Origin of the sequence: Pontibacter beigongshangensis (assembly GCF_014332515.1) — a bacterium.
GTDB classification, from domain to species: Bacteria; Bacteroidota; Bacteroidia; order Cytophagales; family Hymenobacteraceae; genus Pontibacter; species Pontibacter beigongshangensis.
Genome location: NZ_VFSD01000007.1, coordinates 173,015 through 218,806, shown reverse-complemented (window position 1 = coordinate 218,806; position 45,792 = coordinate 173,015). Strand labels below are relative to the sequence as shown.

The following is a 45,792-nucleotide window of genomic DNA, read 5'->3' as shown; positions in this document are numbered from 1 at the left end:
GGTGGCAGTAGCCGTAGCCACTGTGGAAGCAAGACTATAGTTAGCAGCTGATGCGCCACTCAAAGACAAGCCAGTTATAGTTACGGTTTTGCCTTCTCCTGCATCAGAATCAACAAAAGTTGCTGTACCACTTGTGCCAAGACTAACTTCGTCTGTATCTACTGTATTAGCCAGAGAACGTTCAGTTATAGTTGCTAAAGCTGTACCATCATACGTTTTATCTGCAACTGTTATAGTAGGCGTAAGTTGTCTCGTGTTAACTGTTAATGTTGCTTCCCCATTACTTGTAGTTGATTGTACAGGAGAACATGCAGATAATATCACTCTATACTTATAGCCACTCATTGCTACAGTAGGTTTTGTGACGGTCAGAGCCGCTGATGATGCTCCACTGTAACCAGTGAACGTTTCATCACTCACATCTGTGAAACTTACACCATTATTTTTACTAATCTGCCATTTATAGGTAGTTGGAGTTGTTCCACTTGTACTTACAGTAAATACTGCATTGTCTCCATAAGTTTTTGTCTGACTCCCCGGTTGGGAAGAAATACTTGGTGTTGTACAAACAGTTGCTACAACAAATGTGCCTGTAATCTCTTCATAGTCTGAGCCAGGATTTGAACAACTTCTACTTCCGCCAGACAGATAAGCTCTAATCACAAAGGAATAGGTACCAGCGGGTACAGCCGAATAATTCAATGTTAATGTAGGAGATGAAGTTGAGCTACCATTCAAAATATTGGCATTTGTAAAACTATTTACTATACCTGAAGGCAAAGTACTTGAGGATAAACAAATATTAACATTTAGGTTACCATTAGATCCAGCTCTAGTTACTGTTACTGGAAATGTTACAGAACCAGAAGTACCAGATACAACATTATTGCTCTGCTGTCCCACTACAACTTTTGTTAAAGTTGGCCCATCCGTAAAATAAGCATAAGCAACCATCTCAGATATCTGTCCAGTTGCTTTTAATTGTAACGAATCTCCCGGGCAGTCACACACTGTCCAATTGGTTACAAAACCACCATTGGCATCTGTAACGACGGAAAAGGGCAGATAAGACGAATCCGCAGATACTGTGTTACAGGGTTTGCTTAAATTCTTTACTTTCAACACCACATTTTCGTAAGCAGCAAACCCACTGCCGGTAAATACAGCATTCGAACGAGGAGCATAATCATCTTTATCAGTTGTTACAGTTGCCGGTGAGACATCCTGCGCCTGGACCCCAAACGTAGCCAGCAGCATCAACCCAAATATGAGCAACATCTGCTGCACGCCAATGTTTGCTATCAATTTCTGGCCAACACCCAAACCTCCACAATTACACACAGTTGCTTGAGCTGTCTCATCAGATAGATCATCATATAAGTTCGGATTTTTTTTCAGCGCCACCCCAGTGGAGGGGCTAAAAATGTGAGGGAGCGCCAACAGCGGCCTGTGCCATGCTGGAGGGACCTTGCTTGGAGGGGAGGAAAATTTTTTCATAAAAATTGATTAAGGTTAAAAGATTATAGATGTAAAAAATTAGCGTAAACCTTAAACTCACTTTTCCCCCTGTCCTGTACTAAGCAGCAGCCGATTGCAGCAACATTCGAGGCTGCCTGCAAAGGCTTGTAGTAAAAGACAGACTACCGCCAATGCTGATGCTGCGCAAGCTGGCATAGCATCAGAATAAGTAGTTCCGGTAGTAGTGCACATGAAGTGCCCTATAAAGGATTTTAACTGTTTAAATGAACTATAAATGCTTGATCAAGAGAATTGACTGTTTAGTTAAAATCCGCAGCCGAGGGCTACAAATTTCACTGCATTGCCAACTGTGTTTATCCTGTGTTATGCAATATCTGTTTAACTTCTTCTATACAGACATAACTGCACCTGCACCTATTTATCAAATCCTGAAGAAACATTGTTTAGCCAGTACCACCCTTCTCAGGAAGCATCTCCGCAGCACCATCTTTATTAGGCCAAATAAATTATCGATTTGATGCAATAAATGTAGAATAAATATTTTGCAATTCACAAATAATCAAAGAATATATTAGATAGTTATAACAACAATACGTTTTTAGGAAATATAATTCTCAAAAAATAATAGGAGTATAAGTATTTCAGCCATAGGTATTAAATCTTACTAAGAAGATATAGAACAATATAAACCACAAATGAAATAATCATTAGCCCATACAGGTAAGTCCTGCAAGGTGAAAGAGCAATTATTCTAATGGAAACCAGCTTCTTGCGGTTTAAACACGCTTTGTTACTGCTTCTGTTACCGGCAAGTTGAACTTGAAAATTAACTACATTGGGTAACATCTACCGCATTCAAGCTTATATCGGCCACATCAGGAGCAGCTGAGTTCATTGAAGGGCATTTTTGATTAGAATAATTCGGTAATACATGCTGTTTCTTCCTCGCGAACTAACCCGATAAGGCTTACTTGGAGGCGCTTGGTACTGCGAAAGATTAAAGGCATCAGGTATTATGGAGGTGCAGCAACCAGTGCTCAATCTTTGGAAAGTTATTAATAAGGTAATTGGATTGTGTGATTAGTTCTCAAAAAGTGACAGTATTGATTTAGGGAGGCTGCCTTCAAAAAGAACATCATCATCAGTAGCAAGAGTTATAAAGCTGCAGGAAAGCCATTTTCATTCAAATAATTAATGCACCTTGCCACACAAAAAAGCCCTCACCATACATAATGGCAAGGGCTTTTGACTATAACAGTTATTGTTCCTACTTCTTGGTGGTGGCCAGGTCCGTGTTGGTCTGGTCGTCGGAGAAGTTGAAATAAAGCGTCATTACTTTCGGGCGGCTTCTCCAGTAGTCGAAGTAGTTGTTTTGGCGCCCGGAGTTGCCCAGGTACTCAGGCTTCTGCGACTTTGTACCGATTGGCGTGATGCCGTGCATAAAAGAGATGTCGCCTTTCGGGAAAGCCGGAGCCGTGTTGTAGGTTTTACCTTCTGGCAACGCAGGCGTGAACAGGCGGAGGAAGATGTCTTCCTGATCGGTTACCACGGTAAAGGGTTGCGAACTTGTCAGCAGCTTCATCCAGTACATGTTGGAGTGGTAGCCTTTAAACTCCGGATACTCAAAGCGGGTATGGCCAGGGCCGGTGTACCCGGTGATGGTGTTATTGTACTTTTTCGTCCAGATATCGAACTTGTTGCCGTGGAGGCGGTTTTTCCAGACTCTGTACGGGCCGTCGCCCAGCCACTGCACACCTTTTACCTGGTCTTCCGGAAATGAGAAGTTGATGCCCAGGAAGTCGGAGTGCTCGCCTAGTTTGTCGTTCTCATCACCTTTGTAGGTCAGGTACTGGATGTCCATTTGCAGCCAGCCGGAAGGGTACATGGTCCACTTCAGCATTTTAAACTGACCCTTGTCGCCAAACTCGTTCTCGATCACCACGTTGTTGCCGTCTTTGCGCGCCGTCAGCTTCTTAAAATCTATCTCGCCCTCGGCTGGCAGCGGTCCGTTGGCAAACGGGATTATGCCCTTCGAATTCTTCACCTGCTTCAGCAGGCCATTTGTCTTGTCAAAAGATACCTCTACGCCATTGGCAGTAATCACAAACTCCTGGCCCGACTCCTGGAAGGTGGCAGCCTGTGCACCCTCTTTGGCAACAATGCGCTCGGCTATGGTAACCGGACGTGTAATTGGCCAGCTCCAGGTAAAAATCTCTTTCTGGTGCGGATCTGTGGCGGTAATGTAGATAACATCATAATTCTGCCAGTCACCAGGGAGTTGCAGGGCCAGAGTGCCTTTGTCGCCGGGAGCTACGGAAGGCGCTTTAAAGGAGCCTGTCTTCGTTTCGCCTTTGCGGCTGCTGTTCGGCTCGGGCATCTGCGCCAGTTTGAAGGAATAGGTACACTGGTCGAGGTTGGTGTAGAAGTAGCGGTTCTCTACCCGGAAGGTGCCATCAAAACCTGGGGTAATTTCGCGCTGCTCAAATTTAATAGGCGACCAGATTTCTTTGATCGCATAGAAGCTTCCCTCCTTTTCTTTGTGCGGCCCCAGAATGCCGTCGGCAGCATGGTCGCCGTCTGTATCCACTTGTCCTTTCTTGTCGGTGCGCACAATGCCTTCGTCGGCAAATACCCACAGAAAACCACCCGCAGAAAGCGGCTTCCGCCACATCAGTTCCCAGAAGTCGTAGAGGCCGGCACCAAGGCCGCCGTCGTAGAGGCCGTGCAGGAACTCTGTCGGGAAGAACACGTCGCGGCCTTCGAAGTAGGTGCCCGTGCCAAAGTTGTAGTTAATGTAGTGCTGCGTATGGATGCCCCTGAAAAGCTCCCACGGATGAATAACCGGGCGCTTCTGAAAATCCATCTCATCTATTACCGGATCGAGGTCAAAGTTATGCCCGCCTTCGTTGCCGTTGGCCCACATGACAATAGAAGGGTGGTTCACATCGCGGATCACCATTTCCCTTGCCAGTTTGCTGCCTACCTCTGTGTCGTAGGCATCGTGCCAGCCAGTCAGCTCGTTTATCACGAAAAGGCCCAGCGAGTCGCATACCTCCAGGAAGTGCTTATCAGGCGGGTAGTGCGACATCCGCACAGCATTCATGTTCATCTCTTTTATAAGCTGCACATCTTCCAGGCTGTTGTGCTTGTTGGTGGTTCTGCCCGACTCCGGCAGAAACGAATGGCGGTTTACGCCTTTGAATTTGATCTTGGTGCCGTTTACATAAATGCCGTCGCGCTCTCTGAAATCAACGGTCCGGAAACCGAAGCGCTCGTTTACGGTATGCACCGCCTTGCCATTCTGCAGCAGCGTATAGGTAACGCGGTACAGGTTGGGGAACTCTGGTGTCCATTGCTTTGCCGCCGAAACTTTGCTTTGCAGTTTCGCCACGGTTTCCCCCTGCTTAAGGCTGGCCTTAAATTCAGAGCCTACTTTTTGCCCGTCAAGGGTGTAGATCTGAGCGGATACCTCGTTGGCACCTGCCAGGCCTTTCAGGTGTACTTCGGCCGTAAAGCTGCCATCGGCTTTGGCGTCGAGGGCGTGGCGCTCAATGTGCTGCACAGGCAGCGCCTCCAGGTACACCGGACGGAAAACACCGCCAAACACCCAGAAGTCGGCATGGCGCTCTGCTTTTACCACCGACTCGTTGGCAGAATGCTTGGCTACGGTTACTTCCAGCAGGTTCTTTTTGCCGGGCTGCAACAGGTTTGTAATATCATACTTGAACCGGTAGAAAGAGCCCTGGTGAATCGGGCCGGCCAGCTGTCCGTTTATCTTAACCTCCGTGTCGGTCATGGATCCTTCAAATACGATGTTCACGGTGTTGTTCTTCCAGTTGGCTGGCACCCTAAACGTGTATTTGTACAAGCCTTTTTCTTTGGCGCGCACATCAGCTTTGTCGTTGCCGTAGTTGTATGAGCCGAACCCCTGCTGCTCCCACACCGATGGCACCGCTATTTTGGTCCACTTTCCTGATTTACGGCCTTCTGTCACCATAAACTGCCAGTCTACGGTGTGGTTGTTCCCGGTGCCGGACAGGTACTGCACTTTCGTTTCCTGTGCTTGCAGGCCCGAAAGCGGTATGAGCAGGAAAAGGGCAAAAAAGAATCGTAATGGAATAGATTTCATGATCTCTGGGTAATAATTCAATTATAATTGTATTCTAAAAAAAACAGTTATTCACTCCTGCTTCAGCAGCTTTTTAGGCATGCTTTGTGCCGCCTAAATATCTTTCGTCGGCTCAGGCATTATTATTCTAATCAAAAAAGGTCTCCGGAGCTTTCTACTCCTGCTGCTCAGTGGCTGACAGATCTGGTAAAATGAAGTAAACTAACTAAAGCAGGTTTGTTACCAAAGCAGGAGGTTTTCACGTCTCCGCCTGCCACCATCCAACAGCAAAAAATATATCTATCAGCCGTTTATAGCGCTAAAAAAAATTTTTCTCACGCCTCTCAGGAAGCACAAGCGCTTTTACACAAACCTTTGTTCGTATTTAAATGTAAATAAGGCATTTTTATATGAAAAAACCTTGTGCTTTTCACTCTTTTTAATGCCCGTTAAAGAATACATACAGCCCTACCATGACCATAATCAGCAATGCCCATAAAACCCACACAGTTCGGTCTGGTTTAACCAGGTTGCTAAAATCGAGGATGTTCTGATTTTTGGCAGCTGCATTCTTATCAAAATAAGAAATAAGGAAAGCGACAACACTCAGAATTACGAAGATGTAAAACGACAGGAGCAGGAAGTGAGGCCAGAAATCGTAGAGAGCAGACGGGAAAACCCATAAATACATAATACCTGTACCAATGCTGAAGGCCGTACCAACAGTCAGAACGAAGTTGGCGGCGCGTGTGGTCGTCTTTTTCCAGAACACACCGAACAGGAACACCACCGACATAGGCGGCGCAATAAAGCCCAGCACCGACTGAAACACGTCGAACAGGTTCAATCCTTTAATACTGTCTATGGCCAGGCTGCAGCCAACCGCAATCACGGCGCCCACTACGGTCACAATCCGCCCGATCTTCACGATCTCTTTCTGCGTGGCATCAGGCTTTACTTTTTTCACGTAAATATCCATGGTAAAAACGGTGCTGAGCGAGTTCAGGGCCGAATCGATGGTGCTGACCAGGGCTGCGATAAGCACGGCCATCACCAAGCCCGTCATGCCAGCGGGGAACAGGCGGGTTACCATGGTCATGTAGGCCATGTCGGGGTTTTCCAGCTCCGGGAAAAGGATAAAGCAGATAATGCCCGGCAGGATGAACAGCGGCACATCCAGAATTTTGAGCCAGCCGGTAAAGTTTGCACCCAGCTGCCCCTGCTTCAGGCTTTTAGCCCCCAGCACCGACTGCACCATAGACTGGTCGGTGCACCAGAACCACACCCCCATAATCGGGTAGCCCAGCAAAATGGCCGCCCAAGGGTAGTTAGGATCATCGAGCGGGCGCAGCAGGTTCCAGTAATCGGCGGGTACGCCTTCATACACCGCCATAAGGCCCCCGGCTTCTATAACGCCCACCACTGTGAGCGCCAGCGACACCACAATCAGCAAGATCATCTGGAACACATTCGTAAAAGCAATGGCCTCCAAGCCGCCAGCAATCGTGAAAAAGGCAGAAATAACGATCAGCACCATCACCGATACCCAGAGCGGCAGGTTCAGAATCTGCCCCACCAGTATACCACCGGCAAACAGCGTCAGCGACAACCACGAGATCAGCACCGTAACAATAGTATACCAGGCCAGAATGCTTCGGGTGGACTGCCCGAAGCGCTTGCCCATAAACTCAGGCAGGGTGAGCACCTTTGCCCCCAGGTAGCGCGGGGCAAACACAACCGCCAGCAGAAAGATAAACAGAAAAGCATACCACGAAAAGTTTCCGGCTACCATGCCTGTTGTAAAGCCAATACTGGCAGAGGCGATGAGCATAGACGGCCCTACGTTGGTACCCCACATGGTAAAACCAATGCTGGACCAGTTTAAGGAGTGGCCGGCCAGGAACAGGTTTTCGCCGGTGTTCTTCTTTTTCCGGAAACTTACCCAGAAGCCCAGGCCAATAATTATTAACAGATAGGCCACCACGACGATGAAGTCTATTGGCTTTAGAAAGCTGTAAACGTCTTGCACAATCAATTATGTTTTACACGTGATTTCAGAACAGGCCAAAATGCACATATGAAAAATTAAAGGAGTAATAAACATAAAGAAGCTACCTGCAGGCATCCGGCACCACAGGCAGCTTCTTTTAAGGGTTAAGGCAGCGTTGCGTAGCTAAGCAGATACACTCTATAGCCCGGCCAGGTCATGCTGCTGCAGGATGTCGGCCACTTTTACGGGGGCACCTGTCTGCAGCGACTTCTCCATGGCGTTGAGCAGGGCAATAGTGCCGATGCCTTCTTTCAGGTCGGGGTAGGCGGTTTTGTCCTGCTCAATGCAATCGGCAAAGTACTCCAGGTAGTTCTGGTACTCTCCGGCATGGTGGCTCTTGCCCTCAAAGCGGAAGTAGTGCTTGAGCTTGTGCTCGAAGGTGATGATTTTCTCTTCGCCTGTGTTGGTGGTAACGGCGTAGCGCAAGTCCATGTAGTCGCCCTGGCTGCAGCCTTCGGTGCCGCGCAGGATGCAGCTCATCTCGCTGTCGCGGAGCACAGGCTGCACCGGCCCGGTGTACACGCCGCTTACACGGGCTATTCTGCCGTCTTTGGCCTTAAAGATGAAGTGCATGGTGTCTTCGTTCTTCAGGCCGCCTTTCACGCCGTTGGGGCTCAGCATGCCGTAGCCCATTACCTCTTCAATATCTGGCATGTACCAGCGCACCAGGTCCACCGGGTGGCTCAGGCCGCCATACAGCCACTTAAAGCTTTTCTCCAGCGCCCAGGGCTTTTCGAGGAACCAGCGGTGGTCGGCGTGGTAGTAGGCTTCTATGGTAACCAGGTCTCCGATCACACCCTCCTCATAATCGGACCGCTGCCTCTTCATGGGCTCGAAAAAGCGGCTGCTCTGGCCTACAAACAATTTCCTGCCAGCCCTGGCGCTTACCTCCAGCAGCTCTTTTGCCTGCGACAGATCGTTTAGCAGCGGCTTGGTGCAAACCACGTGCTTGCCAGCCAGCAGGGCTTGCTTAATGTGGTCGGCGTGCAGGTGATCGGGCGTATAGATGGCGATCACATCTATTTCCGGGTCGTTGAGCAGGTCGCTGTATTCGGTGGTGTATTGGTGGAAGTCGAACTCTTTGGCCCTGTGCTTGCACATCTCCAGGTTTCGGTCGCAAACAGTCTTCAGCTCCCACTTGTTACTCTGCAAGGCGGCGGACATGGTGCTCCTTCCTTCTCCCAGGCCTAATATTCCTAATTTTAACATATCTGATTCTTTAGATGCAATTCATCCATAAATATCTTATTTATGAATGAAACAATGAAATTTTACTAACGCTATTTAGCCATTTTTTTGATAACACCTCCGTGTATATAAACTAGAAATTAAAAATTAGAAATAATAAGCGCTTTGCCCTGAGGTGCAGCAGCGGCAGCAAAAACCTCCGGAGGGCCTATTTCATTCAATTAATTGCTGGTTGTTGATTGTTAAATGGCTAAATTGTTGATTTGGACTTTAGAAAATAGTTATACACTGTTCCTTATTTACTGATGTTACGTCTGGCACATCTTGTCCCCCTTTGAAGGGGGCAGGGGGATGATTGCCGGATCATAGTCATAAAAATGGATTTGCAGTCAGTATTCTACATAACTCAGATTAACCCAAGACAGCTAAATAAATAAAACTTGAAGGAATTCATCCCCCTACCCCCTTCAAAGGGGGACAAATTACAATTTAATGCAGACTGTAAGTTTTGGGAAGCAATCAACAACTAAATATCAACGCATTCCAGAAAAACAGTAATGCTTTTCATCTTAAACCTGTTATCTAATATTCAGTAGCTAATCAGCAGCAGAACCTCCGGAGGGGCAAATTCATTAGAATAATTGCCCCCTTGCGTGCATCGCGAAAGTTCTGCCTCCTTCAAACTGAAAAAGATGGAATACCCGCCACCATCTGCCGATGAAAAACGGGTACTCCATCTTTGTTTTCAATAGTCTCTTCGGATGCCTTGCTTAGTAACCCGGGTTCTGCTCCAGGTTCGGGTTGGCCAGCACATCAGCAGGCGGCACGGGGAACACCAGGCGTTTTGGGTCGGAGGCCGGCTTCAGGTGCCATGGCTGCAGGAATTTCCCGTATCGTACCAGGTCTGTGCGGCGCAGCCCTTCAGCGTTAAGCTCCCGGCCACGCTCTGCCAGCAGGTTATCCAGGGTGAGCGACGGATAAGCAGCTACACCTCTGTTGGTCCGGACACTGTTTACAATGGCGAGTGCTTCGCTCTCCATGCCTTTGCGCAGCAGCGCTTCTGCTTTCATGAGCAGCACATCCGTATAACGGATCAGTGCATAGTCGTTGTCGGCAGCTGTCTTGTTCACATAGTCCGGAATATATTTTACCGGACGCACGCCATGAAATAAGCCGGCCCCTACGATGGTTGGTATCTCCTTGGTAAACACCACATTCGGTATTGGTTCACCGTTAGGATTGTACTGCTGTCCCACCAGGAATCCGGCGTTGTAGCCTCTTTCTTTGGTGATCGGGTGCTCGTAGTATCTCCTGATGTCGTTCTGCTCGAAGGTATCGTAAAAATCTCCCACGGCGGCAAAACCGTTCCAGCCGCCACCGTTTGGCAGGGTCATTTCGCCAGGGAAAATGGCATTCCAGAGCACATACAAAGAGTGCGAGCGCACGCCGCCCTGCCCCTCGATGGTGAAGAGCAACTCCGTAGATTTGGTGTTATTGTCCGGCCCGAAGCTGTCCCAGTAAAAGTTTATCGACTTTCCGGTAATGGCGTCGGCATACTGAATTACCTTATCCAAGTCGGCGTTGTTGAACTGCGGATTGGCTCTGTCGGCATACACGCCTTTGTTAAGGTACAGCCTGGTCAGGAAACCACGGGCTGCATTTTTAGAGGCCTTAAAGGCAGGGGCCGTGTCGGAGAGCAGCGGCAGCGCCTCTTCCACTTCCTTGATGATAAAGTTGATGGCCTCGGTGCCGGTATACACCACTGGCGGGTTTAGGAGGTTGGAGCCAGGCTCCCGGTAAGGCACCCTGTCGTAGAGGTCCAGCAGCGTGAACATGAAATAGGCGCGCAGGAATCGGGCCTCTGCCGCTACCTCTGGCGTGGGGTTAAAGTTAAGCACGTTGGTGGCATCAAAAACGCCCCGGTTCATGCGCTCCCACACCTGCCGCAGGTAGGCATGGTCGGCCCGCCAGGTGTGCTGGTGCAGGTCGCGGTATACCCCGCCATTGTCCCAGCCCGAAGGCCTGGACGGACAGATCATGGCATCGCCGCTGATCTCATCTATTACCCATACCGAGGCACCATGTTGTACAAAGGGGTTGTCGAAATCGCGGTACACGCGCTCGAGCATAGAGGGGAAGTTCACGTTCTCCTCCAGAAACGCCCTGGCTTTGTCAGAGGGCAGTTCAGAGTGTACTTGTTCGGCCAGGTCGGTGCAACCGGCCAGCGCCAGACTCAGGGCTATATATTTTAGAGATTTCATCTTCAAAAAATTTAACAGTTAAAAAAGAGACACAGGACACAAGGCTATTACTTTTTTATGCCACAGGTTTAGTTTTGCTTCCCATCTGGTCCGAATTCTTCATATTATCAACCTTACATGTTCCTGGTGCTTAGAAAGAAACATTAAAGCCAAGTGTGAAATTTCGGGCCATGGGATAGGGCGTGTACTCAATACCGAATGATGGCACGCCATTCACGCCACGGTTGGTGTTTACTTCAGGGTCGAAGCCGCTGTAGTTGGTGAAGAGCAGCAGGTTCTGGCCAGTCAGGTAGAGGCGGGCATTTTTAAAGGCATTGCCAATATTACCGATGGTGTACCCCAAAGCGGCGCTCTGCAGCCTCAGAAAGTCACCGCTTTCCAGGTACCTGGTCGACACCACATTGGAGTTGCTCAGGCTCTCAGGGCCAAGGGCAATATCAGAAGTAGCGTTGCGGCCCAGGCCAAAGTTGGCAGCCGTGATCACGGCATTGGCAGTGTTGTTGTAGAGCTGGTGCCCGAAAGCGCCATTAAAGTTCATGTTGAAATGGAACTTGCCCCTGCTCAGGTTTGTGTTGAAGCCCAGCAGGTAATTCGGGTTCGGGTCGCCCACAAAATCCGCCTCCTGGCTGTATTGGGCAGCGCCGTCGTCGTCGAAGCCCAGGAACTCGCGCATATGGAAGGCGAACAGCGGCTGCCCGTTTGCCAGGCGCTGGCTGTTGCTGCCTTCGCCCAGGCCGTTGCCGTTTATCTGGCCTGTCAGCACCGGAGCTCCGGTGTAGCCTTCCAGTTTGTTCCTCAGGTAGGTTGCGTTCATGCCTACTTCCCACATCCACTTGTCGTTTTCGATGATCAGTCCGCTCAGCAACAGTTCCACACCGGTGTTTTTAACAGTGGCCGGCAGGTTGGTCCAGTAGTTAGCCGTAGGGGCCGGTTGCAGGGCAGGCAGCCTGAACAGCAGATCTTTGGTGGCCTTGTCGAAAAACTCGATCGTACCGCTCAACCTGTTGTTGAAGAAGCCGAAGTCTAAGCCCAGGTTTATGGTTTCGGTAGTTTCCCATTTCAGATCCGGGTTAGCCACGTTAGCCAGTGCTATACTTTGCAAACCAAACGCATAGCGCTCCTGCGAAGAGCCAGCCGGAAACTCCTGATTGCCAGTTTTACCCCAGCCCAGTCGAAGCTTCAGGTTGCTCAGCTTTTCGGTGCCAGCCAGGAACTGCTCCTCAGACAGTACCCAGGCGCCTGCAAACGACGGGAAGTAGCCATACTTGTTGTTGCGGCCAAACTTGGTGGAACCATCTGCCCGCATGGTGGCAGTAAGCAGGTACCGGTCTGAGAAATTGAGGTTGGCACGGCCAAAGTAAGACTGGATCTCGTTAGTAGGGTCCTGGTAAGAGCTGATGTTTACCTGGTCTCTTCTGGCGTTCTGCAGGATATCAGATCCTCTTAGGTCGAAGGAGGTGAAGCCTCTGGCCGTAATGTCGAAGGTTCTGTTTTTGTAGGTCTGATACTCGTAACCAGCCAGCAGGTCCAAGGTAAGGCCATCCGACACTTCCCGGTTAAAGTTTAACGTATGGGTCAGGGTGCTGCTGGTGAGCGTGGAGTTGTTTACCACGGCCAGCCCTATATCGGTGATGGTAGAAAGGAACAGGTCGCCGGAAGTATCGATGGCTCTGTTGCCTTTAGACTGGTTCATGCCCAGGCTTGCCCGGTAGTCGAGCCCTTCCAGAATGGTGAAGGTGGCACCTACATTGCCCAGCACGTTGGTGATGTTGGTTACGTCGTTGTAATAGGCGAGCAGGGCAGCCGGGTTGGTGGGAAGGCCCGATACACTGGTGCCATACACACGCTGGACAAAGGTACCATCCGGATTTCTGAAAGGCACCGTCGGGTTCCACTCGAGGGCGTTACCGATAAGGCTCCCGTTCACGTTGGAGTTCTCGGCAATAGGAGCGCCATTCTCGATGGTGTTGGCTACGATCAGGTTTACGTCTACTTTCAGCCTGTCTTCCGGCAAAAAGCTGTAGGTGCCTGTAAAACTACCGGTGTACTTCTTAAAGCCTGACTTCTTGATAATACCTTCCTGGTCGTGGTAACCCAGCGACAGGCGGTAATTGGCTTTGTCGTTTCCTCCCGACATCGATACGTTGGCTATCTGCGTCTGGGCTGTGCGGGTAATTTCATCCAGGGCGTCTACATTGCCGCCGCCATCCCGGTTCTCGATCTGGCGGAGTGCCAGCCCCTGACGAAATGTGTTCCCATCCATCAGGTCGGGCTTGCGGGCCAGCATGCTCACACCCGTAGACATGTCCACGTTCAGCGTAGGAGCGCCTTGCTTCCCTTTTTTGGTCGTGATGATCACCACACCGTTGGCCCCCCTGGCACCGTATATGGCCGTGGCCGAGGCATCTTTCAGCACGTCGATGGTGGCGATATCGTTCGGGTTCAGGAAGTTGAGCGGGTTGGACCCCGCCGGGCTGCCCAGTTCACCGGCTGCTGCAGCCGGTTTGGTGTTCCGGCCATCTAAAGGCACGCCATCCACTACAAACAGCGGCTGGTTGCCGGAGCGAACCGAAGAAGTACCCCTGATCCGGAAAGTTACCTCCCCGCCCGGCGCACCGCTGTTGTTCACGATGTTTACACCCGCTACTTTGCCTTGTATCAGCTGCTCTGGAGAGGTATTGATACCCACGTTAAAATCTTTTTCACCCACCCGGGCTACAGATCCTGTAATGTCTTTTACGCGGGCCGTGCCGTAGCCTACCACCACTACTTCATCGAGCGCGCGGGCATCTGGCCGCATGCTGATGTTGATGGTGGCACGGTTGTTAATGTTAATTTCCTGCGATTGGTAGCCCACAAAAGACACCACCAGGGTTCCGGTACCGGCCGAGGCCTGGAACGAGAAGTTTCCATCCAGATCGGTGGCTGCTCCTCTGGTCGTGCCTTTCTCCATAACGGTCACCCCGGGCAGGCCTGCGCCATTTTCGTCGGTAACCCTGCCCTGCACGGTGTGCCCCTGGGCAGATGCACTGTGGCAGATCAAAAACAGCAGAGGGAGTACAAATATGTATCTCAGCTCTCTCAGTAAAATATGTTTCATCTTGATGGAGTTAAAGTTTAAAAGTGAATCGTCAGTTGCGCTCATGTATCCTGTATAAAAAACATGCCTCAGATGGTGAATGGAATATGAATAGTGGAAAGCAATAACCAGGTGGTGCCGGACTTGCCAGAATGGCAAATGCTGAATAAGGGAGCACAGCAGCAATTATTCAAATAAAAAAGCCCCTCCGGAGCCTACCTCTGCTGCTGCTGTTGTTTAGATGTCAGATCCTAGACTTTTGTCTTCAGGTATTCGGGTAATTATGCATACCGGCTGGTACTCCTCCACTTTGATTTTCAGAAAGGTTTGATGCTTGCTAAGCTGCCAGAAAGCCGATTTGCTATAATTTATAATTTGGAGAAGCCCTCGTATCAAATTAAAGGAATAGCTGCTAGGGGCAATTATGCTAATGATTTCGACCCTTCCAGCCTTTCGGAGGCTCTGCTACTGCTGCTGAATGGGACACAAAACCTTTTTAAGAGTTGGTTTTTCAAGTATCCCTCAATTACTCAAAATTTCACCTCCACATCATCCATTTAACCAATTAACAACCAGAAGCCAGCAATTATCAAACAGAAAGGCCTGTCAGGAGGCAAGTTATCAACCAACGTGAACAGAGCACGTGGTCCACGCTGGCCGATAACTTATTTTATTAGTCAGCAGCCGTTTACGAGCAGCTTCTCGTCCAGGAACTGCTTGGCGCGCGGCACATCTTCTTCTTCGAGGTGCTCTATAATGATCGGGATGTTGGGGTGGTCGCGGCTCAGGCGCTGCAGGTACAGGTCGTAGTTCAGGGAGCCAAGACCGGGCGCCGGCAACTCGATGGTGCCCACGCCACGCAGGGTGTGCGCCTCGCTGGCATCTATGTCGGCCATTCTTACGCCCTGTGCCGATGAGGCACGCTTCACATCTTTGGCATGCGAGATCTTGATCCGGTGTGAGAGCGCGTTAAAGATATAGTTCAGCGTCTGGTCCATCTGGTCGATGTTGTGCTCCTCGAAGTAGTTGGTAGGGTCCATGAGCAGGCCCAGGTGCGGGTCGGTCACATCGGCAAACAGGCGCAGCGTCTCTTCCACCGAGCCGATCACGTTATTCACATAGGTTTCGGCCAGGAACGTAACGCCATGCTCCCGTGAGAAATCCACGATATCCTGGATTACCCTCACACAATCTTCATAGCCTTCCTCTGTTTTGTTTTTGGGGTGATGCACCCAGTCGCTGTCGGCATCGAAAGTGCCTGTCTCGCTGATCACATAGGGCGAGCCCATGTCGTGCGCGAAGCGGATGAGTTGCTTCAGGTGCTTCAGGTTGGCCTGCCGTTTGGCCGGATCGGGGTGCACCAGGTTGGTGTAGCCCGAGATGCAGGAAATGGGCAGGTTGTGCCGCCGGAACGTATCACGGATTTTCCTGCACTTTTCGGCGGTGATCTGGTCTGTAGACAGATCCATGTCTTTAAAGCTCAGGTCGAGCTGCACGGTGTTAAAACCGAGCTCCCGGATCTTGCTCGCAGTTTCGTTTAAGGTGTAAGGGAAATAGCCTGTAAATATGCCGACTTGTATCATAGTTAATAGTAAGGATTAGGTATATGATTTCGTGTTTATTTGTTAGTGGACGCCAGACACAGGACTTTCTCAAGCTTTCTCCTTTCCTTACCAACTTCTCTATCGCAAACAAAGCTTTTCAGGAGCAAACCCCGGAAGATCAAATGCTGTTCTAACCACAAAAGCAGCGTCGATCTTACCGTTAAAAAGTCCTGTGTCTTGCGTCTGATATCTTATGTCTTTTATCAGGTTGCCAGAATTTCCTGGATCGGCACGGCCCGGTGTTCGCGGTACGATACGTGGCAGGCTTCTACCAGCGCCATGGTTTTCAGGTTGTCTTCCCCACTAAGCTCCGGTGTGGTATCGTCTTCTATGGCGCACATCAGCTGCGCCATCGGCCCCATAAAGGCATCCGGGAACCAGACCTCGTCCCAACGCGGCTTCTGCCACTTCTCCCCTTCCTGTATGGTGGTGTAGTCGAGGGTGCTGGGGGTGCGCTGCGGGTAAGAGGGCCAGCCGATGCTGCCTTTGGCGGTACCTTCGGTGCCTTCTACGCGCCAGTTAATATAAATGTCGCTGGCTGCTCCTTCGCGGCTTGGGCCGGTCCAAACGTCGTCCCAGGCGGAGGTGCGAAGGCCGTTGTCGTACTCCAGAATATAAAGTGCCACGCCGTCTTCGTGCCGGAAATCCTTGCCGTTGCGCGGATCTTCGGTCACGCTGCAGAACACGCGGTCGGGGTCACCGAACAGGAACCTAAAGGCGTCGAGGTGGTGAATGCTCATGGTGCGGAGGGTCGCCCAGCCGAGCTCCTTCTGCCAGGGCATCCAGTGCGGAATGGCCCGCATGTCGATAGAGGCGAAAACCGGCCGGCCCAGCACTCCCTGGTCCAGCAGCGACTTACAGGCCCTGATGGACTGGTCGTAGCGCATGTTCTGGTTTACGCCCAGTTTGATGCCCGCTTCAGCACACAGGCGCACAATTTCTTTGGCCTCCTGGTAATTTACAGCCATGGGCTTCTGCACCAGGATACCTTTTATGTGGTCGGCATGCTTTACGGCCTCCCGCACAATCTCCAACTGAAAATTGGGCGGCACGGCAATGTCTACAATGGACACAGCAGGATCTCTGAGCAGTTCCTGGTAGGTATCGTACACTTTTTCGATGTTGTGCCTGTCACCTACGGCCTGGCTGTTGGTGCGGTGCCGCGAGGCGATGGCCACCGGGTTAAAGCCAGCCTGCCGGTATGCCACCAGGTGGCAGTCGGCCATGATAAAGCCGGAACCGATACAGCCAATGCCCATATCCAGGTTCTTGGGCAGGCGCGGGAGGTAGTTTAACTGAATATCTAACGATGTATCCATTGTTATGCGTTCTGTTTAAACTTATTTAACTTTCAAGGTAATTTCGTCCTCCTTGTTCAGAAAATCCGTCTGCGCCGACAGTCCCACCGGCTCTCTCTCGAGGATGGCGGTGTCAGGAACTACTTTTACCGGGGTTATGCAGGAGGTATTCTTCTCGCGGAAAGGCACGTTGAAGCTCAGGTTATAGGCCGAGATCAGCGACCAGCGCGGCTTGTCAGACAAGTTGGCCTCCGACATGTGCAGCAGGTTCGGGTGGAAAAACAGCACATCGCCCGGCGCCAGCTCCACGTGCACTCTTTCGCATAATTTTATGGCTTCTTCCACAAAGGCCATATCAGCGCCCTGCTGCTCGCCGGCAAAGTTATGCTCGAAGCGGCCCATTTTATGAGAGCCTTTCAGCACCTGCAGGCAGCCGTTCAGTTTGGTGGCCTCGGTCAGGGCCAGCATCACGCTGAGCATGGCATCGGGGTACAGAAATCCGTTTTTATACCAATAGCCATAGTCCTGGTGCCACTCCCATGCCCCTCCTACTTCCGGCTCCTTCTGCATCAGCTTGGAGTGGAAATGGCAAACTTCTCCTTCGCCCAGCAGCGACTGCGCGGCATGCACCAGCCTTTCGCTGCGCGTGAGCAGGCCAAAGGTATCGTCGCCGGGCGTGAACCATAGTGTAAGTTTGGTATGCTTGCCGCTTTGGTCTTTGAACTCGAAGGCATTTTTGCGGAGTTGCGCATCTTCTACAGCCAGGCCGTAAAGCAGCGCCACTTCTTCCTTATTTAAAAAGTTATTTATGATCAGGTAACCATCCTGTTCGTATTGCGATTTTTGAGCGGGGGTTAAGTTTGTTGCGGTCATATGCAATATAGTTAAGGTATAAAAACTTAAGTATCTTCTGAGCTGATGTTAGCTAGCGACATCGACAACTTACTGCTTCCGTGCGCCTTTGCTAACAACTCAATGAACTAATGTTTGTTAATTTTATTCATTAAAAAAAAGCAGTTGCCTGCCTGTCTGCCAAAGTTCTGAAAAATGAGCCGTTAAACTGCCTCGCCTGCTTTACCCAACACAATAATTTACGCTTCGGCGGCAGAGAATTTAACGGTTCGGAGCTTGATAATTTTTAAAATTTGCGTTTATCTTCGATCTCTTTCACTAACTCATATCCAAAGTTCGTTTTTATTTTGGACTAACACCACCGCTATTATTGCAAATAAATAAACTTTTTTGGCATATATTAGACGGTTAAGCAATATTTTTGGTAAATTAAAGGTATATATTACACTAAATGCAGGAAAATGAAGCCGCATATTCAAAAATTGCCTTTGCCGGATCACTCTTCTTTTGTTGCGGATACTTTCTATACACCACATTTCGAAACCCCCTGGCACTACCATTCCGAGTATGAACTGGTGCTGATCCTGCAGGGTAAAGGCAAACGTTTTGTGGGCAATCATGTGTCGGACTATGCCGAGGGCAACCTCACATTTTTGGGGCCAGATGTGCCGCACCTGTTCCGGAAAGACGAGCCGGATGCACCGGGAGGCTCGTTGGTGATCCATTTTAAGGAAGATTTCCTGGGAAATGAATTCAGGCGGATTCCTGAAATGCAGAAAATGAAGCAGCTGTTCCAGAAATCGCGCATGGGACTGCACATTACCGGCTCTACGCGGCAGCTCATCAGCGATAAAATGAACCACATGCTGACGCTGCAGGGCATGGAGCGGCTCATCTGCCTCCTCTCGATCCTGACTCTACTGGCCGATACGACAGAATTTGAACTGCTCTCGAGCACCGAAATCAGCGGCCAGAATTCCCGCGACAACGACCGCCTGAACAAAGTGTTCGATTATGTGATGCTAAACTTTAAGAATGAGATACAGGTAGGAGAAGTGGCCGAACTGGCCAACATGAGCTATTCCGGTTTCTGCCGGTATTTCAAGAACAGGACCAAAAAGAACTTCACGCATTTCGTAAACGAGATCCGCATCGGCTACGCCTGCAAGCGCCTGATGGAAAGCGACGTATCGGTAAGCAACGTGTGCTACGAAAGCGGCTATAACAACCTGACCAATTTTAACGAGCAGTTCAAAAAAATACTAAAATGCACCCCCTATCAGTTCCAGCGACAGCATAAGGTGTGATTTAGTTAAGAGTTAAAAGTTATGAGTTTAGAGTTGTTGTAATGGAGCAGCTAATTAATCGATTTGGAAATTTGAAGATGTGAGGATTTGGAAATGGTTTGCCTGGTTGAGGATAACGGAACCCTCTAGCTTCAGGCAACATCAGAACTCAGTTATTCTGAACATTCTCTAATTCTGTAAATTCTTGGGGTAGGGGCCCTATAGAAAGATTCTGACAAAAAAGTCTAATATCTAACACCTAGTATCTACCATCTTTTAAAGCCTCTGGAAGGGCAAAATCATTAGAATAATTCACGCAATCATTCAATTGCTAAATCAATCATTTAAAATATGGAAGTAAAGTTTTTTTGTCCGCGCTGGGGCTGTGAGAACCTGCCCTGGGACGATTACCTGCAGAAAGTAAGAGCCGCAGGCTATGATGGCGTAGAATGCGCCATCCCGAACGAGATGACACACGCGGAACTGAGCGAGATATGGGAGAAAGTGGAACAGCATGGCCTCGAGATCATTCCGCAGCATTACGCTACCTACGAAGCCGATTTTGCCCGGCACCACGATATTTTTGCGGGCTGGCTCGAAAAGATGCGCCCCTTCCCTGCCCTGCAAATAGACTGCCAGACCGGCAAAGACTTCTTCTCGTTTGAGCAGAACAAAACCCTCATCGACCTGGCGGTGGAACATACCAACAGCACAGGAGTGGAAATATACCACGAAACGCACCGGAACAAATTTGCCTTTGCCGCGCACATCACGAAAGAGTACCTCCAGAAGATACCTTACCTGAAAATTACGCTCGACGCCTCGCATTGGGTAAACGTGGCGGAGTCGTACCTCGAAGATCAGCAGGAGGCGCTGGATCTGGCTGTTTCGCGCACGGAGCATATCCACGCACGTGTAGGCTACCCCGAAGGGCCACAGGTGCCGGACCCGCGTGTGCCGGAGTGGCAGGAAGCCGTGCAGCACCACCTGGCCTGGTGGGACGAGGTGGCGAAACGGAAGAGGAAGGAGAACAGTGTGCTCACCATCACGCCGGAGTTTGGCCCTTACCCCTACATGGTTGCCCTGCCCTTTACGCAACAACCCATCACCAGCCAATGGGACGTGAATGTGTACATGATGCAACTGCTGCGGGAGCGGTACCAGTAAGGGTGAAAAGCATCGGAGGCTTCAGGTAAACCCGAAGCCTCCGATGCTTTTATTAGCTAAAGTTTAGTGGCCGCTGCTCACATTCACCTCTCCCATTTCAGCCTGCCCTTTTACCGTGCCGTAGGTCATAATCAGGAACGACGTGCATAGGATGACCAGGGCCCCGATCAGCAGCAGGTACGTTCTGCGGGAGGCATCTTTCCATTCTTTCATGATCACACCCACTATAAAGCTGAAGAAGATGAGCATGGACATGTGGATAAGCCAGCTGGCAAACTGGAAATTGCCCATTTTTACGTGCCCCAGGCCATAAAAAAAGAACTGGAAACACCAGAGGGTTCCGGCCAGGCCAGACCACATAAAGTTTTTCATAATAGCAAACCGGCTCAGGCCACTGCGCCTGCTCGACATCTCTTTCAGGTTGCCCTGCCGGATGGCCAGCACCATAAACCAGACCAGGTTCACCACAAAGCAGCCCGCCGTAGACACAATCAGTTTGGCGTTTCCTTCAAAATGGCCGGCACCATTGGCCGCGGCCATATCGGCGATGGGCTGCCCGTACTCCAGCGAGATGTTAAAGACTGCGGAGAGGATGCCGCCAATGACCGTCAGAGCCAGTCCTTTCTTCATGTCGAAGCGCTGCGCCTCACCCATCTCTTTTTCGCGCTTAAAGCCAGCCCAGCCGCAAAGTGCCACACCCAGCATCGAAACAGTCATGGCCGTCAGGATAATGTCGCCGCCCGGCCGCTGGAAATACTCCATCACCTCGCCGCGCAGCAGCAGCGGCGTAAGCGTACCGATAATGGCCGACAAGCCGATGGAGATGGTGTAGGTAAGGGAGTAACCGATAAAGCGCGTGGCATACCCGAACGACATGCCGCCAAAACCATAGCAGGCACCCAGCAAGAAGGCCCCCAGCACCACATCGGAAGGCGCATTGGCCAGGATCGTGAAAAGGTCGGGTACCGTAAAAATGCCCAGCAGCGTGGGCACAATTATCCAGGCGAACAGCGACTGCACCAGCCAGAAAGATGTCCAGGACCATTGCTTGGTTCTGTGGAAAGGCAGGTAACAGGTAGAGGCGGAGATACCTCCAACAGCGTGCAGGGCTGTTCCGGCAATCGGGTTAGGTACTATCATGGTTAAGGTAAGGGTCGGGGTTTGGGTGCTATGCCAGTTGCAGTAAAATATACAACTAACGTTTACTCTAAGACGATTATTTTATGCGCTTTTACTCCTTCTGAGATATCAACGAAAGGTTATTCTGAGATTATGCCAGGTTAAAACACAGTAAGGGCATCTCTATTTATGAAAGCATCATTTATTAACGCATCTATGCCGCGAGCTTTCAGCTCGCGGCATAGATACATCTTATGTATGAGACTTAGATACCTTGTATACTTTAACTGCCTCGAATTATTTGAATGGATTTGCCCTTCCAGAGCACTTTATAGCTGCTAATGCCGCTGCTACTCATAATTGTTATAACATCAGAATGGACTATAATAAATAATGGCTTTTGGTAAAGCCATTATCTTTGAAAAGAAGTAGCTGCTTAAGCTGTTACTTCTTTTCGCTTGGCTAAAAGAATATGGTCGGCCACCATCACGATCTCGCCGCGCTGGTTAAAGACCTCCACATGCTCCACCACTTTGCCATACTGCGGCTTTTTGTCCTCCTCTTTCTCCGAAATGGTCACTTTGGTATGGATGGTGTCGCCGATATGCACCGGTTTTATAAACCGCAGCCTGTCGTAGCCTTTCGAGAAAGCTTCCGGGTTGATCTCGGAGGCTGTCTGCCCGATAGCGACACTAAAAATGAGAGTGCCGTGTGCGATGCGTTCTTTAAACGGCTGCGTCTTGCACCACTCTGCATCCATATGGTGCGGAAAGAAGTCGCCCGTCTGGCCGGCGTGCAGCACAAAATCTGTTTCGGTAATTGTTCTTCCCAGCGTTTCTCTGGTGTCGCCTAAAGTATAGTCTTCGTAAAATTGGGATCTGATATGCATAAGGGGCTTCGCCGAATTAAAATTAGATATATTGGAAAATATGCGTTGATGAAAGCGACAGAGACATTTCTCCTCTGGCGGCAATCAATGTATTGCTGAATCTATGATATAAGCTTTACCAGAAGCTTATATCAATTAAAAATGTTCTGGTTTATTACTACGCCACCCTGGTCGCTTGAGGAATAGGCACTTTCCACCACAGCCATGGTCTTGCTCACATCCTCCACGCTGGTCGGCAATATGGCTGTTTCGCCCTGTGCATAGCGCATCAAGCTCGACATGGTACCGATAAAGGCGTCCGGGAACCAGCTTCCTTCCAGCTCCACCGTTTTCCACTCCGGCTCCCGGCCTTCCTGCAGCAAGCAGTATTCAAACTTATCGGGCACGCCTTTCGGGTAATCGAGCAGGAGCCCCATTTTTGCCTTGATGGCTCCTTTGGTGCCCTCCCACTTTATAAAGCTCTCCTGGTTGTGCGGCCCGAAATTATGGTCGTGGTTGGTGTTGATCACCGCGTGCAGCGTATCGCCATAATCGAAGATAAGGGTTGTGCGCGAGGAGGAAAGGTTTTTATAGGGGTTGCGGAGCGTTTTGGCATAAACACTCTGCGGATCTCCGAGGAACGAGCGCATCAGGTCGATGTAATGGATGCTGTGGTACTGTATTTCGAGGCGCTCGTGCACCATCACATGCGGAAATATTTCCCAAGGAGTATAGGTCGTCAGGCGCACTTCCATGTCGTAAAGCTCGCCGATCAGGCCCTGGTCAATCAGGTAGCGTGCGGCACTCACATAAGGCGCAAAACGTAGCTGGCAGTTTATAGCAGCCTTCAGCCCTTTGCGCTGGCAAACGGCAAATATCTCTTTTGTCTGCTCAATATAGTCGCCCATGGGTTTCTGGATGAGCACAGGCGCCCCGTCGGGCAGCTTGTTCAGCACCTCCACAAACTGGTCGGGCATCAGCGTCAGGTCATACACGGCATTAGTGGGTGCTGCCGCCACCGCCTCCTCCACCGTATCAAACACATGCGGAATCTGAAACTCATCGGCCAGCTTCTGCGCCTTGGACCTGGTGCGGTTGGTAATCCCATACACCTCGAAACCCGCTTTTCGGTACGCTGGCAAATGCGCATCGTTCACAATGCCTCCTGCTCCGATAATGATAATCGGCAATGGGTTTTCGGGTAGTACTGGTTGGTAAGGTATCTCCATGTTCTGCTGAAAATTTAATTTAAACTGTGAATCACTGCCCCGTAAAAACCCGGTCTATCTGCTGCTGCCCCTCTTGCAGTATGGTTTCCAGGGGCTCATCGGCCTGTATGGCTTTCAGCACCACCTGGTCGATTATCGTGGCCGCTTTGGCCCAGTCAGCGTGCCGGGGCAGCGTGCGGGAATTCTGATGCAGCTCCTCTAACTTATGATAGTACGGCACCACCCGGTTAATTTCGGGGTCGTGCCAGGTAGAAATGCGGCAACCAATGCCACCGGCCAGGGTCAGGTTTTTGTCGTTTTCCTTGTTGATGGCAAATCTAATAAAATCGTAGGCAATATCCTGCTTTTGGCTGCCTGCCCCGATGGTGTACATCCAATACACGTTCAGCGAAGCACCTTTGCCGGTTGGGCCATGCGGGATGTCGGCAATGTCTACTTTGCCTTTTACGTTGGAGGTCGGGTCTACTTCGCACACAGCGGCAAAGCCAAACCAGTTCACCATCATGGCCACCTCGCCGTTGGCAAAAGCCTGCCCGGCCCGCACCGATTCAAACTCGGCGCAGTTAGGATGAACGGCTGTTTTATCTTTTAAAATACTGCGGTAAAACTCTAGTCCTTCGCGGGCTGCAGGGGTATCGATTTGAATGTTGCCGCTGGCATCCGTCAGCTCTCCACCGCGTGTCCAGAGTTGCAGGCAAAAATCGAAAACAGTGTTGTGGCCATCCGGGTAGGCGGCAAAAAGGGTTCCGTAGAGGCCTTGCTCCGGCCGCTGGAAAAAGCGCGTTACGGTCACAAAGTCGTCCCAGGTTTTGGGTGGTGCCAGCTCTTTGCCAAACTGCTTGCGGTAATTTTCTTTTTCCGTGGCGTCTTCAAAAAGATCTTTCCGATAGATCAGGCACTCCGGACCATCGTGAAACGGCAGCCCCACCACCTGCTCTCCGAACTGCTGCATTTGCAGGAGCGCATCAGACCAACCCGACGGAAACTCGTCAGGCCTGGCTTTCTCTATAAAAGGAACCAGGTCGGCGATGGCACCAGTAGCATGGGCCTCGGCAATCCAGTCGGTGTTAAGGTGGGCAATGTCCCAATCGCCGTTTTTAAGGCCGTTTTGTACAAGGGTTGCCTCGTGGAGTTGGTGCAGCTCCATCGGTATGGCCTCCAGTTGCAGTTCGCAGCCTGTTTCTTTACAATATGCGTCCCAAGTCTTCTCCAGGGCAGCCTCAAAAGGGCCAAATTTTCTGACGGCAAACCTGAGGTTATTCCTGTTTTCGGGCATATTTTATTGTTTTGGCAGTAAAGATGCGAAGTATCAACAAGTAAGTTATGATTTGTTGAAGTAATTATTCTAATGAAATTGCCCCTCAGGAGGCTTTAAAAGATAGTAAATATCAGATCTTAGTTATTAGACTTTTCTATCTGAATCATTCAATAGCCCCCCACCCCTAGAATTTTCAGGATGTGAGGATGTACTGCCACTACTTTGCTCGTGCTGTTCGCCTACTAGATCTTTTAAAGCTGACAACAACATGTGATCCTGCTATCATGGCAACCATTTTACCATGCGGCAATCGAATAATCAGCACATTAATATTGCCTGATCGAAGCTTTTATTTTCCGGTCGCGTGCTTCACCAGCATTTCTTCTATAATGGCGGCGGTGTGCTCGCCGAGTTTTGGGGCTCCTTTTTTGGAGAGCAGGTATTCGCCGTCTATCCGGATGGGGCAGCGGGTGGTGCGGTAGCGGTAGCCATCGCCCATGCTCACTTCCTGGATCATATCCAGCACCTTAAAGCCCTCATGCTTCATGAGTTTGTCCCAGGTGAGCACGTCGGAGCACCATACATCAGCGGGCTCCAGAATAGCCAACCATTCATCCGTATTCTTTTTGAGCAGGTGCGCCGCCAGAATGGATTTTATCTCATCGCGCTTATCGAACCACGAGGCTAGCTCCTGGTACTCCAGCAGCGGCGGACAATCCAGCAACTCCCCTAGCTGCGGAATGGAGGCCATGGCAATGGCCAGGTAGCCACTGTTGGTGCGGTAAATACCGTAAGGAGCTCCGAGGTAGGCGTGCGCGTTATTTTTAAGCGACCGTACAGTCGGCTCTCCCCCATCGCGGAAATAAGTCGTGATTACTTCGAACTGAAAATCTACGATAGACTCCATCATACTTACCTGCACCAGGCCGCCGGTGCCGGAAATGCCTTTCCGTACCAGGCAAGCCATCAGGCCCTGCGCCAGGTGTGCGCCTGTTAAAATATCTACCACGGCGATGCCCATGGGCACGGGACCTTTGTCGCCGTTGCCGCTCAGGCCTGTTAAACCGGAGAGCGACTGCACCAGCAGGTCCTGCCCCGGCTTGTCGCGCCACGGGCCTTCGTCTCCGTATCCGGATATTTCGCCATATACTACACCGGGGTTTACCTGTTTCACCGCCTCAAAGTCGAATCCGAGCCGTTCCATTACGCCAGGTCTGAAGTTGTGCATCACCACATCGGCCTGCTTCACCAGTTCCCATACCTCGTTCCTGTCTACCTCTTTTTTCAAATCCGCTACAAAGCTTTCCTTGTTCCGGTTGATGGCATGAAATACGGAGGAGTCGCCGTTCATGATCAGGTTAGACACGTACAGTTGCCTGCAAATATCTCCTGTGCCGGGTTTTTCTACTTTTATAACCCTTGCCCCTAAATCAGCCAGCCTCAAACTGGCCGAGGGGCCCGAGAGAAACTGGCTGAAATCTACTACTAATATATCTTCTAAAGGTTTTATCATGAGCATAACCGGGTATGGCCTCCGTTCTAGATAATGTATTATACAATATGCCGCTGCTTTTGCGTTAGTACACTACAGCTGCTGGTGTTACGTAAGGCGTAAAAGTTGCCCTTGCTGTAATTTACCTTTAGGCAACACCAGTTTTCAGCCTCTCCGAACAGTGGCACGTTTATTTAAGTTTGTTTTAATGAGCGGTATCAGGAAGCATTACCATAGCCTGCTGATAAATTAAAGTCTCTTTCTATTTCCTTTACATGCTCTCCTACACGAGGGGCGGGCTTAGAAGAAAACAGCCGTTTCCCATCAATCCTGATAGGGCAGCGTGTGGTACGGATTCTGTCGCCACCGGCAGTTACTGTTTCCTGCTCCATCTGCAGCGCCTTGTAACCGGCATGGTTCAGGAACTCCTCGTAATTCAGGATGTCGGCACACCAGATATCGGCAGGTTCCAGAATTGCCAGCCACTCGGCGGTGGTGCGCTCTTTCAGGAACAGGCCAAGCTTGTGCATAATATCGTCGCGGTACACAAACCAGGAGTCGCTGCCTTTGTACTCCAGCAGTTCATAGCAACCCAGTGTTGCGCCCAGGGTATCCAGGTCTTCCATGGCCAGCGCCAAATGCCGGTCTTTTGTTTTATATACACCATACGGGGCGCTCAGGTAGGCATGCCCGTTGCCACGCAGGGCTCTGTCGGGTAGTTTGCCGCCATCGTTCAGGTAGGTAGTAATCACCTCAAACTGGAAATCGATGATCGACTCCAGCAGGCTCACCTCTACCAGCGCGCCTGTTTTAGTTTTGCCTCTCCGGATAAGGGCGGCCAGTATGCCCTGCACAAAGTGCGCGCCGCATATCATATCGGCAACAGCCAGTCCAAAAGGCGTTGGGGCATCGTTTTTATCGCCGGAGAGGTAGGTTAAGCCGGAGAGCGACTGCAGCAGCAGATCCTGGCCCGGCTTGGAAGCCCAGGGGCCTTTGTTGCCGTAACCGGTTACCACTCCATATACTATTTTAGGATTGATGGCTTTTACCGTTTCATAATCCAGGCCGATCTTTTCCATCACACCAGGCCTGAAATTATGCGTCATGACATCGGCCTGCTCTATGAGTTTCTTTATTCGCTTCAGGTCTTCAGGGCTCTTCAGGTCGGCCGCATACGATTCTTTATTCCGGTTGATGGTGTGAAACACGATGCCATCGCCTTCGGAAAACAAGTTCTTGATAGAAATCTGTCTGCCACTTTCTCCTTTTCCGGGCCGCTCTATCTTTATCACCCTTGCGCCAAGGTCTGCCAGGCGCAAGCCTGCTGAAGGCCCCGCCATAAACTGGCAGAACTCCAGCACTACCAGATTTTCCAGTGGCTTCATTTTCTTGATTCTTTGTATAATTTATTAAGTTCGTTCAGCACATGCTCTTCGTTACCACCCTGCATCATGTAGTTGCGGATGGGCGTACCGCCATGGTCCTGGAAGTGCATGTAGCCTTTGTATCTGGGTCTTAAAAAAGCTCTGTCGAGGGTTGGCAGGGTCGCCTTCAGAAAGTTGGCCGACTGCCTGTTGGTTTCCTCGCTCAGCCAGGCGGCACGGTGCCCCGGCTGCCCGCCACTCGTAAAATATAATGTCTGCTGGCACTCCGGCGATGCCACAAAAGCAGCATACTGCATGGCCACCTCCACATGCTGACAGGTGGTAGAGACGGCCAGGCCTGTTCCGCCCAGCGTACTCCTTAATTTACCGCTGTTCCCAAAAGACACCACATCATGAAAATGCAGCAGCTCCCTAGCATAGCCCGGGCGGGAGTAGTTCGTATAGCCATAGGCAAAAGGGCAGTAGGCATACTTATCGGTGCGAGTCATGGCCTCGTATACCTTTATCGGGTTCCAGTCGAAGCAGGACTTGTCTACTTTCTGCGCCAGGTTCCGGAGCGTTTGTAACGCTTTAATGCCCACCTCTTTGCTCACCACTTCCTGCTGAGAAAGGAACGGTTCCTCCCCATTAGCAATACAGAACATGTAAAAGTTCATTAAAGTGTCAATCGGTATAGCCGGGAAAGCTACAAATCCTTCGTCAGCCAGGGCCAGCAGTTGCTCCCATGTCTCCGGAAGTTTCAGGTTATGCTTCTCCAGCAGGTCGGGGCGGCTGGAGGCTACGGGGGTGGCGGCATCTATGGCAAGTGCAAACTGATGCCCATCCCAGGCATAGCTTCGGTGCGAGGCACCTACGCTGTTGTCGGCCTGGTCCTGCAGGTAGGCTTCGGACAGGTGTTCATCCATCGGCACCAGCACCCCGTTAGCCGACACAAAGCCTGCCCAGGGGTGGTCAATCACTATTAAATCATAATCACTGGCAAGTTCGCCCAAGGGCTTATCAGCAAAATCCTGCAGGGAGCGTTTTACCCACTTAATTTCTATATTCGGATTTAATTCTCCGAAACGCTGCGCTGTTGCCACCATCGGCACCAGCCCTCTGCTATGATCCCAGGTAATCCCTGTTAATTTTACTACACCAGAAGACATAAATGTTCGTTAGTTATTACATTCAAATATAAATATAAAATTTATTTATAAAACAAATTAGGCGTATTAATTTTTTAAGTATAGTTTAAAGTGAATATGGATGTGGGCCTCTTCAGGTTTCTCCGGAGGCTTGCCCCAGGCTTCCCTTCATCATTGAATATTCATAATTACTATATCCTTTTGCCGCTGTTTTGGCGTTACTTTAAGCTGCTCAACTTTCCCGTTTACCAAACTGCCTTCTACCGTCGTGCTGTAGGGGGCGTGGAGTTTAAACTTTACATCCCAGGTAGTAGGCCATGCCGGAAAAAGATAAATTTTCTCTCCGTCGGTCTGCAGCAGCATCTCCTGCAGGCCTATCATGCCGGAGCCGCCCCAGTTATGGTCGGGCACCCAGTCCTGCCCCGGCCCCCAGAAGGTGGGAAAGCGGCGGTCGGCGTTGCCCAGTTTTTGAATGGTGATGGCGGCAGCCTCCTCGGTCAGGCCCAGGCGGGCACAGAAAATAGCATCCTGGTGCCAGCTGGTGTAGTTCCTGTTCTTGATGGCGTCGGTGTCGTACTTCCAGGTGTTGATGGCTACTTCGAGGTCTGGTTTGCCGATGCCGTACAGGCCAAACGGAAACACCGGGTACAGCTGTGGAATTTCAGTGTTCTGCATGCGCTCCCAGGTTTTAGCCGGGGCAATGGTTTTGTGGCCCTGCATTTCGCGGAAGCTGATGGGCGGCACCCGTTTCAGCATCTCCTCCCACTGTGCCCGGTCTTCTGCTGAGGCGTATTGCTGCGGCAGTTCCAGCAGGCGACCCAGAACGGCTTTAAGGCCGGCTATGGTAGAGGTAGCGTTATAGGCCATTTTAAAGGTTTCGGCTGCTGTGCCGGGATACAACACCAGGTGGCCGTTCTCATCAAGCTTTTTGGCCCCGCGCATGCCTGCCCGGTACTGGTAGTGCTCATCAAAGAAAGTAACGCAGCTCTCGATTAGCGGCATGTACTTGCTGATGTCTTTGCCAGTGTAGCGCTGCAGGTCGAGTATCATCAGGGAAAAATCAAGGGAGGTATCCCAGTGGTACTCCAGCCAGGCATTGTATTCCAGGCCGGGATCGAAACCTTTAGGGCGTTTGAGGCCATACTCTGTGTTGTTAGGCAAGCCGAAGTTCTCGATCTGCTCAGTAAACGAAGCCCCTTTATGGCCCCAGTAAAACTCAGACCGCAGCTCGGCGGTTGGCAGCAGGCGGTGGTAAAATTCGAACTGGGGCGGCATCATGTCAAAGTCGCCGCTTTTGAGCATGGGCCAGTACACCAGCCGCTGGTTCTGCGCCGTAAAGGTTCCGCCACCCCAATTGCGGTAGTCGGGCGTGAAAGGGTACTTCGGATCCACAAAAACGGGGTCTACAGTAAACAGCCCCCCGTTGAATTTGGTTGGATACGCCCCATAGGCATTGCAGGCGAGTTGGTAGCGGAACAGCTGGTAGTTGCGCCCCACCTGCCAGGGGTCTGCACCGGCATCGGGTTGGTCCGGATTAATCATTATATAGCTTCTTTGCCAAAACTGCTTCCACCAGTCCTGGCTTTTGCGGAAAGCTGTGCGTTCTGCCGACTTTGCTTCTTTTACGATCCGGTTCAGTCCATTTTGCCAGGCTGCCACATCAGCCACCTGTGTTATGTGCAGAAAAACCTCTATTTTATGATTCCGCTGTGCCGATTTGCTCTGCAGCTGCCAGGCCTGGAACGGCGTGTTTACATACTCGCCTGCTCTTACGCCCGCCGGCACCATGTTCGATCCACGCATCAGGCCACCAAACGTCAGCTGCTTCAGGGGGTTGAACAGTTGCCCTTTTACAGAATCCAGGCCTTGGTGCTGCACCGCCAGGTCAAAAACGGTAGAGTCCTGGTTGCGGTGGTAGAACAAGATATCGGTGCCTTTAAAATCGACCTGGTCTTTGTAGCTGATGGCCTTATCTTTTGCCCATTTCAGGGAGCTTGAGAATTTTTCGCCCTGCAACAACTCGCGGTCTTCGGTGCGCCAGTTTTCGTATGAGGCTGTGGCCTGCACCAGCTGGTTGCTGTTTACATCCAGATGGATCACGGGCCGGAAAACATCTACCCAGGCGGTGATGGTGGCCGTGTGCCTGCCTTTGGTGCCGGTTATCTCCACCAGCCCCTCCTGCAACTTCAGTTCCTGCTTAAAAGTGGTCCCCGCCTCAAACGGGTTGGGCGATAACTTTACCCGAACCCTTCCGAACTTCGGAAAAATGTTGTTCTCCTCGAAAGCCCCGCTTCTGGACATGTAAAAAAGCAGCTCTCCGTTCTCCACCCACACGTTTAGGCCAATGTCGCCTCCGCCGCAGGGCATCGACTCGCTGGCGTTCTGGCTCTGGCTATCCCAGACTACATTATACTGCTTTAGTTCGGGAGCCTGCGCCAAAGCAGAGCATGCTACCAGGTAAAGGATCAGAAATACGCCACAGAAGGTGGTCTTACGGGAGATGTTCATGATACTGTTTTGTTCTGAAACAATTAGTGGCTGTTTTAACACGTAAAATTAGTCATAACAGCACAGGAATGCTTGGTCTGCACTCAGTTTCTTTCTGCAGCGGGTAGTTGCAACCTGGCAGCTAAAACCCAGCACGCACTTTATAAAGGGTTTTCAACAGCATAGACCACACTTAAAGATCATTGCTACAGGCTGAAGTTGCTTTATAAACCTCCGGCCTAACCGGAAGCTGGCAATCTGCAGCGCAAAGAATGAAGTTTAAGTGTGGTCTCAGCATTTTCTGGGGAGTTCATGAATACTGCACCGCCAGCCGCCAGAACTGATTCAGTGCATCTGTTGGAAGGAGGCAGCATTTGCAGTGCCCCACCAATTATTGGAATGAAAAAGCCCCTCCGGGAGCTCTGCTGCTCAACTCATACAAGACCTTGTTTACCATTCATCCTGATGTTGAGGCTGGTCAGAATCCATCATGGCATGGCCATAACGGACTCCAACCAATCTCTCCCTAAATTATTCTAATCAAACTGGCCCTCCAGAGGCTCTACTGCTGTTGCTGCTGCGCAACCCGTAAGTTAGTTTGCGCAGCAGCTCTCAGGCGTTACTACCTGATTAGTTATAGCCTTCGTTCTGCACCAGGTTCGGGTTGGCGTCCAGTTCTTCCTGCTGGAAAGGCAACACATAATTTGCCTCCGAAAACTGAAGCTGGGCACCAGCAGGCGTTCTAAGAGTTGGGAGTTTAATGTGTGCAATGCGCCATCTCTTCAGATCGTTGTAGCGCTGGCCTTCCAGAGCAAACTCCACGCGCCGCTCGTTGCGGATATACTCCCGTAGCGACTCTTTGGTGTTGTACTTTGCCTGGTCTACCGGCGGCATGTTTACACCAGGTCTGCTCCTTACCTCGTTCAGGGCGTTGTAAACAGCCTCACTGGGTCCGTTTACTTCGTTCATTGCCTCCGCATACATCAGCAGGATGTCGGCATAGCGCAGGTGTATGTAGTCCTGGTCCGAGCTCTGGGCTGTGGTATTGGTAATAGGAGCACGCGACAGGTCTACGTATTTCTCCACCAGGAAGCCGGTCATGGTCGGGTAGCTGCCAGTCCACTCTGTACCGGAGGCGTTTCGCCATACTTCGCCTGGCAGTTTCACGGTCATGTCGAGGCGCGGGTCGCGGTTGGCATAAGGATTTTGGGGGTCGAACAGCGGAGACTCACCGGCAGGTTTCCCGTCGGTCATCTGGTAGGCATCCGCAAGGTCCTGGTAAGGCTGCATCAGCGACCACCAGCCCAATTCTATGTCCATGCCGGAGTTGCTCCGGTGCACGTTGTTTGGCGCGAGGTACTGCGTCGAGAACATGATTTCTCGATTTACCTCAGCGTTGGCCTGGCCGGCGGTACGGAACAGGGCAGCATAGTTATTTGCCAGACCAAATTTACCTGAGTTAATAATCTGCTGCAGCACCGGAATGGCTTCGGCGAATCGGTTCTGCGTCAGGAGCACTCTCGCCTTAATACCCTGGGCGCTGGCCTTAACGGCATTCCCGGTGTAGCGTTCGTCAGGCAGGTTGGCAATGGCAAAGTCAAGATCCTCATGTATGAAGGCATACACCTCTTCTGCGGTACTCTTGGCTATGTTGGCATCGGCTAATACCGCAGGAAAATTTCTATAAATAATTACCCCGCCAAAAGCCTGTACCAGGTCGAAATAGGACAAGGCTCTGATAAACCTAACCTCCGCTCTGTACCTGGTATTGAGTTCCTCACTGATGGGGGCTTTGTCCACATTATCCAGAAAGTAGTTGCAGGAGGCGATGGCGCGGTAGGGCGAGCTGTACATATTAGACACAGCCGCGCCCGACACTGGCGTGATGTTGCCTGTGGCCAGGTCTGGCATCCCTCTCTGGTTACCATTCCCCGGATCGAGGAAGGCATTGTCTGTAATTCCATCCAGGTAAACCCTTTCGTACCCCAGGAAATTCTGCTGCAGCCTGGAGTAAACACCGGCAAGCGCAGCCTTCGCCTCATTCTCTGTCAGCCAGAAGGTTTCATTCGAAACACTGTTCAGAGGCGCCTTCTCGAGGAAGTCCTTGCAGGAAACTCCCACAACGAGCATCCCTGCTGATAACAAAACCGAAATTTTATGTTTGATTCGCATTGTCTTAAACTTAGAAGTTAATGTTGGTACCTACGTTGTAGATTCTGGCCTGCGGATATTGTGCAAAGTTACCCGTGATGCTGGCCCTTTCAGGATCGCCACCCTCATACTTGGTCCAGGTGAGCAGGTTGTCGCCGGATACGTACACGCTGATGCCTTTGGACTTGATTCTGGAAACAAGTGCAGTTGGCAGAGAGTAAGATAGCACCACGTTCTTGAGGCGCAGGTAGGAGGCATCCTGCAGGTAATAAGTTGAGTTGATATAGGCTTGCACTCCCCGGTAGTTTTGAATATAGAGACCAGGAAGCTCATTTGTCGGGTTCTCCGGTGTCCAGGCATTTCGCCACTTTTCAGTTGGCGCAGCTCCCTGGTGGAACGGATCGACACCCCAGCCACTTACCCTGGCCTGCATGCCCTGCACGCCCTGGAAGAAAGCGTCGAGGCTAAAACCTTTGTAGCCCACATTAAAGCCAAACGAATAAATATAATCCGGGTAAGCACCTTTTACCACTATGCGGTCATCGGCATCTATTATGCCATCGCCGTTCTGGTCCTTCATTTTCAGATCGCCAGCCTTTGGAGTAGTATTGGCCGCATGCTGTGGCACACCTTCCTTTAGCGCACCATCCTCGTCGAAATCATCGAGTTGGAATATGCCGTTCCACTCATACAAGTAGTGAGAGTCGAAAGGGAGCCCGTTCACTCTTACCAGGGAGCCTCCTGTGGTTGGCACAGGAATGTTAATTACCTTGTTTCGGACAGTAGAAATCTGCCCAAATACACCGTAGTTCACCTCCCCTACCTGGTTCCGGTGCGACAACTCCAGTTCAATGCCCTGGTTCCGCATTTCGCCGTTGTTTATGGTAGGCGGATTCAGGCCAAGGCTGGCAGGCACCGGCGGCGTGGACAGGATGTCGTAACTTGTTTTCCGGAACCAGTCGAAGGTTACGCCCAGCAGCCCGTTTTTCACATCCATGTCAAAGCCAAAATCGAGCATGCGGGTCGACTCCCAGCGGATACTCTGGTCTACGAACAGGTTCACAACAGCTCCCTGCTGCGCCGTGGCATTATCAAAGGGGTAAAACACGTTGTTAATTACCAGGTTGTTGTGGTAGGCATAAGTCCCTATATTCTGGTTACCCAGTGTACCATAAGAACCGCGTAGCTTAAAGTTGCCAATCGTGTTGCCGAAGGTGTTGCGGAAGAAATCTTCCTCCGACATTAACCAGCCAGCAGATACCGACGGGAAAGCGCCCCAGCGATAGCCAGGCGACACCCTGGACGTACCATCGTAGCGCAGGTTGGCCTCTAGCAGATACTTGCCTTTATAGTCGTAGTTCACACGGCCGAAATAAGACTGCAGCGCCCACTCTGTAGGCTGCAGCACACCTGGCAGGCGCGGGTGGGTAAAGAAAAGGGATTGGTTTTCTGCCGTATAAGCGGTAAGTTCATCCAGTACCGGCGAGGCTGAGTTAATTCTTCTGGCCCTAAGGAAGCGAGACCTGTAAGTAACCTGCTCATAGCCAGCCAACAGCTTAAAGTTATGGATATCGTTCAGGCTCTTATCGTAGGTAATGGTAGAGAAGATGGTAGGCGTCAGTTGCTTGGCATACTGGTCTGTAACCCCCAGCACGTCAGGACCAAAAGACGCGGCTATGTACTCTCCTGTTTCCGGGTCCCGCTCCTGAAACAGGTAAGCGTCGTAAGGTTGCTGGTGCATTTTATAGAATTCATCCACATAGTTTACCGCAGCCTTGGTAGACCAAGTAAAGCCCTTAAACGGCTTGATGTCTATAAAAGCCTGGCCATTCAGGTTGTATTCCTGGGTGCGCTGGCGGCCCATGGCGTAGTATTCCTGCGGGTTCCGGTTTCTACCTTCTCCCTGGTATGCTCTGGAGGCGATCCGCCCGCTGCCATCCGGCAGAAAAGGACCATAAAGCGGACCAGCCGCATAGATAGAAAGCGCCATACCCTCGCCGGTAAACGGCGGTTCCTTTCTGTCTTTATAGGCCAGATTCATAACAGTACCTACAGTAACGTGCTTGCTTAATTCGCTTGTATAGCTAAGCAGGCCGTTGTACCTGTTAAAATTATAACCAGGTATCATAGCGTTCTGGTCGAGATAGCTCAGGGAGAGGTTAAAGCTATTCTTTTCTCCGCCACCCGATACCGACAGGCTGTGGTTGGTAACAGTGGCCGGGTTAATATAATAGTCAACGTTGTCGAAATTAGGGTACAGATTCCTGTCAGTGGCATTACGATACTTTTCAATCTCTTCCGGATCGTATTTAAAGGGTATACCCGATCTGGTGGCCGCTTGGTTGTACATTTCCATGTACTCTGCCGAATTGGTGATCAGATCCGGTAAAGCTGTAGGCGTGTGCCGGGCTACATTGCCACGGTAGCTTACGTTCAATTGCCCGGACTTTCCTCTTTTAGTAGTTACCAGAATAACCCCGTTGGCAGCCCTAGAACCATAAATAGAGGCAGAGGCTGCATCTTTCAGCACCGTTACCGACTCTATATCGTCTGGCGACAGGTTGTTAAATGCACCCACTACGCCATCGATCAGCACAAGTGGATCGGAGTTTCCAAAGGTTCCCCTTCCTCTTATGCGGAAATCAGGGTTATCGCGGCCAGGCTCTCCGGATGGCTGCGTTACCTGCACCCCCGTTACGCGCCCCTGAATCAGGTTGGCGGCATTAGGAGCAGGCCTTTGCGTGAGCGTCTCCCCCGCTACCGTAGAAACGGCACCGGTCAGATTGGCTTTGCTCTGGGTGCCGTAGCCCACTACTACCACCTCCTGCAGGGCTCTGGCATCGGGTGCCAGGCTTATGTTTATAGTGGCGCGGTTATTAACAGGCACTTCCTGCGCGGTGTATCCTACATACGAAACAACCAACGTACCCGTACCCGGTACCGCCAGCGAAAAGTTGCCATCCAGGTCTGTGGCTGTGCCCCTGGTTGTTCCTTTTACCATAACGGTTACGCCCGGAAGCCCGGCTCCATTCTCATCCACCACTTTTCCTGTTACCGTAACGTCCTGCTGAGGCTTGCTGGCAGCACGAACTGCTTTGCCATTTGCTTCAGCACTGCTGCCTCCCATAGAGGCCATCACTATTTCCTGCAGCCCGCTCCCCCTAACCTGGGAGAGTGCCTGCTGTTGACTATAGCCAACCTGGCTCACTCCCAGCAGCATGCAGGGGAGCAGCAGTTTACTGATTGGGTAGATAATTTTTTTCATGTGTGTATAGTTTAAGAATGTAATTCATAAAACATTGATAAAAACAGCTAGTGGAATAGAAAACAAGAAAGTGCCAGGAGGGCACTCCCTACCAAGAAGGAAAACAGCCTGCTCAGCTAATGCGCTGAACATGTGCTGCTCATCAGGAGGCAGGCAACTGAGCAAGTACTATAAGAACGATTCAGCAAGCCTCAAACTAATGTTAGTTATTTGTATGTCAAAAAAATATATGAACACCTGGCTCATATACTGAAAAAAGAACGTAGAAGCAGCAGCAACAAAACCAAGGGCGTGCATTAAAAGCAAGCTTCCAAATTCAATTCAAAGATAAATAATTATTTTATATATGAAAATATTTTGAATATAAATTTCAAATATAAATAACCTGTTTTTTTTGAGCCTGCCGAAAGATGGATCAGGCACACCTTTCAGTAATAAGAAAACCTGCTGATTTTGCAGCCACAGGCACGGCATTAACAGATTTTTTCTATTTAAAATACACAAAAGGCAGCAGAAGATGGACCTAAATAATAGAAGTGCAAGATATTTATAGTATCTTGGTTTGCAGAAAATATAAGCTGCCACAACTACAGAAGGCACAACTTAATAGATCATACACCAAACCTAAACAAACAACGATGACAGAAAAAGCTGTCAAGTACCAGGCTCCCGCCCTGGAAAAGGGCCTCGACATACTAGAGTACCTGGCCCTGAAGGCCATTCCCCTCTCCCAGACCGAGATTGCCATTGGCATTAACCGAAACCCAAACGAGATCTTCCGCATGCTTGTCTCCCTGGAGGCGCGCGGCTACATAAATCGGGAGGAGATATCGGGCAAGTATAAATTATCGCTTAAGCTCTACAACCTCTCGCACAGGCACTCGCCCGTAGACGAGATTCGTGCTGCCGCCCAGTACCCCATGTACCAGTTGGCTGGCCTGCTCAAACAGTCGTGCCACCTGAGCGTGCTCTACCAGAACCAACTGATGGTGATACACCAGGCCAAGAGCCCCAGCCCTATTGCCCTCTCCATTGAGGAAGGGAGCCTCTTCCCGCTGCTGCTCACCGCCTCCGGCAGGGTGCTGCTGGCGTACATGGAACAAGAGGAGCGACAGACGGTGCTCAAGGAGAACGAGCTTTTCCAGAGCTACTCCAAATTACAGCAGAAGAAGTTCCTCCAGCTGCTCGACCAGATCCGCGAAACCGGGCAGCACGGCGAGGCCAGTAACCTCTCGAAGGGCGTAACCGATATTGTAGCCCCCATCGGCAACAAAGGAACGGGCGTGGTAGCCGTACTAGCCGTCTCTATCCTGACCACAGAGTACAACGAAGACATTTCGCTGGAAGAAACCAACAAGGTTGTGCTTGAGTATGCGCACCGAATTAGCAACCGCATCGGGCTTTAATTTGATTGCTGGTTGTTGATTGCTGGTTGTTAAATGGTTGATTTGGAGATTGGGAGCTTAGGAGAGAGACATAATGGATTAATAGACCTATGTCGTGCTACGTGATACGACCATCTTGCTGCGAAAGTCTTGATCCTGTGTCCTGCGTCTTATGTCCCCAAAAGCCTCCGGAGGGCCATTTTCATTGGAATAATTACCAAACTCTTTATAAGCAGAAACCCGCTCCCTTGCTATTATACATAGACAGGAGAGCGGGTTTTATTTTACTTTACCACATCGGGCAGAAAAATAAGGTCAGGTAGCGCAGGTGCAGCAGAAGAATCTAGCTCCGGAGGGCCTGTTTCATTTAAATAATTGCCTCCCGGTGCTTCAGCCCCGGCTATCGTTTACGGGGTAAGGCTACCTCCCTCCCAGGTAAAACTTTTTTACCACTGTCTCTCCTTTCCGGTTTGTCAGTTTTATCAGCAAGGCGCCACCTTCTAAACTGTTCAGGTTTAACTGCGTGGTATTTTTTGCTTTTTTTAGGAGCTTGCCAGAAAACGTGTACACCTCCATATCTACCTTCTCGGAAACGGTAAGCCTGGCATCTTCTATCTTTACCTGAAAGGCCTGCGCTACATCGCCCTTAACAGAAGTAACAGTGGACTGTACGGTTACGGTATTAGAGGTATTGCTCAGGTTGCCGTTTTCAGCTACCGCCTGTATGTGGTACGTGTTGGCAATGGCAGGATCTACGCCTGTATCGGTAAAAGTGGTTGCCTCAGAAAAACTGATGGCCGTATTGTTTCTGCTGATCACGTAGCCCTTTGCGCCTTCTACTGCCTGCCAGGTCAGTTCATACAAATTGTTGGTAAGTTCGGCTGGCGCAGGAAGGCTTTCGGTAGCAGCGCGCGGATCCCAGATCACATTATCCTTCTTTAGGAAATAATCGAGGTTATAATAAGCTTCCACTTCTTCGGCCGTAAGCTGCGTACTCCAATCCACACGCTGACTTACATCAAGCGGCTCGCCGGCCAGGTCTTTGCTCTGGTACTCAGCAAATGTGCCCGACAGGTGGTTATTGCCACTCCACGTAGACCAACCCTCCGCCCGGATATGGTTGCCCATGCGAGTGTTGATAAAAGCGGTAGAACCGGGCGATCCCCAGGGGCGGCCGAGGTAATACCTGTTGTCCGGCACACCTGTGTTAGCGGTAATGGTACAGTTCAGAAAGAGCAGCCCATGATAAAAATCCTTGTTGTCGGTTGTTTTAGAAATGAGCTTGGTGTCGTTGTGGGCCGTGATGTATTGCCCGCCTTCCACGCAGTTGATCGTGGAATTCTCAAATACCGTAGTGGCATCGCCGAAGATGAAATCGGTGGCTCCTTCCACGTAGCAATCCAGGTTATACTGGCGTTTGGAATGGGCATAGTAGGTATCCTGAAAACCCAGGAAAGTGCAGTTTTTAAATACCTGCCGGTCGCCGGTGGTACGAATGGCAACTGCCTGCCCCACATTTCCCGCCGTGTTCCTAACGGTGATGTTCTCCATGTACAGGTCATCGGCCGATGCCCACAAAGTATAGGAGGTTGCAGTAGTATAGTTGGTGCCGCCGGGGCCAGGCTTGCCGCTGTAGTCGTTCCAGCTGATGATAACGCCCTCTCGGCTCTCGCCGATCAGGCTGAGGTTTATGAAACGCGCATTTAATTTTTCTTCATATACTCCGTTTTTGATAAAGATCAGCGTACGGGTAGGCTTGTTGGTGCGCACGGCCTCAATGGCAGCATGTATGGTAGTATGCGTGCCGGAGCCATCTTTGGCCACCACAAAGTTATACACCTGGGCCTGTGCAGCCGGAGCCAGAAACAATACACACACTAACCCGAGGGCTAGTGTGTGTATCTTAGTTAAGAATCTTCTAATCATTGCTTGATAATTTTTCGTTCGGCTGTGCTGCCATTCTGGAACACGGCTTTCATGATATAAAAACCTGCTTTCAGGCTTCCGATAGCCAGGTAGCTATCCTGAGCGGCACCTACATCCTGTTTAGACAGTATGAGTTTTCCGGTCAGGTCAAAAAGCTCCACCTTGGCAATACGCTCGCTGCTCCTGAAGAACAACTTGTCGGAGGCCGGGTTAGGATACACCTCATACTGCTGAACAGCAACTGCATCGCGGCTGCTTGTAACTGTGCCGGGCAGGATGGTGTGCAGGTAATTTTCCAGGTTGGAGAAACCGTTTTCAGCTATCAGCTTTCCGTCTTCCACGTCTTCCGGATTCAGGCCGTTCTCAATCTCCCAGGCATCCGGAATACCGTCTTTGTCGGTATCGGTCGGGCCGCTTAGCTCAGCAAACACCGGCCAGCCGCCTACTTCGGATGGGTTATTGACAATACCCGTCCCTTTTACGGGCACCTCCCCTTTTACTTCAGCCACTATCCGGGCATCCACGGCATCGCGCTTGGGCAGTTTAGCGCCTGCTTCTTCCAGCACCAACTCAAAAGCTTCCTGTGCAGAATGTGTAGTGACACCATCAAAGGCAAACTCCTCCTCAGACTTTATATTGTCTACTGACCCTACGCGGCTAACATCCAGCCCTAGCCAGTTGTTATCGTTCATGCCGCCGGTGATGCCTTCCATATAATTGCCGGAGAAGTACCACTTGCCATACCCTTTTGCCGCATCAGGCAACGATTCGTAGGAAGGGGCTGCAAAAATAGGGTTGCTGGGAGTGGCAGGCCCCGGTTTGTAGTAGTTGTTCACCATGTTGGTAAAGTTGCCGGCAATATTTTTTTCAGGGTTTTCAGGATCTGCCACAAATATTTCGCTCTCTCCGCCATACACGGCGCCGCGGCTACCCCAGTTAAAGATCACGTTGTTCCGGAAATCCACCAAAGCTACGGTATCGTTTGAGCGACTACCGTTTATGCGGGGCGAACGGCTTCTCTGGTGGGCAATCAGGTTGTGGTGGTAGGAGGCATATTGCCCTCCCCACTGGGAACCGTACCCGCGAACGCCCTTGCCATGCCCGGCATCATACAACCCTTCGCTCAGGATGCACCATTGCACGGTGGTGTACTTGTTGTCGTACATGCCCATGGTTTCTTCCACTGCCCAGCTAAAGGAGCTGTGGTCCACAATTATGTTCCGGGCGTTTTCGATATTAAGCGGTGTTGTCTGCATGCCTAAATCGCCGCCTGGCCTAAAGCGCATGTACCTGATAATTAAATTGCTGCCCGACAATTTAACAGAGGCTCCTTTAATCGTAATTCCGTCTCCGGGAGCTGTTTCGCCGGCAATGGTCATGTTAGACCGCGACGATTTTAATTCCACGCTCAACGGAATAACCCCAGAAACCCGGAATACAATGGTAATAGGATCTTCTCCTGGCGTGGAGAGTGCTGCCCGAAAGCTGCCTGGTACCGTACGGTAGGCTCTGTCGCGGTCCTGCAGGTTAGTAACTTCCACGATCCGGCCACCCCGCCCTCCTGAGGCGAAGCGTCCATAGCCCTCAGCCCCCGGAAAAGCCAGCTGGCGCTCCTGACCAAATATGTCAGGGCTTACCAGAAATACCAGCACCAGCAAAAAACCTGTGTATAACTTTTTCATATATGTAATTATTATAAAACAAAACTCCGTATAATCAGCTGCTAAGCCGAAAATACGGAGTTTTGCCTTTCTAAACTATGCTATTACTCTTTAATTAATTTCACAGACTGCACTTTGCTGCCGGAGTTGATGCGGGCAATGTACAGACCTGATTTCAGGTTAGCAATATTAATAGAGCCAACACGATCTATTTTGCCAGTCATTACCACACTTCCTGCAATGTTGTAGATGGTTACTTCTACTACAGAAGGTGAGTTGATGTGCAGCACATCTCTTACCGGGTTAGGATAAACCTCAATTTTGGCAGCGGCCAGCTCAGGATCTGCGCTGGTTGTGTTTTCAGGTGCCCAACGTGGAGCACCAATTAAACCACCGTTTGTTCCTGCAGTTAACAGCGCTGTACCTTCGGGCAGTGTAAAATCACCTTCTCCTGGCGTTAAGAAGCCAGGCTCGCCCTCAACAGGATTGGTCAGGGTTACGTTTGCCTGTGCTGTCGCAACTGCTTCTATGTTATGCGCTCCAGCGTCTCTGGCGGAGTTGAAGTTGTGGAACAGGTTGTTGCTGAAGGTGAACGTGCCGGCAGCCGCGTTGATGCGGAACGGCCGTGTGGTCTCGCTGTTGGTCAGCGTGCTCACGATGTTGTTGGTGAACGTGAAGGTGATCTGGTTCTCCTTCGGATCGTTGATCTGGATCAGCGCATCCGCGCCGCCCACTGCAGAAAGACCGTTGTAGAAGGTGTTGTGGTCGATCACGATCACCATCGGGTACTGCTCAGTGCGGCCCTTGCCGGCATCCACGTTGTAGGGGTTCTTGAAGAAACCGCCGAAGTTGGAGAAGGTCGAGTTGGTGATCTCGATGCGGTCGGTGGCGTTCAGCCTCGGGTCTACCACCCAGCCGCTGATGTCGTTCCAGAACACGTTGTTGATCTTCAGCGACTCGTAGCGCAGGCCGCTGTCGTAGAAAAGCTCCACCCCGGTGCTCAGGCCGGTGGCATACATGTCCTCGATCGTGAAGTTGCCGCCACTGAACTCACCGCCGGCGTTTCTTCCGCTGAACTGAAGCACGGCAGCCCGCTGTGGTTTGTTCTCGGCGTTCATGGTCAGGCCGTTCACATCGAAGCCTTTCAGGGTGATGTCAAGGTTGTTGGCTCTTGGCATGAAGGCACCGCCGTACAGGGTCACCCGTGGGTTCTGGGCCAAAGCCTCGTCGCCCATGATGGTCACGTTCTGCTTGATCTCGATGCCGCCGCGCACGATGTACTCGCCGGCGCTCTCCAGCACGATGATGTCGCCGGGCGACCAGCCTGCTGTGTTCTCGATAAAGGTCTTCAGAGAGTTCTCCTCCGTGTTAGAGATGCGGTGAATGGTATATACAGCATCTTCGTCAGACCATGACGGGTCACCAAGTGCGCTGTTTTCAGTTCCTGCTGTCAGAAGTGGAGAATTGGAAGCAAGACTAAAGTTTCCGGCAGCTGGGTTAAGGAAGCCCGGTTCACCGGTCACAGGGTTCGTAAGCGTCACATTTTCCTGTGCTGTTGCAACAGCTTCTATGTTATGCGCTCCAGCGTCTCTGGCGGAGTTGAAGTTGTGGAACAGGTTGTTGCTGAAGGTGAACGTGCCGGCAGCCGCGTTGATGCGGAACGGCCGTGTGGTCTCGCTGTTGGTCAGCGTGCTCACGATGTTGTTGGTGAACGTGAAGGTGATCTGGTTCTCCTTCGGATCGTTGATCTGGATCAGCGCATCCGCGCCGCCCACTGCAGAAAGACCGTTGTAGAAGGTGTTGTGGTCGATCACGATCACCATCGGGTACTGCTCAGTGCGGCCCTTGCCGGCATCCACGTTGTAGGGGTTCTTGAAGAAACCGCCGAAGTTGGAGAAGGTCGAGTTGGTGATCTCGATGCGGTCGGTGGCGTTCAGCCTCGGGTCTACCACCCAGCCGCTGATGTCGTTCCAGAACACGTTGTTGATCTTCAGCGACTCGTAGCGCAGGCCGCTGTCGTAGAAAAGCTCCACCCCGGTGCTCAGGCCGGTGGCATACATGTCCTCGATCGTGAAGTTGCCGCCGCTGAACTCACCGCCGGCGTTTCTTCCGCTGAACTGAAGCACGGCAGCCCGCTGTGGTTTGTTCTCGGCGTTCATGGTCAGGCCGTTCACATCGAAGCCTTTCAGGGTGATGTCAAGGTTGTTGGCTCTTGGCATGAAGGCACCGCCGTACAGGGTCACCCGTGGGTTCTGGGCCAAAGCCTCGTCGCCCATGATGGTCACGTTCTGCTTGATCTCGATGCCGCCACGCACGATGTACTCGCCGGCGCTCTCCAGCACGATGATGTCGCCAGGTGCCCAGCCTGCTGTGTTCTCAATAAAGGTCTTCAGAGAGTTCTCCTCTGCATTGGAGACGCGGTGTGTTACCTGGGCCTTCGCACTTACGTTTAGAAAGACCAGTAAGAAAGCCAGCAAACTGGCTCCTTTGACATAATCAAAGTAAGTTTTAATCATAATTTTGGGATTAAAAGGTTTAAAAAAATCAACTGTATAAATTTAAAATATTATCATCAGGTACAATCACCTGTTTATATACGAACGTTCTTTCACCACGAACATCTTTTTCGCTCGGCATTTCAGCTTCATATTCTACCTTAAAGAGAATACCAACATCAGGAGCGTTCTTTAATAAAACTGCTTTACTACTCTTAAATAGGGAAACAAAACTCCGCCATATCGGCCCTTTGCCGAAAACACAGAGTCTCGTTCACCTATACCTTGCTATTACTCTTTAATTAATTTCACAGTCTGCACTTTGATGCCGGAGTTGATGCGGGCAATATATAAGCCTGACTTCAGGCCAGAGATATTGATTGAACCAACACGGTCTATTTTACCAGTCATTACCGCACTTCCTGAAATGTTGTAGATGGTTACTTCCACTAGAGAAGGTGAGTTGATGTGCAGCACATCTCTTACCGGATTAGGATAAACCTCAACTTTGGCAGCAGCCAGCTCAGGCTCGGAGCTGGTAACAAGACCCGGATCCCAACGCGGGTCTCCCATTATAGTACCATTGGTACCGGCAGTCAGGTATCCTAAATCAGTTGGCAAAGTAAAGTTGCCTTCCTGGGGATTAGCGAAAGTTGGATTACCGGGAACCGGATTCGTTACAGATACATTGCTTTGAGCAGCAGCTACAGCATCTAAGTTGTAAATGCCGCCTTCACGGGTTGAGTTGAAGCTATGGAAAAGGTTATTGTTGAATCTGAACGTGCCTGCTGTCGGGTTAATTCGGAACGGACGCGACGTAGTTTGCTCGCCTAAGGTGCTGACGATGTTATTGCTGAAAGTGAAGTCTATCTTACCTTCCTTAGGGTCATTGAGCTGAAGGAACACATCTGCACCCGATACTCCTGTAGAAGCCACATTGTAGAAGGTGTTGTGGTCAATTAAGATTACCATCGGGTATACTGCGGTGCGTTCTTTGTTCGGATCTACATTGTACGGGTTCTTCAAGAAACCACCAATGTTCCAGAACGTTGAGTTTGTCACTTCAATTCTGTCTGTGGCATTGATCCTGGGGTCGATCACCCAGCCACTGATATCGCTCCAGTTCACTCTGTTGATCGTCAGGAACTTGTAGTGCAAGCCAGAATTATAGTAGAGTTCTACGCCAGTGAGAAAGCCGGTTGCATTCATGTCTTCAATAAGGATCGTGCTATTTTCGAACTTATTGTCAGCACCAAACTGTACGATAGCTGCTCTCTGCTCACTCCCCGTATCGTTTGTTGTCAGACCATTCATGTCGAAATTCTCCAGTACAATATCCAGATCATTGGCTTTTGGCACTAAGGCTCCTCCATGCATAACAATAAGCGGCCGCTGAGCCAGCCCCGCAGCTCCCCTGATGGTAATGTCCTGCTTGATCTCGATACCGCCGCGCACAATATACTCACCTGCGCTCTCCAGCTCAATGATGTCGTCTGGCGACCATTTGCTTATATCCTCGATAAAGGTCTTCAGCGAGTTCTCTTCGGCATTCGAGATGCGGTGTATACTATA

Annotated in this window: 26 protein-coding genes (1 of these 26 running past the window's edge); 3 read left to right on the top strand and 23 right to left on the bottom strand. The window is 50.7% G+C overall.

Annotation, left to right across the window (positions count from 1 at the left end; translation table 11 throughout):
• From FJM74_RS08270 to FJM74_RS08230, 9 genes are all read right to left on the bottom strand, one after another.
• Nucleotides 1–1,497, bottom strand: a 1,497-nt coding sequence (locus FJM74_RS08270; protein ID WP_187262115.1) for a YDG domain-containing protein, incomplete at its 3' end; no start/stop codon positions are given.
• A gap of 1,249 nt (nucleotides 1,498–2,746) precedes the next feature.
• On the bottom strand, nucleotides 2,747–5,608 hold the full coding sequence (locus FJM74_RS08265; protein ID WP_187262114.1) for a glycoside hydrolase family 2 protein: 2,862 nt from the start codon (nucleotides 5,606–5,608) through the stop codon (nucleotides 2,747–2,749).
• 418 nt (nucleotides 5,609–6,026) lie between these two features.
• Nucleotides 6,027–7,616: a sodium:solute symporter gene (locus tag FJM74_RS08260; protein WP_187262113.1), complete on the bottom strand. Its 1,590-nt coding sequence runs from the start codon at nucleotides 7,614–7,616 to the stop codon at nucleotides 6,027–6,029.
• 159 nt (nucleotides 7,617–7,775) lie between these two features.
• A complete protein-coding gene (locus tag FJM74_RS08255) occupies nucleotides 7,776–8,846 on the bottom strand; it encodes a Gfo/Idh/MocA family protein (RefSeq protein WP_187262112.1) in 1,071 nt (356 codons plus the stop codon).
• A gap of 749 nt (nucleotides 8,847–9,595) precedes the next feature.
• Nucleotides 9,596–11,086 (bottom strand): RagB/SusD family nutrient uptake outer membrane protein, encoded by a 1,491-nt coding sequence (locus FJM74_RS08250; protein ID WP_187262111.1) that lies wholly within the window; start codon nucleotides 11,084–11,086, stop codon nucleotides 9,596–9,598.
• Between the two features lie 130 nt (nucleotides 11,087–11,216).
• Nucleotides 11,217–14,186 carry a SusC/RagA family TonB-linked outer membrane protein gene (locus FJM74_RS08245; RefSeq protein ID WP_187262110.1) on the bottom strand — a complete coding sequence of 990 codons (2,970 nt, stop codon included), beginning with the start codon at nucleotides 14,184–14,186 and terminating at the stop codon, nucleotides 11,217–11,219.
• A 656-nt stretch (nucleotides 14,187–14,842) separates the two neighbouring features.
• The gene (locus tag FJM74_RS08240) at nucleotides 14,843–15,748 is read right to left on the bottom strand and encodes a sugar phosphate isomerase/epimerase family protein (RefSeq protein ID WP_187262109.1); all 906 of its coding nucleotides are present in this window, start codon (nucleotides 15,746–15,748) and stop codon (nucleotides 14,843–14,845) included.
• A 224-nt stretch (nucleotides 15,749–15,972) separates the two neighbouring features.
• Nucleotides 15,973–17,088 (bottom strand): Gfo/Idh/MocA family protein, encoded by a 1,116-nt coding sequence (locus FJM74_RS08235; RefSeq protein ID WP_206684019.1) that lies wholly within the window; start codon nucleotides 17,086–17,088, stop codon nucleotides 15,973–15,975.
• A gap of 21 nt (nucleotides 17,089–17,109) precedes the next feature.
• Nucleotides 17,110–17,940: a phytanoyl-CoA dioxygenase family protein gene (locus tag FJM74_RS08230; RefSeq protein ID WP_187262108.1), complete on the bottom strand. Its 831-nt coding sequence runs from the start codon at nucleotides 17,938–17,940 to the stop codon at nucleotides 17,110–17,112.
• A 440-nt stretch (nucleotides 17,941–18,380) separates the two neighbouring features.
• Here FJM74_RS08230 and FJM74_RS08225 point away from each other — a divergent pair, with 440 nt between their 5' ends.
• The gene (locus FJM74_RS08225) at nucleotides 18,381–19,226 is read left to right on the top strand and encodes an AraC family transcriptional regulator (protein ID WP_187262107.1); all 846 of its coding nucleotides are present in this window, start codon (nucleotides 18,381–18,383) and stop codon (nucleotides 19,224–19,226) included.
• 330 nt (nucleotides 19,227–19,556) lie between these two features.
• Entirely contained in the window at nucleotides 19,557–20,372 is an 816-nt protein-coding gene (locus tag FJM74_RS08220; protein ID WP_187262106.1) for a sugar phosphate isomerase/epimerase family protein, read from the top strand.
• A gap of 63 nt (nucleotides 20,373–20,435) precedes the next feature.
• On the opposite strand, the gene FJM74_RS08215 is transcribed toward FJM74_RS08220, so the two are convergent.
• The 10 genes from FJM74_RS08215 to FJM74_RS08170 form a co-directional block, all read right to left on the bottom strand.
• Nucleotides 20,436–21,512 carry an L-rhamnose/proton symporter RhaT gene (locus FJM74_RS08215; RefSeq protein ID WP_187262105.1) on the bottom strand — a complete coding sequence of 359 codons (1,077 nt, stop codon included), beginning with the start codon at nucleotides 21,510–21,512 and terminating at the stop codon, nucleotides 20,436–20,438.
• 415 nt (nucleotides 21,513–21,927) lie between these two features.
• Nucleotides 21,928–22,380 (bottom strand): MaoC family dehydratase, encoded by a 453-nt coding sequence (locus FJM74_RS08210; RefSeq protein WP_187262104.1) that lies wholly within the window; start codon nucleotides 22,378–22,380, stop codon nucleotides 21,928–21,930.
• 131 nt (nucleotides 22,381–22,511) lie between these two features.
• Entirely contained in the window at nucleotides 22,512–23,588 is a 1,077-nt protein-coding gene (locus FJM74_RS08205; RefSeq protein WP_187262103.1) for a Gfo/Idh/MocA family protein, read from the bottom strand.
• A gap of 31 nt (nucleotides 23,589–23,619) precedes the next feature.
• Nucleotides 23,620–24,864: an ABC transporter substrate-binding protein gene (locus FJM74_RS08200; RefSeq protein ID WP_187262102.1), complete on the bottom strand. Its 1,245-nt coding sequence runs from the start codon at nucleotides 24,862–24,864 to the stop codon at nucleotides 23,620–23,622.
• A 331-nt stretch (nucleotides 24,865–25,195) separates the two neighbouring features.
• Nucleotides 25,196–26,359: a CaiB/BaiF CoA transferase family protein gene (locus FJM74_RS08195; RefSeq protein WP_194349964.1), complete on the bottom strand. Its 1,164-nt coding sequence runs from the start codon at nucleotides 26,357–26,359 to the stop codon at nucleotides 25,196–25,198.
• A gap of 197 nt (nucleotides 26,360–26,556) precedes the next feature.
• A complete protein-coding gene (locus FJM74_RS08190) occupies nucleotides 26,557–27,723 on the bottom strand; it encodes a CaiB/BaiF CoA transferase family protein (protein ID WP_187262101.1) in 1,167 nt (388 codons plus the stop codon).
• On the bottom strand, nucleotides 27,720–28,871 hold the full coding sequence (locus FJM74_RS08185; protein WP_187262100.1) for an ABC transporter substrate-binding protein: 1,152 nt from the start codon (nucleotides 28,869–28,871) through the stop codon (nucleotides 27,720–27,722). The genes FJM74_RS08190 and FJM74_RS08185 overlap by 4 nt, the downstream gene beginning before the upstream one ends.
• A gap of 150 nt (nucleotides 28,872–29,021) precedes the next feature.
• Nucleotides 29,022–31,358 (bottom strand): DUF5703 domain-containing protein, encoded by a 2,337-nt coding sequence (locus tag FJM74_RS08180; RefSeq protein WP_187262099.1) that lies wholly within the window; start codon nucleotides 31,356–31,358, stop codon nucleotides 29,022–29,024.
• A gap of 609 nt (nucleotides 31,359–31,967) precedes the next feature.
• Nucleotides 31,968–33,509 (bottom strand): RagB/SusD family nutrient uptake outer membrane protein, encoded by a 1,542-nt coding sequence (locus FJM74_RS08175; protein ID WP_187262098.1) that lies wholly within the window; start codon nucleotides 33,507–33,509, stop codon nucleotides 31,968–31,970.
• A gap of 10 nt (nucleotides 33,510–33,519) precedes the next feature.
• Nucleotides 33,520–36,753 carry a SusC/RagA family TonB-linked outer membrane protein gene (locus FJM74_RS08170; protein ID WP_187262097.1) on the bottom strand — a complete coding sequence of 1,078 codons (3,234 nt, stop codon included), beginning with the start codon at nucleotides 36,751–36,753 and terminating at the stop codon, nucleotides 33,520–33,522.
• Between the two features lie 638 nt (nucleotides 36,754–37,391).
• Between FJM74_RS08170 and FJM74_RS08165 the strand changes: the two genes are divergently transcribed.
• Nucleotides 37,392–38,159, top strand: a complete 768-nt coding sequence (locus FJM74_RS08165; protein ID WP_187262096.1) for an IclR family transcriptional regulator — start codon at nucleotides 37,392–37,394, stop codon at nucleotides 38,157–38,159.
• 399 nt (nucleotides 38,160–38,558) lie between these two features.
• Here the strand turns inward: FJM74_RS08165 and FJM74_RS08160 are convergent, their stop codons facing one another.
• The 4 genes from FJM74_RS08160 to FJM74_RS08145 all read right to left on the bottom strand — a co-directional run.
• A complete protein-coding gene (locus FJM74_RS08160; protein WP_187262095.1) occupies nucleotides 38,559–40,064 on the bottom strand; it encodes a pectinesterase family protein in 1,506 nt (501 codons plus the stop codon).
• Nucleotides 40,061–41,746, bottom strand: coding sequence for a T9SS type A sorting domain-containing protein (locus FJM74_RS08155; RefSeq protein ID WP_187262094.1), 1,686 nt, complete (start codon nucleotides 41,744–41,746; stop codon nucleotides 40,061–40,063). Before FJM74_RS08155 ends, FJM74_RS08160 begins: the two co-directional genes overlap by 4 nt.
• A gap of 83 nt (nucleotides 41,747–41,829) precedes the next feature.
• The gene (locus FJM74_RS08150; RefSeq protein ID WP_187262093.1) at nucleotides 41,830–44,241 is read right to left on the bottom strand and encodes a DUF5123 domain-containing protein; all 2,412 of its coding nucleotides are present in this window, start codon (nucleotides 44,239–44,241) and stop codon (nucleotides 41,830–41,832) included.
• 270 nt (nucleotides 44,242–44,511) lie between these two features.
• Nucleotides 44,512–45,792 carry the 3' portion of a DUF5123 domain-containing protein gene (locus FJM74_RS08145; protein ID WP_187262092.1) on the bottom strand. It continues 1,095 nt past the right edge of the window, so 1,281 of the gene's 2,376 nt are visible here — the last part of the coding sequence; its start codon lies beyond the right edge, outside the window — the gene reads right to left on this strand; its stop codon occupies nucleotides 44,512–44,514.

Excerpts from the sequence above, each read along its gene's own strand:
- FJM74_RS08265 (WP_187262114.1), bottom strand. The coding sequence starts at position 5,608 with ATGAAATCTATTCCATTACGATTCTTTTTTGCCCTTTTCCTGCTCATA.
- FJM74_RS08255 (WP_187262112.1), bottom strand. The coding sequence starts at position 8,846 with ATGTTAAAATTAGGAATATTAGGCCTGGGAGAAGGAAGGAGCACCATG.
- FJM74_RS08250 (WP_187262111.1), bottom strand. The coding sequence starts at position 11,086 with ATGAAATCTCTAAAATATATAGCCCTGAGTCTGGCGCTGGCCGGTTGC.
- FJM74_RS08245 (WP_187262110.1), bottom strand. The coding sequence starts at position 14,186 with ATGAAACATATTTTACTGAGAGAGCTGAGATACATATTTGTACTCCCT.
- FJM74_RS08240 (WP_187262109.1), bottom strand. The coding sequence starts at position 15,748 with ATGATACAAGTCGGCATATTTACAGGCTATTTCCCTTACACCTTAAAC.
- FJM74_RS08235 (WP_206684019.1), bottom strand. The coding sequence starts at position 17,088 with ATGGATACATCGTTAGATATTCAGTTAAACTACCTCCCGCGCCTGCCC.
- FJM74_RS08230 (WP_187262108.1), bottom strand. The coding sequence starts at position 17,940 with ATGACCGCAACAAACTTAACCCCCGCTCAAAAATCGCAATACGAACAG.
- FJM74_RS08225 (WP_187262107.1), top strand. The coding sequence starts at position 18,381 with ATGAAGCCGCATATTCAAAAATTGCCTTTGCCGGATCACTCTTCTTTT.
- FJM74_RS08220 (WP_187262106.1), top strand. The coding sequence starts at position 19,557 with ATGGAAGTAAAGTTTTTTTGTCCGCGCTGGGGCTGTGAGAACCTGCCC.
- FJM74_RS08215 (WP_187262105.1), bottom strand. The coding sequence starts at position 21,512 with ATGATAGTACCTAACCCGATTGCCGGAACAGCCCTGCACGCTGTTGGA.
- FJM74_RS08210 (WP_187262104.1), bottom strand. The coding sequence starts at position 22,380 with ATGCATATCAGATCCCAATTTTACGAAGACTATACTTTAGGCGACACC.
- FJM74_RS08205 (WP_187262103.1), bottom strand. The coding sequence starts at position 23,588 with ATGGAGATACCTTACCAACCAGTACTACCCGAAAACCCATTGCCGATT.
- FJM74_RS08200 (WP_187262102.1), bottom strand. The coding sequence starts at position 24,864 with ATGCCCGAAAACAGGAATAACCTCAGGTTTGCCGTCAGAAAATTTGGC.
- FJM74_RS08195 (WP_194349964.1), bottom strand. The coding sequence starts at position 26,359 with ATGATAAAACCTTTAGAAGATATATTAGTAGTAGATTTCAGCCAGTTT.
- FJM74_RS08190 (WP_187262101.1), bottom strand. The coding sequence starts at position 27,723 with ATGAAGCCACTGGAAAATCTGGTAGTGCTGGAGTTCTGCCAGTTTATG.
- FJM74_RS08185 (WP_187262100.1), bottom strand. The coding sequence starts at position 28,871 with ATGTCTTCTGGTGTAGTAAAATTAACAGGGATTACCTGGGATCATAGC.
- FJM74_RS08180 (WP_187262099.1), bottom strand. The coding sequence starts at position 31,358 with ATGAACATCTCCCGTAAGACCACCTTCTGTGGCGTATTTCTGATCCTT.
- FJM74_RS08175 (WP_187262098.1), bottom strand. The coding sequence starts at position 33,509 with ATGCGAATCAAACATAAAATTTCGGTTTTGTTATCAGCAGGGATGCTC.
- FJM74_RS08170 (WP_187262097.1), bottom strand. The coding sequence starts at position 36,753 with ATGAAAAAAATTATCTACCCAATCAGTAAACTGCTGCTCCCCTGCATG.
- FJM74_RS08165 (WP_187262096.1), top strand. The coding sequence starts at position 37,392 with ATGACAGAAAAAGCTGTCAAGTACCAGGCTCCCGCCCTGGAAAAGGGC.
- FJM74_RS08160 (WP_187262095.1), bottom strand. The coding sequence starts at position 40,064 with ATGATTAGAAGATTCTTAACTAAGATACACACACTAGCCCTCGGGTTA.
- FJM74_RS08155 (WP_187262094.1), bottom strand. The coding sequence starts at position 41,746 with ATGAAAAAGTTATACACAGGTTTTTTGCTGGTGCTGGTATTTCTGGTA.
- FJM74_RS08150 (WP_187262093.1), bottom strand. The coding sequence starts at position 44,241 with ATGATTAAAACTTACTTTGATTATGTCAAAGGAGCCAGTTTGCTGGCT.